The organism is Streptomyces sp. NPDC012935 (assembly GCF_042900345.1).
GTDB lineage: Bacteria > Actinomycetota > Actinomycetes > Streptomycetales > Streptomycetaceae > Streptomyces.
Genome location: NZ_JBIBBC010000001.1, coordinates 337,695 through 395,365, shown reverse-complemented (window position 1 = coordinate 395,365; position 57,671 = coordinate 337,695). Strand labels below are relative to the sequence as shown.

Below are 57,671 nucleotides of genomic sequence, written 5' to 3'. Positions count from 1 at the left end.
CGGGCGATCCTGCGTGGCTACGACCTGACGGAGCCGGACGCGACACACGCCGTACGGCTGCTGGGCAGCGTCTTCCACGGCTACTCCAGCCTGGAGTCGGCGGGCGGTTTCAGCCACAGCGACCCCGGCTCCGAGGAGACCTGGACCCGGATCCTCGACGCCCTCGACGCCCTGCTGCGCAACTGGCCCACCGAGCCCACCCCCTGATCGACAGGCCGAGGACACACAGGCCCGGAACAAGGACGCTGAGGACATGGACACCCCGCACGACTGGATCACCACGCCCGTCACCGCCGATCTCCTGCGCGGCGCCCTCGACGTCGAGCGCACCGAGCACGGCGTGCTGCCCCACCGGCTGCCCGCGCGGGCCCGCGCTCAGAGCGCCGACGAGCAACTGGCCATGGCAGAGTCACAGCCCTCGGGCGTACGGCTGGTCTTCCGCACCCGTGCCACCGCCGTCGAACTGGACGCGCTGCGTACCAAGCGCAGTTACGTGGGAGCTCCGCCCCGCCCGGACGGCGTGTACGACCTGATCGTCGACGGCGGCCTCGCCGGACAGGGCAGCGTGACCGGCGGCAACGTCGTGACCGTCGACATGATGGCCGGGACCACCGAGGACCGGCCCGGCCCCGCCGGCACCGTCCGCTTCACCGGGCTGCCCGCCGGCGACAAGGACGTAGAGATCTGGCTGCCGCACAACGAGACCACCGAACTGATCGCCCTGCGCACCGACGCCCCCGTCGAGCCCGCACGTGATCCGGGCCGCAAGGTCTGGCTGCACCACGGCAGTTCGATCAGCCACGGCTCCGACGCGGCTAGCCCCACCGGCATCTGGCCCGTGCGCGCAGCCACCCTCGGCGGCGTGGAGCTGATCAACCTGGGCCTGGCCGGCAGCGCCCTGCTCGACCCGTTCACCGCCCGCGCCATACGGGACACTCCGGCCGACCTCATCAGCCTGAAGATCGGTATCAACCTGGTCAACATGGACCTGATGCGACTGCGCGCCTTCGGCCCCGCGGTCCACGGCTTCCTCGACACCATCCGTGACGGCCACCCGACGGCACCGCTGCTGGTCGTGTCGCCGATCCTGTGCCCGATCCACGAGGACACACCGGGCCCGTGCGCCCCCGACTTCACCGGCCTCAGCCGAGGCCGGCTGAAGTTCGTCGCCATGGGCGACCCGGCGGAACGCGCGAGCGGCAAGCTGACGCTGGGCGTGATCCGCGACGAGCTGTCCCGCATCGTGCAGCAGCGAGCGGCCGACGACCCGAACCTCCACTACCTCGACGGCCGCGACCTCTACGGCGAGGCCGACTGCGCCGAGCTCCCTCTGCCCGACGACCTCCACCCCGACGCCACCACTCACCGCAGCATCGGCGAACGCTTCGCGCGGCTGGCGTTCAGCGGCGGGGGGCCCTTCGCGGCGGCGGCCGCACCGAGCGGCGCCGCATAGCCGCCCGGCTGTCTACTCGAGCGGCGCCGTCCGCTGCCACGGACGCAGCTCCTGGATCCGCTCGGCCAGTGCCAGCAGCTGCGCCTCCGCCCCTGGCCGCCCCACCAGCTGTATGGCGCAGGGGGCGCCGGAGGGCAGCTTCCCGAAGGGGATCGACATCGCGGGCCAGCCGGTGAGGTTCCACGGCGGGGTGAGCGGCGAGTAGTTGGTGTTGGCCATGACGTTGCGCAGCCAGCCCCGCTCGTGCCAGGGCTCGGACTTGGGGGAGCGGCGCGCCAGGGCCGGGGTGAGCAGCACGTCGTACTCGGCGAAGAACGGCTCCAGCCGCCGGCGCAGCTGCTGCCGGCTCTCGCCGACCCGCACCCGGTTCACGAAGCGCTTGCCGACCGCGGCGTGGACCCGGGTCCGGCGGGTGAGCTGCCGTGGGTCGAGGCCCTGCGCGTCCACCGCCGTGCCCGCCGTCCAGTGGGTCAGGGACGTGACCCCCAGCGACATGGGATACGGCGGGTCGGCGCGCCGTACCTGGTGACCCGCCTTGATCAGCAGCCCGGCGGCCTCGCGTGCGGCGGTCGCGTACGGCTTGCTGATGGTGACCCCGGCGAGCGGGCTGCGCAGGGACACGGCGATCCTGTGCGTGCCGGGCGCCGCCGGGCCCACGACCTCGGTGTCCGCGAGGACCGAAAGCATCAGGCGAGCGTCCTCGACCGTGGTGGCCAGCGGGCCGTTCTCCGACATGCCGAACCAGTCGCCATCACTCACGCCGGCCGGGACCACTCCGGTGCCGGGCTTGATGGTGACCAGGCCGCAGTTGGCCGCCGGTATGCGCAGGGAGCCCATGCCGTCGTTGCCGAGGGCGATCGGCACCATGCCCGCGGCGACCGCGGCCGCGCTGCCGCCGGACGACCCGCCTGCCGTGCGTGAGGTGTCCCACGGGTTGCGGGCGGTGCCGTGCACGCCCTCCGTGGTGCCGAAGACACACAGCTCCGGCACGTTCGTCAGCCCCACGACCACCGCGCCGGCGGCCCGCAGCCGGGCCACGGTCACGTGGTCGTCGTCGGCCGGGGTGTCCGGCGTCGCCGCGGAGCCGATGCGCTTGGACTCGCCGCGCACCGCGAGGTTGTCCTTGACCGCCACCGGCACGCCCGCCAGGGGCAGTTCGGCGAGGTCGGCACGCGAACCCACCTCGTCGGCCTCGGCGAGTGCCGCGTCCGTCCGGACCACCCGGAAGGCGCCGACGCGGCCGTCCAGCCGCTCGATACGGGCCAGGTGCTCGGCCACCACCTCACGGGGCGTGGCCTGCTTCTCGCGTACGGCGGCGGCGATCTCGGCGGCGGTCCGGCCGACCCAGTTGGTCACGGGCGCTCCTCGGGGCTTACTCGCGAGTATGTAGGGCAACTCTGCCCGGCGGCGGGCCCGGCGTCGAGAGGTCGCCGGGCTTGGATATTCGGGACGGTCTTCTTGGACTTTTCACAGCGCCTCTCCTCGACACCACCCCGCTGACCTGCGCATCATCCGATCAATCAGCCAACTCGGCGCCAATCGGATCCCATTGACAGCCCCTGGGGCCCGCCCAATCATCAGACATCCGATGAATGGGGGTGCCTCATGAGGAGACGCTGGCGATCGTTCAGTGTCCTCACGGCGCTGATGCTGTTGCTCGCGGCCCCGGTGCCGGCGCTCGCGGAGGGTGACCAGGAAACGCCGGTCACGGTGCCGGCCCTGGCCGACTGGGCGCCGGCATCCGGCAGTTACACGTACGGGCGCGCCACCCGCCTGGTCGCCGACAGCGCGAGCGAACGGCGGGTCGCCGGCACCCTGGCCGACGACCTCGACGACGCCGGCCACGGCAGGGTTCCCGTGGTGCGCGGCGGCGGCCGGCCCGGTGACATCGTTATCGACGTCGCGCCCGCCCGGACCTCCCTCGGCGCGGAGGGCTACCAGCTCCGCGCGGACAAGCGGCTCTCCGTCACCGCGGCGACCGAAGTCGGCGCCTTCTACGGCACTCGCACCCTCCTCCAGCTCCTCGCCCAGGGCGACCGAATCCCGGCCGGCCGCACGGTCGACATTCCGCGCTACAAGGAGCGGGGCGTGGGCGTCTGCGCCTGCTACATCAACATCTCGATGCCCTGGCTGGAGAACCTGGTCCGCGAGATGGCGTACCACAAGCTCAACCAGCTGCTCCTCGAACTGAAGGTGAAGAGCGAGGCCCACCCCGAGGCCAACACCTGGGGCTACTACACCAGGGACGAGATCCGCCGTCTGGTCGCCCTCGGCAAGCGGTACCACGTCGAGATCATCCCCGAGATCAACTCCCCGGGACACATGGACCCGTGGATCGAGAACCGCCCGGACCTCCAGCTCACGGACTCCGACGGCAACAAGCAGCCCTCGCGTCTCGACATCACCCGGCCGGAGGCCTTCGCCTACTACGCCAGCCTGATCGACGAGTACGCCGAGGTCTTCCCCGCCACTTCCTGGCACATGGGAGCCGACGAGTACATGCTCGGCTCCGACTTCGCCAAGTACCCGCAGATCCTGAAGTACGCGCAGGACAAGTACGGCCCCGACGCCACACCCCAGGACGCGTTCATCGACTTCGTCAACCGTGTCCACACCTACGCGGCGGACAAGGGCAGGAAGCTGCGCATCTGGAACGACGGGCTCACCGGCGCCAACACCGTCCCGGTGACCGCCGGAACGACGGTCGAGCACTGGCTGAACGTGGCGGTGAAGCCGAGCCGACTCCGCGATCAGGGCTATCCGTTGATGAACGCGGCGTACGCCCTCTACCTGGTCCGCGGCGGCTTCCACAGCGACACCGAGGGGCTGTACGACCAGAGCTGGGACCCGCGCAGCTTCGAGGGGGAGAAGCTGGCCTCCGCCGACGGGATCACCGGCGCGAAGATCAGCCTGTGGCCCGACAACGGCCGCGGCGAGACCGAGAACGAGGTCGCCGCCGCCCTGTGGCCCGCGCTTCGGCACATCGCCCAGTCGACCTGGGGCGAACCGCATCCCGACGCCACCTACACCGAGTTCACCGCGCGCGGCACGGCAGTGGGACACGCGCCGGGGTGGCGGGACCTGACGCGGGTGCCGTTGGCGGACGGGTCGTACACCTTCCGGACGGCAGGTCGGTCCTTCGCCGCCGAGGTGCAGCGCACCGCCGACGGCTATGTGACCCTGCGGACCGCGGAGGGCTGCCTCGAGGTGCGCGGCGGAAAGCTCACGCTCAATGTGCCGCTGCAGCCCGGAGCGGAGGCGGCGCCCCAGGCCTGCGCTGCGCAGAACACCCTCCAGCGCTGGCAGTTGGAACCTGCGGCGGGTGGCTACCGGCTGGTCAACGCCATCACGCGGATGGCGCTGAGCGTGGCGGGGGACAGCCGGCTCGTGCAGTACCCGCCCGACCGGCGCGCGCCGGCCGTATGGCACCTGAGCACCTGACCTGAGGACCTGACCTGAGGACCTGACCCGAGGACCTGACCTGAGGACCTGACCCGAGGAGCCCGTCCCATGGCCGTTTCCCGACGCGTCTTCGTCGCGACAGCCGCTGTCCTCGCCGCGACCGGCGCGACAAGACCCGCCCTCGCGGCGCCCGCCGCCGCTTCGCCCGACACTCGCTACCGCATCCCCGTCAGCCCCGACGACACCGAGGCCGACCTGGTCCGCAAGGCCTCCCAAGTCCGCCCCACCGCACGGCAGATCGCCTGGCAGCGGCTGGAGCGCACCGCGTTCCTGCACTTCGGCGTGAACACCTTCACCGGTCTGGAGTGGGGCACCGGCGACGAGGACCCGGACGTGTTCCAGCCGACCGGCCTCGACACCGACCAGTGGGCCCGCGCCCTGCGGGACGGCGGCTTTAGGCTCGCCATCCTCACCGTCAAGCACCACGACGGCTTCGTGCTCTACCCGTCCCGCTACACCGACCACTCGGTGGCCTCGAGCAGCTGGCGCGAGGGCCGGGGCGACGTGCTGCGTTCCTTCGCCGACTCCATGCGCCGGTACGGCATCAAGGTCGGCGTCTACATCTCACCGGCCGACGAGAACCAGTACCTCCACGGCGTGTACGCCAACGGCAGCGCCCGCACCGACCACGTCATCCCGACTCCCGTCGAGGCCGGCCACCGCACCACGGCGGCCGCACGGACGTACACCCTCCCGGCCACGGACTACGGCGCCCACATGCTCAACCAGCTCTACGAGGTCCTCACCGAGTACGGCCCGATCGACGAGGTCTGGTTCGACGGGGCGCAGGGCCGCATCCCGCCGGACAAGGTGGAGAAGTACGACTGGGACAGCTGGTACACCCTCGTCCGCTCGCTCGCGCCCGACGCCGCCATCGCCGTGTCCGGCCCGGACGTGCGGTGGGTCGGCAACGAGGGCGGGCTGGCCCGGGAGGACGAGTGGAGCGTCGTACCGGTCCAGGAGAAGGACTACGGCCGCACTGACTACGCCCTCGCGTACGACGCCCCCGACATGGGCAGCCGTGCCGCACTGGTCCAGGCCCGGCCCGTCGCCGAGCACCTGCAGTGGTGGCCGGCCGAGTGCGACGTCTCCATCCGGGACGGCTGGTTCTACCACGCCGACCAACAGCCCAAGAGTGTCGAGCAGTTGACGGACATCTACTTCCGGTCCGTGGGCCGCAACTCGGTGCTCCTGCTCAACGTCCCGCCGGACACGGCCGGCCTGCTGCCTGCCGCTGACGTGGCACGGCTGCGGGAGTTCCGCGAGCGCGTGGACCGTGAGCTGCCGCAGGACCTGGCGCGTGAGGGCCGTACGACCCCGTCGCCGGGGCGGGTCACCGTCGACCTCGGCCGCGAACGGGAAGTGGACCGGATCCGGTTGGCGGAGGACATCAGGCACGGGCAGCAGGTGGAGAGCTTCGTCGTCGAGGCGCAGCGGGACGGCGCCTGGACGGAGGTGACGCGGGCCGGGGTGATCGGCGCGAGCCGCATTCTGCTGCTGGCGGCTCCGGTGCGGGCGCGGCGGTGGCGGGTACGCGTGACCGGCTCGCGGGCCGCCGTGCGGATCGTGGAGTTCGGGCTGTACCGGTCGCGGATCTGACCGCCGTACGGGTCGAGGGGTCTGAAAATCGGTTGACCGGGGCGGGTCTGCGCGGGCTGGATAGGGCCCATGGCCGACATTCAGGGCACGTACGACGACCTGTTCACCGCCGTGCCGAACGCGCTGGCCGCGACGCTGGACGCGGGGGACGCGGGCGGCTCCGTCGCGGTCTTCGTGGACGGTGAGCCGGTCGTCGACGTCTGGGGCGGCTTCGCGGACGCCGAGCGCACCGTCCCGTGGGAGCGCGACACGATCGTCAACGTCTGGTCGGTGACCAAGACGATGACGGCCCTGTGCGCCCTCGTCCTGGCCGACCGCGGCGAGCTCGACCCGGATGCACCGGTCTCCCGCTACTGGCCGGAGTTCGCGGCGGCGGGCAAGGAGAAGGTGCTGGTACGGCATCTGCTCTCGCACACCGCCGGTCTGCCCGACTGGGACGGGCCGGTCGAGGAGCTGTACGACTGGCCCGCCGCCACGGCACGGCTCGCCGCGCGGGCCCCGCGATGGGAGCCGGGCGCTTCGGCCGGGTATCACTCGCTCACCCAGGGATTCCTCGTCGGCGAGGTCGTACGGCGGATCACGGGTCGCAGCGTGGGCGAGTTCCTCGCCGAGGAGGTGACCGGGCCGCTGGGCGCGGACTTCCACATCGGGCTGGCCGCCGAGCACGACCATCGGGTCGCGCCCACGATCCCGCCGACGGGGCAGGGCGAGGACTACGCGGCGAGCGCCCCCGCCAACCCCTCCGGCTCCGAGGCGGGCAACGGCGTCCGCGTCGGCGACGGCAACAGCCTGACCTGGCGCCGCGCCCAGATCCCCGCGGCGAGCGGCTTCGGCAACGCCCGTTCGGTCGCCCTCGTACAGTCCCTGCCGGCCTGCGGGGGAGAGGTGCGCGGGGTGCGGCTGCTGTCCCCGGCCGGTTGCGAGCGCGCTTGGGAGGAGCAGTTCAACGGCGACGACCGCGTCCTCGGCATGCCGATGCGGTGGGGCCTGGGCTACGGGCTGTTCGGCAGCGCATGCGGCTGGGGCGGCTGGGGCGGTTCCCTGGTGATGATCGAGCCCGACAGCCGGATGGTGGTGGCGTACGTGACCCAGCAGATGCGCGAGCCGGCGGAGGACACGCGGGGGCTGGAGATCGTGGCGTCCGCCTACGAGGGCCTTCAGGGACTGCGCGGATGACGTCCGGTGAGCTCAGCGACCAGGACTGTCTCCGGGAGACAGAGCGCCTCGTCGGTCGTGTCCGGGCGGCGGCGTCCGACGAAGGCCGGATCCCGTAACTGGAGGATCCGCCAGGCTCGACACCTCTGCAACGGAGCGTGAACGCCCTCGCTCGGGCCCTGCGGCACTGCCACTTCAGCGGTGACGGCTGCCCTGGAGGAAGACCGGCCCACCGTCCGACTCGTCGGAGCCACTGTGCTGAGACCGGGGATCATGCCGGCCGGGCGGGAGCGGACGTACGAGGAGGTATGCGCCCGCATCGGCGTGGAGCCCAGGCCGGAGGACTGGGCCCGGTGGACACCTGGAGCGACGGCGACCTGAAGGTGACCATGGTGGTGGCCGCCGTCGAGAGGACCGAGGGGCTGTTCGCGAACTGGTCACGTGGCAGACCCGTCGATCCCGTGACACCACTGCCGTCCCAAGTCGCCCTCATCCGGCACGGAGGGATCGGACCGATGACCTTCTCACCGCGCGGCGTCAGCCGGACCGGCCTCGGCGGTCGGCCGCCGGCCCAGGGCCGTGGCTCACGCGCCCCGCGCCTCCCCCGTACTTCCCCGCTCGATCAGCCGCGGCACCGGCACCCGCACCGCCCGCGCCGACCCCCCGTCCAGCAGAGCGGTCAGTTCACGGGCCGCCGTGCGGCCGAACTCCACGCTGTCCCGGGACAGGGCCGACAGCCAGGGCTTGACCATGCGGCACAGGGCGGAGTCCTCCCATGACACGACCGAGACGTCGGCCGGTACGGAGAAGCCGAGTTCGGCCGCCGCGGCGGCGCCGGCCACCGCCATCACGTCGTTGTCGTAGATCAGCGCGGTCGGAGGAGCCGGGTCCTCCAGCACCCGGCGGGTGACCGCCGCGCCCTCGGCGTCGGAGTAGTCGGTGGTCACCGACTTCACCTCGGTCAGGCCGCGCCGCCCGGCCTCGGCGCGCAGGGTGCGGACGCGGCGTTCGGTGTGGGCGAGGCCCGGCAGGCCGGCGATGTGCACGATCCGCCGGTGGCCGAGGGCGAACAGGCCGTCCACGACCGAGGCCATCGCGCCGGCGTCGTCCGCCCAGACGGTCGAGAGCCCCGGGTGACGGTCGTCGGGGGCGCCGCCGATCACGACGGCGGGCAGGCCGAGTTCGTCGAGGAGGTCAGGGCGGGGATCGTCGGTGCGCGGGTCGACGACGAGGACACCGTCCACCCGGTGCTCGGCCCACCAGCGGCGATACACCGCGCACTCGTCGGTGACGTCCTCCACCACCTGGAACAGCAGTCCGAGATGCCGCTCCGCGAGCACCTCCTGGATGCCCGAGACGAGTTGGAGGAAGAACGAGTCCACCCCCAATGTGTCGGCCGGACGAGCCAGCACGAAGCCGACCGTCGCCGCGCCCTCCCCGGACAGTGCCCTCGCTGCCGTACTGGGCCGCCAGCCCAGCTCCTCGGCGACCAGCCGCACCCGGTCGCGGGTCTCCTCCGACACGCCGGGCCGGCCGTTGAGGGCGAAGGAGACCGCGCTCTGCGAGACCCCCGCGTGCCGCGCTATGTCCTTCATCGTCGGCCGACGGGCCGGTGACCGTTTGCCTGACATGGCGATTCCCCATTCCGCCGACACATTCCCACGGCTCATTCCCGCAGCAGTATGCACTAATGCGGTTCAGGTCCGTGAACCTAATGCGGTTCAGCTCGCTGATCCTAATGCGCATTAGTCACTAATGAAATTAGCTCCGCAAGAGCCATTGACGGGCCCGTGGAGCGGCGTGCAGGGTCTGCCTCGTCGACCAACCCGCCCGCAAAGGAGGACGGTTCACGGTGCCCGCTTCCCGCAGTCCCCGCAGAGCCCTCGCCGCTGTTTTCGCCGCCTGTGTCGTCCTGCCGCTCAGTGCGTGCGGCTCGTCAGGAGGCGACAGCGGCACAGCCGACGCCTCCGGCAAGGTCGAGGGCGACATCACCTTCCAGACCTGGAACCTCCGCGCCAACTTCAAGCCCTACTTCGAGAGCCTGATCGCCGACTTCGAGAAGAAGTACCCCGGCACCGACGTGAAGTGGATCGACCAGCCCGCCGAGGGCTACGCCGACAAGATCAGCGCGGACGCCGCCGGCGGCACGCTCCCCGACGTCGTCAACGTCTCGCCGGACCTGGTCGCCCCGCTCGCCAAGGCGGGCCTCGCACTCGACCTCGACAAGGCGGCCTCCCAGTACAAGAAGGAGTATCTGGAGGGGGCCTGGGCCAGCCATCAGATACCGGGCATGACCGGCACGTACGCCTTCCCCTGGTACCTCAACACCGGCCCGCTGTTCTACAACAAGTCCCTCTTCAAGGAGGCCGGACTCGACTCCGAGCAGCCGCCGAAGACGTACGACGAGGTCTTCGACGCGGCCCTGAAGATGGCGGACAAGACCGACGGCAAGGTCGCCACCCTCGCCAACGTGCCCACCGTCGAGGACTTCGGCCGCTACGGCGTCGAGCTCATGAACAAGGAAGGCACCGCCTTCACCTTCAACGACGCGAAGGGCGTCGAACTCCTCACCAAGTACAAGGAGTTGTACGACGCCAAGGCCCTCGACCCGCAGGCGCTGACCGCCACCCCCGAGTCGTCCGGCAAGAAGTTCCTGACCGGCGCCGTCGCCATGAACCCCGGCAGCGCACTGGACCTCGGCAACTTCAAGAAGCAGGCTCCCAACCTGTACAAGAACATCGGGATCACCGACCAGATCACCAGCACCGGCCACGTCAACATGTACGTGATGGGCGTGATGGTCAACGCGCGGACGAAGCGTGCGCCCGCCGCGGTCGCCTTCGCCCACTACGTCACCGACGCCGCGCACCAGATGTCGTTCGCCAAGCAGGTCGCGATCTTCCCCAGCACCGCAGGCTCCCTCGACGACCCGTACTTCACCAAGGAGGACGGCACCGACGAGACGCGCGTGCGGGTCGCCGCCGCCAAGTCGCTGAAGAACGCCGTCAACTACACGCCCGTGCTGTTCAGCGAGCAGATGAAGACCGAGCTGCGCAACGAGGTCGCCAAGGCGCTGCAGGGCAAGGAGAGCCCGAAGGAAGCTCTTGACAACGCTGTCGAGGCCTGTAACCGGCTTCTTCAGCAGCAGGGCTGAGCCGTCATGGCGAGCTCGGCTGTCCCTCGTGTCTCCCGGGTGCGGCGCCAACTGCCCACCAGCCCCTGGCTGTTCGCCGCCCCGGGACTGCTGGTCATCGGCGCCTTCATCCTGTACCCGTTCGTCTCCACGCTGGTCAACGCCTTCACCGACCGCCGCACCCTGATCCCGGGCGAGTTCGTGGGTCTCGCCAACTTCCGTGAGCTGCTCGGCGACGACATGTTCTGGATCGGCCTGCGCAACAGCACGCTCTACGTCGTCGGTGTCGTCCCCGCCCTCGTCGTCCTGCCCCTGCTGCTCGCGCTGCTCGTGCAGAAGAACATCCCCGGCATCACCTTCTTCCGGTCCGCCTTCTACACGCCGGTCGTCGCCTCGATCGTCGTCGTCGGGCTGATCTGGGTGTGGCTGCTCGACGAGCGGGGTCTGGTGAACTCGCTCCTGGAGACGATCGGCGTCGGCCGGATCGGCTTCCTCAGCGACCAGTGGCTGCTCCTGCTGAGCGCCATGGCCGTGACGGTCTGGAAGGGCCTCGGCTACTACATGATCATTTATCTGGCCGCGCTCGCCAACGTGCCCCGCGAACTGCACGAGGCCGCCGCCGTGGACGGAGCGGGCGCGATCCGCCGGTTCCTCACGGTCACCGTGCCCGCCGTCCGCTCCACCATGGTCCTGGTCGGGGCCCTGTCGTCGGTCGCCGCGTTCAAGGTGTTCTCCGAGGTGTACCTGATGGCCGGCCCGAGCGGTGGCCCGGCGGGCGAGGACACCACCCTCGTGATGCTCGTCCAGCGCACCGGCACCGGTCTGACCGGCCGCGTCGGCTACGCCTCCGCCATCTCGGTCGTCGTGTTCGTCGTCACCGTCGCCCTGATGCTGCTCGTGCTGCGCGCGGACCGGAAGGACGAGTCATGACCGTCCTGGAGAAGGTACGGCCCGCGGCGAAGGTGAAGGCGAAGGCGAAGGTCAAGCCGTCGGCCGGCGCTCGCGAACCCCGCGTCACCGACGAGCACGGCCGCCGCGTCCGAGTATGGGAACTCGCCCTGCGCTACCTGCTGCTGCTCGGTGTGCTCGCCCTCACCGTCGGCCCGTTCCTCTGGCAGCTGTCGACCTCGCTGAAGGGCCCCACCGAGGACATCTTCAGCTCCCCGCCGAAGTTCCTGCCCGGCGATCCGACCCTGCACAACTACGAGCGCGTCGCCGAGACCATCCCCGTCTGGGACTACGCCCTCAACTCGCTGAAGGTCGCCGCCGCCAACGTCGTGACCAACTGCGTCGGCGCGGCACTCGCCGGCTATGCCCTCGCCCGGCTGCGCTACCGGGGCCGCCGCGCGGCCACGCTCGCGTTCATCCTGGCGATGCTCGTGCCCGTGGAGGGCATCATCATCGCCCAGTTCACGACCATGCGGGAGCTCGGCCTCAACAACACCCTCGTCGGCGTCGTACTGCCCGGCTGCATCAGCGCCCTGAACGTCCTGCTGATGCGCAACGCCTTCCTCAACCTGCCGTACGAGATCGAGGAGGCGGCCTACGTCGACGGCGCCAACGTCTGGCAGCGGTTCCTGCGCATCGCCGTGCCGTCGGTGAAGGGGACCCTCGCCGTCGTCGCGATCTTCGCCTTCATGGGCGCCTGGGACGACTTCCTGTGGCCGCTCATCGTGCTGAGCGACCCGTCCAAGTTCACGCTGACCATCGGCCTCAACTACCTGCACGGCACCTTCGCAGGCGACGAACGCCTCGTCGCCGCGGGCACGATCATCGCCGTGGCGCCGCTGATCGCCCTCTTCGCCTGTCTCCAGCGGTACTTCTTCCGGGGCGTCGGCGAGGGCGCCGTCAAGGGCTGACCCGCAGAGCCGGCCATCCGTCCTCCGTCGTACCTCCGTCGCACCTCCGTCACAAGGACACGCATGCCTTCTGCCGTGCGCTTCGGCGTCAACTACACCCCGAGCGAGGGGTGGTTCCACCACTGGCTCGACTTCGACCTCGACTCCGTACGCGCCGACCTCGACTCCATCGCCGCGCTGGGCCTCGACCACGTCCGGGTGTTCCCGCTGTGGCCGTACTTCCAGCCGAACCGCACCCTGATCCGGGGCCGCGCCGTCGAGCAGCTGGTCCAGCTCGTCGACGCCGCCGCCGAACGCGGCCTCGACGTCAACGTGGACGGTTTGCAAGGCCACTTGAGCAGCTTCGACTTCCTGCCCGCCTGGACCCGGACCTGGCACCGCCGCAATCTCTTCACCGACCCGGACGTCCTCGACGGCCAGGCCGCCTACTTGCGCACCCTCGCCGCCGCCCTCGACGACCGCCCCAACTTTCTCGGCATGACCCTCGGCAACGAGGTCAACCAGTTCTCGGCGGGCCCGCATCCCGACCCCGACCGGGCGACCGAGGACGAGATCGACCGCTGGCTGACGCGCATGCTCGCCGCCTGCGAGGAGGGCGCACCCGGGCGGCTGCACCTGCACGCCGAGTACGACGCCACCTGGTACCAGGACGACCAGCCGTTCACGCCCGCGCAGGCCGCCCGGCACGGCGCCGTCACGGCCGTGCACTCCTGGGTCTTCAACGGCACCGCCCAGCGTCACGGCCGTACCTCCGTCCCGGCCGAGCACCACGCCGCCTACCTCGTCGAGCTGAGCAAGGCCTGGGCCGCCGATCCGCGCCGTCCCGTCTGGCTCCAGGAGGTCGGCGCGCCCGCGCCCCTCGTTCCGCCCGAGCATGCCGCCGCCTTCACCGAGGCGACCGTCGCCAACGCGCTGGACTGTCCCGACCTGTGGGGCATCACCTGGTGGTGCTCGCACGACGTGTCCCGTGAGCTGGCCGACTTCCCCGGGCTCGAATACGGGCTCGGCCTGCTGACCAACGACCGCAAGCCGAAGGACGCGGCCCGGGTGCTGGAGCGGGCGGCCCAGGAGCCGCCACGGCCGCCCGAGCCGCGTACGACGGCGCTGATCGTCCCCGCCGATCCGGCCACCCGCTCACTCTGCGCGCCGGGCGGCACTGTCTTCGACGCCTATTTCCGGCTGGTCGCCGACGGCGTCCGCCCCACCACCGTCCTCGACGTGCGTGCCGCCGACCAGGAACACCTCGCGGCGCGCGGCATCACCGAGGTCGTCGCTCCCGATCAGGTACTCCCCACCCCACAAGGAGGCACCCGCTCGTGAAACCCACCAGACGCACCGTCCTCATCGCCGCCGCCACGGCCGCGATGCTCCCCTCCCCGCCGGCGGTGGCAGCACCGAGGCCCAAAGCCGCCGCGCTCCAGCCGTACGCCTCCTACTGGTACCCCGCCTCGCTGCCCTCCGGCGCCCCGGGCACCGGCATCACCTGGCGAAGCCTGAAGTCCTGGCGCCCGGCCGACGATCCGGACCTCGTCTTCAACGCGGCGACCGTCCCGCTCGCCCCGCGCTTCACGCCGACGCCGCCGAACCCGACCGCCCGCGCAGGCCAGGCCCGTATCCAGTCGCTGGTGTCCTTCGGTCCCACCGCCGGCAACCCCTCCCAAGGTGCACCCACCGCCGACTACTACGCCCTCACCCACTGGGCGTACATCGACGAACTGGTCTTCTGGGGCGGCTCGTCGGGGGAGGGGCTCATCCTCGCGCCGAACGCGCCGATCGTCGACGCCGCCCACCGGCACGGGGTGCCCGTGCTCGGCAACGTCTTCCTGCCGCCCGTCGCCTACGGCGGGCAGCTGCAGTGGACCCGAGACCTGGTGCAGAAGGACGCAGCCGGGCGGTACCCGCTGGCCGAACGGCTGGTCGCGGTCGCCGACGCGTACGGGTTCGACGGGTGGTTCGTCAACGCCGAGACCAGCGGCGGGAACACCGCGCTGGGTACGGCGATGCTGGGCTTCATGCGCGAGCTGAAGACGCTCGCCAAGGCCAAGGGCCAGCGCGTGACCTGGTACGACTCGATGACCGTGAACGGGTCCGTGAGCTGGCAGGGCGCGCTCAACTCCCAGAACGAGGCGTTCTTCCAGGCCGCCGACGACATGTTCGTCGACTTCCGGTGGACGGCGGCGAAGCTGACCTCGTCCGGTCAGCGAGCCGGTCAACTCGGCCGCAGCCGCTACGAGTTGTGGGCGGGCGTCGACGTCGAGTCGAACGGCTGGAACTCGTCCGTGAACTGGGACGCGATGGTGCCCCGCGACAAAGCGCACGTGGTGTCGGTCGGCTTCTACCGGCCCGAGTGGACACGCAACCACCTGCCCGCGGACGGCCGGGGGCCGGAAGCGTTCCACGCCGCCGACGACCGGTTCTGGACCGGGCGTTCCCTGGACCCGTCCCGGCCGGACGGCACGGACGGCTGGCGGGCACCGGCCGTGTCCGTCGCCGACCGGTCGACGGTCACGGAGGTCCCCTTCGCCAGCGTGTTCAACACCGGGCACGGGCTGCGCTGGTACGAGGACGGGGAGGTGACGTCGGACAAGCCGTGGAACCATCTGGGCCTGCAGGACCGGCTGCCGTCCCGGCGCTGGGTCGTGCACACCGACGGACAGCGCCCCGCCGTGACGTTCGACTTCGAGGACGCGTGGCGTGGCGGGAGCAGTGTGCTCGTCGACGGTGAACTGGACGAGCCGACGGTCGTGGACGTGTACGCGAGCCGCCTGCCGATCACGGCCGACACGGTGGTCGAGCTGACGCATCGGAGCGACGCGGGCAGCGTGAAGGTCGAGCTGGCGGTGGCCACGGCCGAGCCGGGAAGTCCGGGCGCGCCACCGCCGTACACGTACTTCCCCGTGGACTCGGGCAGCACTTGGCAGACCTCGACCGTACGACTCACAGGTATGACCGGCACCGCGCACGCGATCGGCGTCCGGCTTACCGCGACGGGCGGGGCCGTGAAGTGGCGGCTGGGCGGCATCGCGGTGAGGGAGGCCGTCACCACGCCGGCGGCGCCGACCGGCTTCCGGATCACCGCGGCGTCCGGCGGAGACCTGCGCCTCGCATGGAACCCCGGCTCGGGCGACGTACGCCACCACACCCTGCACCGTGTCCTGCCCGACGGCACCCGGCGCTTCCTCGGCGGCACCTGTCAGCCGGCCTACTTCGTCGCCGGTCTGCAACCCGAACCGGGGGAGCAGGCCGCACGGTTGGAACTGCGTGCCGTAGGGGAGCTCTACACCTCGTCGGCTCCCGTGACCGTGACGCACACCTGGTAACCGCCCTCACCCTTGGAGCACCCCGCATGCATGACGACCGCAGCCTGGTCGAAGCCCGCCTCAAGCGCGTCCTCGACGAGCGCATCCGACCCGCCGTGTACCCCGAGTCCGTGCCGCTGGACGTCGCGGTGTGGCATGCGCCCGGCGAACCCGTGCCGGTCGCCGAGGGACTCGCGGCCGAACCCGAGCCGATCGAGGTGGGAGCGCGGTGGGGTGCTCCCTGGGGTACCAGCTGGTTCCGGGTCACCGGGACCGTGCCCGAGGCGTGGGCCGGCAGGACGGTCGAGGCCGTGCTCGACCTCGGGTTCGACGAGAACATGCCCGGCTTCCAGTGCGAGGGCCTGGTCTACCGGCCCGACGGCACCCCGGTGAAGGGCCTCAACCCGCGCAACCAGTGGGTGCGCATCGGTGCCCCCGTCGAGGGCGGGGAACAGGTGCGGCTGCACATCGAGGCGGCGTCCAACCCGGTCATCCTGGACTACCACCCCTTCCTGCCCACGCAGTTGGGCGACAAGGACACCGCCGGCAGCGAACCCCAGTACACGCTCACCCGCATGGACCTCGCCGTCCTCGACGAGAACGTCTGGCAGCTGGTCATCGACCTGGAGGTGCTCGGCGAGCTGATGGCCGAGCTGCCGGTGGAGTCGGCGCGCCGCTGGGACATCCTGCGGGCGGTGGACCAGGCCCTCGACACGATCGACCTGCAGGACGTGGGCGGCACTGCGGCGCGGGCGCGGGAACGGCTGGCCGGGGTACTGGCCACGCCCGCCGCGCCGTCCGCCCACCGCATCAGCGCCGTCGGGCACGCGCACATCGACTCGGCGTGGCTGTGGCCGCTGCGCGAGACCGTGCGCAAGGTGGCCCGTACGACCTCCAACATGACCGCGCTGATCGAGGACGAGCCCGACTTCGTCTTCGCCATGTCGCAGGCCCAGCAGTGGGCGTGGGTGAAGGAGCACCGGCCCGAGGTGTGGGCGCGGGTGAAGAAGGCGGTGGCGGACGGGCGGTTCGTGCCGGCCGGGGGTATGTGGGTGGAGTCGGACACCAACATGCCGGGCTCGGAGGCCATGGCCCGGCAGTTCGTGCACGGCAAGCGGTTCTTCCTCGACGAGTTCGGCGTCGAGAACGACGAGGCGTGGCTGCCGGACACGTTCGGCTTCGCCGCCGGACTGCCGCAGATCATCAAGGCCGCGGGCTCCAAGTGGCTGCTGACCCAGAAGATCTCCTGGTCACAGACGAACAAGTTCCCGCATCACACCTTCCAGTGGGAGGGCATCGACGGCACCCGGATCTTCACCCACTTCCCGCCCGTCGACACCTACAACTGCTCCATGAAGGGCAGCGAGATCGCCCACGCGGCCCGCAACTTCAAGGACAAGGGCGTCGCCCGGCACTCCCTCGCCCCGACGGGCTGGGGCGACGGAGGCGGCGGCACCACCCGGGAGATGGTCGCGAAGGCTGCGCGGCTGCGCGACCTGGAAGGCTCGGCGACCGTGGTGTGGGAGACCCCGGCGGAGTTCTTCGAGAAGGCCGAGGCCGAGTACGCGAACCCACCGGTCTGGGTCGGCGAGCTCTACCTCGAACTCCATCGCGCCACCCTCACCAGCCAGGCCAAGACCAAACAGGGCAACCGCCGCAGCGAGCACCTCCTGCGCGAGGCCGAACTGTGGGCCGCGACCGCAGCCGTGCGTACCGGATTCCCCTATCCGTACGAGGAGTTGGACCGCATCTGGAAGTCGGTGCTGCTGCACCAGTTCCACGACATCCTGCCCGGCTCGTCCATCGCGTGGGTGCACCGCGAGGCACGCGCCACGTACGAGCGCCTCGCGGGCGAGCTGACCGCGATCATCGAGTCCGCCCAGCGCGCCCTGGCCGGCGAGGGCGAGACCGAGCTCGTCTTCAACTCCGCCCCGCACCCTCGCGAGGGCGTACCGGCGGGCGGGGCACGCCCCGCGGTGACCGAGGGCCGCACGGCGCTCGCGCCGCGCCCGGACGGCGGGTTCGTCCTCGACAACGGCCTGCTGCGCGTCGAGATCGACGCACGGGGCCTGGTCGTGTCGGCGTACGACATCGACGCCGACCGCGAGACCATCGCGCCCGGCAAAGCCGCGGGGCTCCTCCAGCTCCACCCCGACTTCCCGAACATGTGGGACGCCTGGGACGTCGACGAGTTCTACCGCAACACCGTCACCGATCTGACCGGCCTGGACGAGATCGCCGCCGAGGGGGAGGGCGTGCGCATCGTGCGGTCCTTCGGCGACTCCCAAGTCACCCAACTGCTCTCCCTCGCTCCGGGGGAGCGGCGGCTGGTCGTGGACACCGAGGTGGACTGGCACGAGACGGAGAAGTTCCTGAAGCTCGCCTTCCCGCTCGACGTGCACGCCGAAAGGTACGCGTCCGAGACCCAGTTCGGGCACTTCCACCGGCCCACGCACACCAACACCTCCTGGGAAGCGGCCAAGTTCGAGGCCTGCAACCACCGGTTCGTGCACCTGGAGGAGCCTGGCTGGGGCGTCGCCGTCGTCAACGACTCGACCTACGGCCACGACGTGACCCGCACGGTCCGCACCGACGGCGACCACGGCACGACCACCACGGTCCGGGTGTCACTCCTGCGCGCCCCGCGCTTCCCGGATCCGGAGACCGATCAGGGCGTCCACCGCTTCCGGCATGCCCTGGTGCCGGGCGCGGGCATCGGGGACGCGGTGCGCGAGGGCTGGCGGATCAACCTGCCGGAGCGGTCGATCACCGGCGCGCGGGAGGTGGCGCCGCTGGTGACGGTGGACCGGGACGCAGTCGTGATCACGGCCGTCAAGCTGGCCGACGACGGCAGCGGAGATGTGGTGGTGCGGCTCCATGAAGCCCACGGCGGCCGGGTACGGGCCACGATGGCGGCGGACTTCGACGTCACGGACGTCGCGGCGACGGACCTGCTGGAACGTCCGCTGCCGCAAGCACCGTCGTACGACGGCCGTCGCGTCGCCCTGCGCCTGCGGCCCTTCGAACTGGTGACGTTGCGGCTGCGGCGGACTGCGTCCACTGACGGGTGAACGGCGGCGCGGCATCGCGTGGCGTGCGGCAACTGGCCTCAGAATCAAGGCGATTCGGCGTCCCATGTGCGCCTTGGAGGCACTCTTGAAGCTCGTCACGCGAGCCCAGCTGGGCTGGCCCGCATCCGCCGCACCCACGCAGACATCGACCAAGGGCGTGAAAGTCCACTACGAAGGCGCACCGGTCAGCGTGCGGCTCCTCGACGACCACGGTCTCTGCATCGCCAAGTGGAAGAAGATCCGGGTCGACCACCTGGCGAACAAGAAGGAGAACTACTCGGACATCGCCTACAACTACGGCGCCTGCCCGCACGGTCACCTCCTGGAGGGCCGGGGCCTCGGCAAGCGCACCGGGGCGAATGGCAACCAGGACCTCAACCGTGGCCACTACGCGATCATGGGCCTGGTCGGCGACGAGGGGCTCACCGAGCCGACGGACGCGATGCTCGGAGCGATCCGCGACGGCATCGAGCTGCTGCGGCAGCACGGTGCCGGCAACGAGATCAAGGGGCACCGGGACGGCCTCGCCACGGAGTGCCCGGGCCGGCACCTGTACGCCTGGGTGAAGCAGGGCGCCCCGCGGCCGGGTGGGTCGCCCCCCGATCCCGCGCCGAGGCCGGTGATCGACGTGTCGAAGGTGGTCGCCGCGGCCCGGCACGACCCGGCCGAGCCGGGCACACCGGTGTCGTACCCGGGAGTGAAGACCGTGGAGAAGGCGCTCGTCGCGGAGGGCCTCCTCGAACCGAACCTCGCGGACGGCCACTTCGGCACGTCGACCGTCAAGGCTTACGCCGCCTGGCAGCGCCGCTGCGGTCTCACCGGCGACGACGCCGACGGCATCCCCGGCCAGGCGTCACTTGAGACGCTCGGACGGCAGCACGGTTTCGGCGTGAAGCCGTAGCCGACGGCGCGGACCCGGCCGGGCGGTGATCAGTCGCCCAGCTGCGTCCGCAGCCACTGCTCCACCTCGCCCACATGCGCGGCCGCCGCGGCCCGGGCCGCCTCCGGATCGTGGGCCACCAGGGCGCGGTGGATCGCGGCGTGTTCGCGGCGGGTGCGGGTGAATGCGCCCTCCTCCTGGTAGCCGCGCCAGACGCGGGCGCGGAAGGTGCGGGAGGACAGGCCCTCCAGGATCGCGGCCATGGTGTCGTTGCCGGCGGCGGCCGCGATCACGCGATGGAAGGCCAGGTCGTGGGCGAGGATCTCCTCGGGGTCCTCCGTGGCGTTCATCGCCGTCAGGTGCTTCTCGACCTCGGCGAGCTGGTCCGGCGTGATGCGCGCCGCCGCCAGCGCCGTCGCCGTCGACTCCAGGATGCGGCGCACCTCCAGCAGCTCCACCAGACGCGGGCCCCGGGAGAGGTCGGCGACCACGCCGAACGTCTCCAGCAGGTCGCCGGCCTCCAGCTGGGTGACGTAGATGCCCGAACCGTGCCGGGCCTCCAGCACTCCCAGCACGGTCAGCGCGCGGATCGCCTCGCGCATCGAACTGCGGGAGATGCCGAGCTGGACCGCCAGATCGCGTTCGGTCGGCAGGCGCTGGCCGGGCTCCAGCCGTCCCTCGGCGATCATCGCCTTGATCTGCTCCAGGGCGCGCTGCGTCACGGTGCCCTTCTGCGGGGCTGTCTCGTCGTCCACGCCGTTCCTCCCGTCGCCCGAGGCGCCTGAGCGGGCCCGGTGAGCCGCAGTGTAATCACCAGGTTGGTCGGACCACTACGGCTGGAAACGCCGAAAAACTGCCTCCCGAGGGTGTTGCGTCGGCGAAGTGGTCTGATAAATATGCGGCATCTGCTCGAACACGCTCAACGAGGAGCCGCCAGATGCACGGCCAGACGCACGGCACGACAGCGCGGAAGCAGAACAGTTCGCGGAGGGGCAAAGCGGTGGCCGCAGTCGTCGGCGGCTGTCTCGTGCTCGCCGCGTGCGGCAGCACCAAGGACACCGGCGCCGCGAGCGCCGAAGGCGGCGGCAGCGGCAAGGTCGGGGTGATCCTGCCCCTGCTGACCTCGCCGTTCTGGCAGTCGTACAACGACTATGTGCCGAAGATGGCCGACTCCGAAAGCGTCGAGGCGCTCAAGACGGTCAACTCCAACAGTGACCCCTCCCAGCAGATCACCGACATCAACAACCAGCTCAACCAGGGTGTGAAGGGCCTCGTCGTCGCCCCGCTGGACAGCGCGGCCATCGAAGCGGGCCTCGACCAGGCGGAGCGCAAGGGCGTGCCGGTGGTCGCCGTCGACGTGGCGCCCGACAAGGGCAAGGTCGCGATGGTGGTGCGCGCCGACAACGTGGCGTACGGCGAGAAGGCCTGCCAGTACCTCGGCGAGCAGATCCCCTCCGGCAAGGTCGTGCAGATCATGGGCGACCTCGCCTCGGTCAACGGGCGCGACCGCTCCGAGGCGTTCCGCGCCTGCGTCAAGAAGAACTTCCCCAAGCTGAAGGTCCTGGAGATACCGGCCAAGTGGGAGTCCGACACCGCGGCCTCCAAGCTGGACACCCTCCTGAACGCCAACCCCGACATCAAGGGCATCTACATGCAGGCCGGCGGCGTCTATCTCGCGCCGACCCTCCAGACCCTGAAGTCCAAGGGGATGCTGAAGAAGGCCGGACAGGACGGGCACATCACGATCGTCTCCAACGACGGCATCCCGCAGGAGTTCGACGCCATCCGCAAGGGCGATATCGACGCGACCGTCTCGCAACCCGCCGACCTGTACGCCAAGTACGGCATGTACTACATCAAGGCGGCGATGGAGGGGAAGACGTTCCAGCCCGGCCCGACGGACCACGACTCGACCATCGTGAAGCTCCCCAGCGGCATCCTGGAGGACCAGCTGCCCGCCCCGCTGGTCACCAAGGACAACGTCGACGACCCCAAGCTCTGGGGCAACACGGTCAAATGAGTACGGCCGTGATCACACCCCTCGTCGAGGCGCGCGACATCGTCAAGCGCTATGGACCCACCACCGCCCTCGCCGACGGCCGGCTCACCGTCCTGCCCGGCGAGTCCCACGCCCTCGTCGGCCGCAACGGCGCCGGCAAGTCGACCCTGGTCAACATCCTCACCGGCCTCCAGGCCGCCGACGAGGGCGAGGTCCGCTTCGACGGCGGACCCGCGCCCGCGTTGGCCGACCGGGACGCCTGGCGACGCAAGGTGGCCTGCGTCTACCAGAAGCCCACCGTGGTCCCCGAGCTGACGGTCGCCGAGAACCTGTACATCAACCGGCAGCCGCTCAACCGCGGCTTCATCAGCTGGCGCAAGCTGCGCTCGGAGGCCGCCGAGCTCCTCGACACCTGGGACGTACACGTAGACCCGGAGGCCCGCACCGCCGACCTCAAGGTCGAGGACCGTCAAATGGTGGAGATCGCCCGGGCGTTGAGCTTCGGCGCCCGCTTCATCATCCTCGACGAGCCCACCGCGCAGCTCGACAACCGCGAGATCGAGCGGCTGTTCACGCGGATGCGTGCGCTCCAGGACTCCGGCGTCACCTTCCTGTTCATCTCGCACCACCTCCAGGAGGTGTACGAGGTCTGCCAGACCGTCACGGTCCTGCGCGACGCCCGCTGGATCACCACGGCGCCGGTCGCCGAACTCCCGCGCCGGGCGCTGGTGGAGGCCATGGCGGGGGAGTCGCTGGAGGCCATCGCCGAGCAGGCCGTGGACCCCGGGGACGTCGACCACGACGCCCCCGTGCTGCTCGAAGCCCGCGGGCTCACCTCACCGGCGTACCAGGACATCGACCTCACCGTCCGCCGCGGCGAGGTCGTCGGACTCGCCGGCATCAGCGGCAGCGGCAAGATCCAGCTCGCCGAGTCCTTCGCGGGACTGCACACCCCCACCGGCGGCACCGCACAACTGGACGGCGAACGGCTCCCGTTCGGCGATGTGCAGGCCGCTCTCAATGCGGGCGTCGCCTGTGTGCCGCGCGACCGGCACGACCAGGGCCTGGTCGCCGGCATGACCATCGGCGACAACGCCACGATGAGCGTCCTCGACCGGCTCGGCCGCTTCGGCTTCGTCGGCACCGAACGCAAGCGCGGCTTCGCCAATGCCCTCATCGACCGCCTCGACATCCACACCGAGGGACCCGACCAGCCCGTCTCCGACCTGTCCGGCGGCAACGCGCAGAAGGTCGTCATGGCCCGCGCCCTCGCGTCCGACCCCCGGCTGCTCGTGCTGATCAACCCCACCGCGGGTGTCGACGTGAAGTCCAAGGAGTCCCTGCTCGCCCGCATGGACAGCGCCCGCGAGGACGGCACATCCGTACTCGTCGTCTCCGACGAACTCGACGACCTGCGGCGCTGCGACCGCGTCCTCGTCCTGTTCCACGGCCGTGTCGTCGCCGAGCACCCGGCGGGCTGGCGCGACCACGAGCTGATCGCCTCCATCGAAGGAGTGGACAACAATGGCTGACACCAAGGCCCCACCGGCCCTGCCCGTCAAGGTGCCGGACGCCCGTGCCGCCAGGACGGTCCTGCTCCGCCGTGCCCGCGAACTCGCCCTGGTGCCGGCCCTGTTGCTGCTGCTGGTGCTCGGCGCGGTCGTCAATGACTCGTTTCTCACCGAACGCAACCTGATCTCGATCCTCGGCGCCTCCGCCGCACTGGCGATGGTCGTCCTGGCGGAGTCGCTGGTCCTCATAACCGGCAAGTTCGACCTGTCCCTCGAATCGGTCGTCGGCATCGCACCCGCCGTCGGAGCGCTGCTCGTGCTGCCCGCCGCCCAGTCCGGCTGGGGCACCGAACTGCCCGCCGCCCTGGCCCTGTTGGCCGTCCTCGTGGTCGGCGCGGCCGTCGGCGCCTTCAACGGCATCCTGGTCGTGAAGTTCAAGCTCAACGCGTTCATCGTGACGCTCGCGATGCTGATCGTCCTGCGCGGTCTGCTCGTCGGCGCGACCAAGGGCAAGACGCTGTTCGGCATGCCCGACAGCTTCTACTCCCTCGCCACCACCACCTTCATCGGCATCCCCATGTCGGTATGGCTCGCGGCGGCCGCCTTCGCGATCACCGGGTTCGTGCTGAAGTACCACCGCATCGGGCGCGCCCTGTACGCCATCGGCGGCAACGCGGACGCCGCCCGCGCGGCCGGTATCCGGGTCGAGCGCGTGATGCTCGGCGTGTTCGTCGTGGCCGGCACGCTCGCGGCCGTCGGCGGGATCATCCAGACCGGCTACGTCGGGGCGATCAGCGCCAACCAGGGCAACAACATGATCTTCACGGTCTTCGCGGCCGCGGTGATCGGCGGCATCAGCCTGGACGGCGGCCGGGGCACCATGTTCGGCGCCCTGACCGGCGTACTCCTCCTGGGTGTCGTCCAGAACCTGCTCACCCTCGCCCAGGTCCCGTCGTTCTGGATCCAGGCCATCTACGGCGGAATCATCCTGGTCGCCCTCATGATCGCCCGCGTGACGACGGGCCGTGCGCAGGACTGACCCGGCGCCGTCCCCACCCTCGACCGAAAGGCCCTCTGTGTCCCCGACCCCCGGTCCCCCCGTCCGCGTGACCGCGCTCGACACCTACGACATCCGCTTCCCCACCTCGCGCGAGCTCGACGGCTCCGACGCGATGAACCCGGACCCGGACTACTCGGCCGCCTACGTCGTGCTGCGCACCGACGGGACGGACGGGCACGCGGGGCACGGATTCACCTTCACCATCGGGCGGGGCAACGAGGTCCAGGTCGCCGCGATCGAGGCGCTGCGCGGACACGTCGTGGGCCGGTCGGTCGACGAACTGTGCGCCGACCCGGGGACCCTGAACCGCGACCTGATCGGCGACAGCCAGCTGCGCTGGCTCGGCCCCGAGAAGGGCGTGATGCACATGGCCATCGGCGCCGTCATGAACGCCGTGTGGGACCTGGCCGCCAAGCGCGCCGACAAGCCCCTGTGGCGCCTGCTCGCCGACGCCGACCCGGAGTGGATCGTCCGCCAGATCGACTTCCGGTACCTCACCGACGCGCTCACCCCCGACGAGGCGCTGGCCCTGCTGCGTCGCGGTCGGGAGGGAGCGGAGGAGCGCACGGCCCGGCTGCTGGAGCGCGGATACCCCGCCTACACCACCTCCGCCGGCTGGCTCGGCTACGACGACGACAAGCTCAGCCGGCTCGCCGCCGAGGCCGTCGCCGACGGCTTCCGGCAGATCAAGCTGAAGGTCGGCGCCGACCTGGAGGACGACGTACGGCGCTGCCGTGTCGCCCGTTCGGTCGTCGGGCCGGACATCCGCATGGCGATCGACGCCAATCAGCGCTGGGACGTGGCCGAGGCGATCCGCTGGACCAAGGCCCTCGCGGAGTTCGCCCCGTACTGGATCGAGGAGCCCACCAGCCCCGACGACGTCCTCGGCCACGCGGCCGTCCGCGAGGCCGTCGCCCCGGTGAAGGTGGCCACCGGCGAGCACGTGCAGAACAGGGTCGTCTTCAAACAGCTCCTCCAGGCCGGCGCCCTCGACGTCGTCCAGATCGACGCGGCCCGCGTGGGCGGAGTCAACGAGAACCTCGCCATCCTGCTGCTGGCCGCCAAGTTCGGCGTCCCGGTCTGCCCGCACGCGGGCGGCGTCGGCCTGTGCGAACTCGTCCAGCACCTGTCGATGTACGACTACGTGGCCGTCACCGGCACCACCGAGGACCGCGTCATCGAGTACGTCGACCATCTGCACGACCACTTCCTCGACCCGGTGGTCATCAGGGAAGGTCACTACACGGCACCCACCGCGCCCGGCTTCTCGGCCGCCATGCGGCCCGAGTCGATCGAGCGGTACACGTTCCCGGACGGCGCCTTCTGGGCCGCCGACCTCCAGACGCAGAAGAAGGGGCACGCGGCATGAGCGACTTCGACGGACTCAAGGCGCTGGTGACGGGAGGCGCCTCCGGCATCGGGCGGGCCACGGCCGAACTCCTCGCCGCGCGCGGTGCCCAGGTCGCCGTGCTGGACCTGGACCCGTCCTCCGTCGACAAGCCACTGCTCGCCTTCCGTGCCGACGTCACCGACGACGCGTCCGTGCGCGAGGCCGTGGCGGCCGCCGTGGCCGGCCTCGGTGGACTGGACGTGCTGGTCAACAACGCCGGCATCGGCGCCCAGGGCACCGTCGAGGACAACGACGACGCCGAGTGGCACAGGGTCCTCGACGTCAACGTCGTCGGCATGGTCCGGGTGGCCCGCGCCGCTCTGCCCGAGCTGCGGGAGTCCTCGCACGCGGCGATCGTCAACACCTGCTCCATCGCAGCCACGGCCGGACTCCCGCAGCGGGCGCTCTACAGCGCCACCAAGGGCGCCGTGTACTCGCTCACCCTCGCCATGGCCGCCGACCACGTCCGCGAGGGCATCCGCGTCAACTGCGTCAACCCCGGCACGGTGGACACGCCCTGGGTCGGCCGCCTGCTCGACGCCGCACCCGACCCCACCGCCGAACGCGCCGCGCTGGAGGCCCGCCAGCCCACCGGGCGCCTCGTCTCGGCCGCCGAGGTCGCGGGCGCCGTCGCCTACCTGGCGAGCCCGCTCTCCGGCGCCACGACCGGTACCGCCCTCGCCGTCGACGGCGGCATGCAGGGCCTGCGCCTGCGGCCGGTGGGTCAGTGAGCATCCCCCGGGGACTCGGTTTCGGAGCCGCCGTCATCGGCAACCTCTACACCGAGGTCACCGACGAGCAGGCACACGAGGCGGTGTCCGCCGCCTGGCAGCGCGGCATCCGCTACTTCGACACCGCGCCCCACTACGGCCTCGGACTGTCCGAACGCCGCCTCGGCGCGGCCCTGCGCGAGCACCCACGCGAGGCATACACGGTCTCCACCAAGGTGGGCCGCCGTCTGGAACCTCAGGCCGGCGCCGGCGACGATCTGGCGAACGGCTTCGCCGTCCCCGCCACGCACCGCCGCGTCTGGGACTTCAGCGCGGACGGCGTACGACGCACCCTGGACGCCTGCCTGGAACGGCTGGGCCTCGACCGGGTCGACATCGTCTACCTCCACGACCCCGACGACCACGGCGAGCAGGCCTTCCGGGAGGGCTACCCGGCCCTGGAGAAGCTCCGCTCGCAGGGCGTGGTCGGCGCGATCGGCGTGGGCATGAACCAGGCGGAGATGCTCACCCGCTTCGTCCGCGACACGGACGTCGACGTGGTGCTGTGCGCCGGCCGCTACACCCTGCTCGACCAGAGCGCGCTCACGGCACTGCTGCCCACAGCCGTGGAGCGAGGCGTCGCCGTGGTGATCGGCGGTGCCTTCAACTCGGGTCTGCTCGCGGACCCCAGGCCGGGGGCGACGTACAACTACGCCCAGGCACCGGCCGACTTGCTGGAGAGGGCCGTACGCATGAACGAGATCGCGCGGCGTCACGGCATCACCTTGCGCGCCGCCGCGCTGGCCTTCTGCATGGCCCACCCGGCGGTGGCGAGCGTCCTGGTCGGTGCCCGCTCGGCCGGTGAAGTCCACGACAGTGTCGACCAGTTCGTCACGCCGGTCCCCGCAGCCTTCTGGCAGGAGCTACGGGACACCGGACTCCTGGCCACCGAGGAGCCCTCATGAGAGTCGCCCTGCACACCAAGGTCCGCGCGGACCGGGTCGCCGAGTACGAGGCCGCCCACCGGGAGGTGCCGGTCGAGCTCACGGACGCGATCCGTGCCGCCGGCGCCACCTCCTGGACGATCTGGCGCAGCGGCACCGACCTCTTCCACGTCCTGGAGTGCGAGGACTACGGCCGCCTCCTCGCCGAGCTGGAGCAGTTGCCGGTCAATGTGGCCTGGCAGGCCCGCATGGCCCAGTTGCTCGACGTGGTGCACGACTACTCCGGCGAGGGCGCCGACGCCGGGCTGCCTCTGGTGTGGGAGCTGCCGTGACGGTCGTGGATGCCCACCACCATGTGTGGGACCTTTCGGTGCGGGACCAGGACTGGATCGCGGGTCCCGAACTTTGGCCGCTGCGGCGGAACTTCACGGTCGCCGACCTCGCCTCCGAGGCGCGGGCGGCCGGGGTCGGCCGTACCGTCCTGGTGCAGACCGTCACCGTGCCCGAGGAGACCCCGGAGTTTCTCGCCCTCGCCGCCGAGCACGACCTCATCGCGGGCGTCGTCGGCTGGACCGACCTCACCCGCCCGGACGTCGCCGAGGAACTGGCCCGGCTGCGGGAACTGCCCGGCGGCCGCTACCTCAAGGGCATCCGCCATCAGGTGCAGGGCGAGCCCGATCCTCAGTGGCTGCTGCGTGCGGACGTACGGCGCGGACTGGCCGCCGTGGCGGAGGCGGGGCTGGTCTACGACCTCGTGGTCCTGCCCCACCAACTGCCCGCCTGCACCAAGGCGGCGGCCTTGCTGCCCGAACTCACCTTCGTCCTCGATCACTTGGGCAAACCGCCCATCGCGTCCGCCGCCCGCGAGCCCTGGACGTCCGATGTCCGTGCCCTCGCCGCACTCCCCAACACCGTCTGCAAGCTCTCCGGCATGGTCACCGAGGCCGACCTCGCCTCCTGGACCGTCGACGACCTGCGCCCGTACGCCGATGTGGTGCTGGAGGCGTTCGGCCCGCAGCGGCTGATGTACGGCTCGGACTGGCCGGTGTGCACGCTGGCCACGTCGTACGGTCAAGCACTCGCCACAGCACGGGAGCTGACAGACTCCGGCGATCGCACGCACATCTTCGAGACCACCGCCGCCCGCGTCTACGACCTCTGAGCCACTCCCGCGAGCCGGGTCGGCGGCAGATACTCCCGCACATACGTCCGCTCCCAGCACGCGCCCGTCTCCCGCAGCTCCTGCCAGGTCGTGTACCGGTAGCGGAAGAGGCGGGCGCGGACATAGCAGGGCGGCGCGTCCGGCGGGAACGGTGAGCGACGCAGCAGCTTCAGTGTGTCGCGGTCGTTCTCCAGCAGCCGCTCCATCAGCGTGCCGAACCAGGAGCCGGCGTAGGCGGGCGACAGCGCGGCGAACCACATCAGCCAGTCCAGCCGCAGATGGTACGGCGCGAACTGCCGCGGCCAGCGCCGCGGATCGCCCGGCTTGCCCTTGAACTCGTACTCCCGCCAGTCCGAGTCCTCGCGCGGAACGTCGTCGGCGGTGCCCTCGATCACCACCTCGTACCGGACCCTGCTGACGCTGCCGAACGCGCCGTAGGTGTTGACCAGGTGGAGCGGGTCGAAGGAGCGGTTCATGATCTGGCGGCGGGAGATCATGTTCGCGACCGGGTGGTAGCTCAGGCCGACGAGGAGCACGGCGACCGCGATCACCACGATCACGTACCACAGCGGCGGGCCGGGCACGGCCGGCGGATCGCTCGGGAAGCGCACCGCCGACAGGGCCAGCACGATGGTGATCCAGTTCAGCCAGGAGAAGTTGCCCGACAGGACCAGCCACAGCTGGGTGACGATCATCAGCGCGGCGGCGGCCGTGGCGATCGGCTGCGGAGTGAACAGCAGGACGGGCACGGCGAGTTGGGTGACGTGGTTGGCGGCCACCTCGACCCGGTGCACGGGTTTGGGCAGATGGTGGAAGAACCAGCTCAGCGGGCCCGGCATCGGCTGCGTCTCGTGGTGGTGGTCCAGGCAGGTCAGCTTGCGCCAGCAGGCGTCGCCGCGCATCTTGATCAAGCCCGCGCCGAACTCGACACGGAACAGGATCCAGCGCAGCAGGAACAGCACCACGACCGGCGGCGCCACCTCGTCGTTGCCCAGGAAGACCGCGAGGAAGCCGACCTCCAGCAGCAGGGACTCCCAGCCGAACGAGTACCAGGTCTGGCCGACGTTCACGATCGACAGATACAGCGCCCACGGGATCAGCCACAGCAGCATGGCGCCCCACAGGGGCACCAGGGAGTCCAGCCCGCCGAGCAGTGCCGCCGACACCGCGCAGCCCGACCAGGCGCAGGCCGCGAAGAACCGGTCCGAGTAATGGAGTTGGAACAGGCTCGGCGCGGCCCTGAAGCGCACCCGTTCGACGAAGCGGGGCACGGGCAGCATGCCGCGCTCACCCATCAGCGGGCGGAACTGCAGCGCCGCCGTCAGGAACGCGACGAGATACACACCGGCCAGAGCCCGCTGGAAGACCAGCCGGCTCGTCCAGTAGTCCGGTGCGATGAACCAGTCCACGGCCGTGCCCCTCTTCTCTCCATTGTCGCTCCGGGAGACCCGTGTGACTCTCCGTATACCACCTCTCCGCTTGCGTAACCCGAGTGAGTGAAGCAGACAATTGGGGACGAAGTTCCTGATCATCTCCGATGACCGGCGGGAGGACGTGGTGCGGACACCCACCCGAACCCTCGTCACGGCCTGCGCGCTCTCGGCGGCCCTCGTCGCCGCCGGCTGCGGTACCGCCGGCGACGAGGACACGGACGCGAGCGGGACGCTCTTCCTCCAGCCTGTCGCCGACCAGGGGCCGGACCCCTTCACCGACTCCACGGTCACCTCGACCGTCACCCCGTCGCCGGTCACCCGGACGCCGAGGCCCGCGCGCTCGGGGCGGACCGGGCTCCAGCCCCTGTCCGGCGAAACGCCCGGCCTGTACGGCGGCACGCCGGGCTCCGGAAGCTGTGACGTGCCGCGGCAGATCGACCAGCTCACCTCCGACCGGGCCAGGGCCCGCGCCTTCGCCCAGACGGCGGGCATCCCCCAGGCGTCGATCGCCACCTATCTGCGCGGGCTGACCTCGGTCGTCCTGCGTGCCGACACCCGGGTCACCAACCACGGGTTCCGCGACGGCATGGGAACCGGCTACCAGTCCGTCCTGCAGGCGGGCACCGCCGTCCTCGTCGACAACCACGGTGTGCCCCGCGTCCGCTGCGCCTGCGGAAATCCGCTCGCCCCGCCCGTCGACCCGCGCGGCAACCCGGGCACCAGCGGCCGGGCCTGGCCGGGGTACCGGCCGAGCCAGGTGGTCGTGGTGGCCCCGACGATCCGGCTGATCACCAACATCACGATCATCAACGTCGCCGACAACACCTGGATCGAACGGCCGATCGGTCATCGGGGCCACGACCGCGACCACGCCGTACGCCCGGCGAGGCCGGTGACCCCGACTCCGCACGACAGCGGCCCGCGCAATGACGTCGGCGGGTTCCCCGAGGACGGCAGCGAACCCCCGTCCGGTGGGCGTACCTCCACGCCCGAGTCGCCGACCGACTGTGTGACTCCGACGGCCACCGCCACGGTCGCGCCCGGGACCACCGACGGCAGGCCGGCCAGGGCCCCGTCGGACACCCCCAGCACCCTCCCCGCCGACTGCCCGACGGACACCGTCACGGCGTCGCCCCCGGAGTCCGACCCCGGCCACCCGCCCGCCCCGTCGGAGTCACCCCGGTCGTCCACGTCGCCCGATGGGCCCAGTGCCCCCCAACCCCGTACACAGCCGGATACCACCTCCGGCTCCGCGGAAGAGGTCGGACCTCAGGCCGTCCCGGACGCCCCGGACACACCCGACGGCGGCGGGCTGATCCCTGACGGCCCCGACGCACCCGCCACCCCCGGCGCCTCCGACCGGACCTCCGGCAGCATCTTCGGCAGTCCGACCGACATCTTCGACGGCTGACCGAGGCCGGAACATGGTCATGGAATCGGGCCGAGGCGGTTCCGTCGCCCCGGTCGAAGAATCCGGCAAATCCTGGCAAGGTGGCCCCATGGTTGATCGGGGAGCGAGCGCCCTGTCACTCCCGGACGACTGGCCCGCCCACCCGGATCCGATCCTGGCGCTCAACCGCATGGGCAGCTTCGACTGGGACCTGGACTCCGGTGTGTTCCACATGGACGCCCAGGCCCACGAGGTCTTCGACCTGCGCCCCGACGAATACGACGGAAACCCCCAGAGCCTGGCGGTCCGGGTGCCGCGACACGAGGCCTACCGGCTGGACGGCATGGTCTCCAAGGCCCTGAAGGACGGCAGCGAGAACTACGGCGCGTACTTCCGCATCCGCTGCCGCGACGGCACCCTGCGCTGGACTCACACCCAGGGCTACATCCGCCGCGACGAGACGGGCCGCCCGCGCCGCATCATCGGCATCGTCCGGGACGCCACCGACGAACTCGCCGAGAGCGAGGAGCGGCGGGAGCAGGCGGCCGAACTCGAAGCGCGCCGTCAGCAGACGAGCGTCGTCCAGCTCACCACGGCCGCTCTCGCCCACGCCCGCACCGTCCAGGACGTCATCGACGTCCTCAAGGACACCCACGGCATCACCCACCTGGGCGCCACCAGCCTGGTCATGGGTCTGGTCGAGGCCGGCCGTATCCGGCTGGTCGCAGAGGGGCCCGCGGGCAGCTTCGTGCCCGGCACGATGGTCACCCGGATCGACGAGCAGTACCCGATGAGCGAGGTCGTACGGACCCTCAGCCCACGCTTCATCGAGTCGCCGGAGGAGTTCGCGGAGCGCTATCCGATCCTCTGGCCGCACATCACGGACCTGCACATCACGGCCGCCGCCTACATGCCGCTGATCGCCCAGGCCCGGCCCATCGGGGCCATCGGCCTGCTCTACAGCGACCGCGACGGCTTCTCCGCCGAGGACCGCAACGTCCTCGTCGCCCTCGGCAGCAGCATCGCGCAGAGCCTGCAGCGGGCCATGCTCTACGAGCAGGAGAAGGACCTCGCCACCGGCCTCCAGCAGGCGATGCTGCCGCGCACCATCCCCAGCGTCCCCGGCGCCGACGTCGCCGTCCGCTACCGTTCCGCCTCGCTCGGCCGCGACATCGGCGGCGACTGGTACGACCTGATCCCGCTGCCGGGCGGCCGGGTCGGTGCCGTCATCGGCGACGTCCAGGGCCACGACACACACGCCGCCGCCGTCATGGGCCAGTTGCGCATCGTCCTGCGTGCCTACGCCGCCGAGGGGCACACCCCCGCCACGGTGATGGCCCGCGCCTCGGTGTTCCTGCACGAACTGGACACCGACCGCTTCGCGACCTGTCTGTACGCGGAGGCCGACCTGTCCACCGGCGTCGTGCAGGTGGTCAGGGCCGGCCATATCGACCCCCTGCTCCGGGAGCCCGGCGGTGCCTGCCGGCGCGTCGCGGTGGAGGGCGGGCTGCCGCTCGGCCTGTCGGCGGAGTTCGGGCGGCTCGAATACCCGGTCGGCACCATCGAACTGGACTCCGACCACACCCTGCTGCTGTGCACCGACGGCCTGGTCGAACAGCCCGGCGCCGACCTCGACGACGGCATGCAGGCCCTGACCGCGCTCATCGCCACCGGCCCGAACGACGTACGGGAACTCGCGGACCTCCTCATCGACGTCGCCGAGGAACGCGGCGGCGACGACGACGTTGCCCTGCTCCTGCTGCGCCGCCGCGTCCTGGACGCCCCGCAGGCCGGCGGCCGCCTCCAGCAGCATGTCGCCCCCGGTGACCCCGAGGCCCTGACCGGCGCCCGCCACATGATCCGCGCCGCCGTGCGCGCCTGGGGCGCCGGGGACCGGGACGACGAGATCGAACTGGTCGCCGACGAGCTGATCACCAACGCGCTGATGCACACCGAGGGCGCGGCCGTCGTGACCCTGCGGGTCCTGGCGGGCTCCGACCGGCGGCTGCGGGTCGAGGTCGAGGACTCCTCCAGCGCCCTGCCGCGGCGCCGTGAGGCGGGGGAGTCGGGCGTCTCCGGCCGGGGCCTGCTCCTGGTCGACCTGCTCACGGACGTGTGGGGCGTCGAGGCGCGGGGCGGCGGCAAAGCGGTGTGGTGCGAGTTCGTGGTGCCGGAGCGGAGCTGAGGCTGTCGGTGCCGGGTGGCACTCTGGACGTATGCCGGAACTCCCCGAGGTCGAAGCGCTCAAGGACTTCCTGACCGAGAACCTGGTCGGCCACGAGGTCGTGAGGGTGCTGCCCGTCGCGATCAGCGTCCTGAAGACGTACAACCCGCCGGTCACCGCCCTTGAGGGGCACGAGGTCACCGAGGTGCACCGCTACGGCAAGTTCCTCGACCTCGTCACGGCCGACGGCCCCCACCTGGTGACCCACCTCGCCCGCGCGGGCTGGCTCCACTGGAAGGACGAGCTGCCGAGCGGGATGCCCCGCCCCGGCAAGGGTCCGCTCGCGCTGCGCGTGGCCCTGGAGACCGGCGCGGGCTTCGACCTCACGGAGGCCGGCACCCAAAAGCGCCTCGCGGTGTACGTGGTGGGCGATCCCCAGGAGGTCCCGGGCGTCGCCCGCCTCGGCCCGGACCCGCTCGCCGACGACTTCGACGAGGCACGCTTCGCGGCCCTGCTGAAGGACGAGCGCCGCCAACTCAAGGGTGCCCTGCGCGACCAGAGCCTGATCGCCGGAGTCGGCAACGCCTACAGCGACGAGATCCTGCACGCGGCGAAAATGTCCCCGTTCAAGCTGGCGGCGTCCCTGACTCCCGGCGAGACGGCCACGCTGTACGAGGCTCTGCGGACGACCCTCACCGAGGCGGTCGAGCGCTCGCGCGGGGTGGCGGCCGGCCGGCTGAAGGCCGAGAAGAAGAGCGGCCTGCGGGTCCACGGCCGCGCCGGCGAGCCCTGCCCGGTGTGCGGCGACACCATCCGCGAGGTCTCCTTCAGCGACTCCTCGCTCCAGTACTGCCCGACCTGCCAGACGGGCGGGAAGCCGCTGGCGGACCGCAGACTGTCCCGCCTGCTGAAGTAGCCGGAACCGGACAGCGGAGCAATGGCTCAGCGGGGCTGGAGCGTGACCAGGTGCTCCCCGTCCGCGGTTCTCACCTCGTAGCGGGCGATCTCGTCCATGTGCATCGCCGAGGCACCCGTCATGGTGTTCTCGCCGGAGTCGTGATCGCCGCCGTGCCAACTGGTGACGGTCTCCTGCGCGCCGTCCCGGCCGACGGCGATCAGATGACAGGGGCGCGACCCCGCGCTGTCCTTCACCTTCAGCTCCACCTGGCTGCCGTAGCCCTCGTTCTCGGTGGTGACCTGCGCCCACACACCCGAGCGGGCGTCGGTCGCCTCGACCACCTGTACGGCACTGGTGTCGCCGCTCGCCATCATCGCGACCCCGGGACCGGCCAGGGCGATCACCACCGAGGCGGCCACGGCGTACATCGTGCGCCGACGCCGGGCGCGGTGGCGGGTCGCCACCGTTTCCAGCAGCCGGTTCAGCATCTGCGGGCCGGGCGTGGCCATCGGGTGCACGAACCGGGGCGTCGAACGCCGGTACAGCATCAACTGGCGGGTGATGGGCCCGAACTCGGTCACGTGTGCCGCACACTGGGGGCACTCCATGAGGTGGTCCTCGAAGCGGAAAGCCTCCGCCTCGTTCAGCACGCCGAGCGCGTACGCGGCGACGTCGCGATGCCTCTCCAGGGACCTCATGCCGAATCCTCGTGCCGTTGGGTGCGGGGTGGGTTACTCCTTGCACCCACAGGTACGCACCAGGCAGTCGAATCACTCAAGGCCGCTACCGAATCGCAACCAAAGGATTCGGAGCGGCCGGGGCCGAGGATTGGTCCGAGAAGAGAACAACTTAGAAAAGATGGATGGCGAGGTGCCCGAGCGGCAGCCCGAGCTGCCACGCCGGCGTCCACACCTTCGGCCCGTCGTCCTCACCGACCGGCGCTGCGCCGCCCGGCACCGCGTTCAGATCGGGCGCGAGCAGCTCGGTCTCCTGCAGCCAGCGCCAGGCCGCCTCGGCCAGCTCCAGGTCGGGCGCCGGCCCGCCGGACTCCACCGCCTCGGCCGCCAGGCCCGCCATGCGCTCGCGCACCCAGTCCTGCCACGGCTGGTCGTACGCCGTGAGCGACAGCCAGGTCTCCAGCTGGGTGACGACCCGGATGCCGGAGAGTTCGCCGTCGGTGTCGGACAGGAAGATGGTCAGCGCCAGGGCATCGCGCCCGGCACGGAACTCGAAGGACGTCGGCGGCATGAGATCGCCGGTCCGCAGCAGCTCGTCGGCAATGTACTCGGCGTACAACCACGCCATGGGGACGGTCAGTTCACCGCCACCGGTGCCGTCCGTGCTCTCTTGACCTCTGTGCAGCATCCCTTCCTGCCTTCCTCCGGTGAGTGCGTCGCCCTACCCCGGGGCCTGGGCCCTGGCCCAATCCGGAACACGGATGAGGACAGCCGATTACTCAACCGGGGTGTTCAGCAAGGCGCTTTACGGAGGTTTGACTCAGCCATTGGTTTCACCGCAGGTCGGCCGCGTATCCAGGAAGCACCCGGCGCAGGGCGCGCAGCGCATAGTACGCGCGGGACTTCACGGTACCGGGCGGAATTCCCAGGGTCTGAGCGGCTTCCGCAACACTCGCCCCTTGGAAGTACACCAGCACCAGAACTTCACGGTGCTCCGGAGTGAGTGTCTTCACAGCTTCGCGTACATCGAGCATCTCCGCGGCCCGCTCGGCGTGATCGGAGATGACCCGTGCGTTCTCCAGGATCGCGTCGCCCACCTCGGGAGGCCGGGCCTGCCGGGCCCGCCGGGCATCGATCGCGAGCCGCCGCCCGACCGTCATCAGCCACGGCCGCACGGAGTCGAAGTCGTCGGCACGCAGGGCCTCGGGATGCTGCCAGGCGCGCACCAGCGTCTCCTGGACGAGGTCCTCGGCACGCTGCCGGTCGCCGTCGCAGAGCCGGAGCAGGAGCGCGAAGAGGGGCCGGCCGTGCTCGCGCTGCAGTGCTGCGAGCTCGTGCTCGGCGGTTGTCCCGTTCGTGAGGGTGATTCCGGCCGTCATGGCCGTATGGCATCGCAGGCGCCCGTTGCGGGACAGGGCACGCACACGGATCTGCGGCGGACGGTCGATCGCGTCGGCGAACGGTTCGACGAACGGTTCATTCCGCCTATGGGGTGCGCGCCGGACGGCCTAATGAAAGTGGCCGGATTGTTTGCGGGCGGGTAGGGCTTCGTACCTATTGATCCGTATATACGACCACGAGGGGTGAGCCGATGATCGCACGCAGTCGAGTTGTGGCCCTCGCTGCGACCGCCGTTCTCGCCGCAGGCGCCGCCTGTCAGGCCCACAGCCGGGAGGCCCCGGGAAATCCGGGCCCGGCCGCCAAGGAGCCCCGCGGCTTCACGCTCGTGGCCTCCGGGGACGTCCTGCCGCACAGCGCGATCATCGAACGCGCCCGCTTCGACTCGGGCGGCTCCGGATACGACTTCCGCCCGATGCTCGCCGGCGTCAGACCCGTGGTCTCCCGCGCCGATCTGGCGCTGTGTCACATGGAGACCGTCTACGGCGAGAACGGCGAGTACACCGGCTACCCCCGGTTCAAGTCCCCGCCGGAGGTGGCCCGGGCTCTCGCCGCCACCGGCTACGACGGCTGTTCCACCGCCTCCGAACACAGCCTCGACGACGGCGCCGCCGGCATTCTGCGCACCTTGAACGCCCTCGACCGGGCGAAGGTGCGGCACGCGGGAACGGCGCGCACCGAGGCCGAGTCGCGCACCGTGACCGTGCTGCGCGCGGGGCGGGCCAAGGTCGCGCACCTCGCGTACACCTACGGCGTCAACGGTTTCCCGCTGCCGTCGGGACAGCCCTGGGCGGTCAACATGACCGACCAGACCAAGATCCTCACGGACGCCCGGGCCGCCCGTAAGGCGGGCGCCGACGTGGTCGTCGTATCGCTGCACTGGGGCACCGAATGGCGCGACGCGCCCGACGGCGAGCAGTTGACCCTGTCCCGCGAGCTCACGGCCGCCCGCACCGGCGGCCGCCCCGACATCGACCTGATCCTCGGCACCCACGCCCATGTGCCGCAGGCGTACGAGAAGGTCAACGGCACCTGGGTGGTCTACGGCATGGGCAACCAGATCGCCGGCGCGATGTACAACGACCGGGGCGTGCAGGACCCGCGCGGCAACCAGTCCACCCTCGGCCGCTTCACCTTCGAACCGCCGGCCCGAAAGGGCGGTCGCTGGCAGGTGTCCAAGGCCGAGTTCGTGCCCCAGCTGTTCGACATCGACGCCGGCCGTGTGATCGATCTCAACCGGGCACTCGCCAAGGGCGCCGACGTGCGCGGGGTGCGGGACCGGATCCGGGACGTCGTGCTGAGCAGGGGGGCCGGGAAGGACGGGCTGGTGATGGCGGAGTAGGTGGGCGGAGTCGGTCGACGTCGACGTGGTCGAACCCGGCCACGTCGACGCCGGGTCCGCGGTACTCGTCGGCTTCTCGATGGGTGGGCCGGACGCCACCGACACGGTGCGGGGGTGCCCGGAACTCATCCGTGCGGTGGTCACCTGCGGCGCCGCGACCGGGGAGTTCCTGTGCACGGACGACGGTCCCGCGCACGCGCCGAGGTGGTCGAAGGCGTCGGCCATGACCCGAACAGCCACGCGCCCCCGCGCCGCGGCGGATCGTCGTACGGCCAGGCGACGACGCCCTCGTCCCGCCGCCCTTCCGCGGCTACGGCACCACCGTCACCGGCCAGCGCCCCGCCTTGACCAACCGCACCGCGACGGAACCGATGATCCGGTGCCCGGCCTGTTCCGACGCGCCGACGACCACGGCGTCCGCCTTCAGATCGTCCGCCGCCTTGACCAGGCCGTTGTAGGGGTCGCCGGGGAAGGTGTGGAACTCCCAGCGGATGTCGAATATCCCCTTCACCCGCTCGGTCGCGTCCCTGATCTGTGCGATCAGGTCCTCGGCGATCTCGTCGGTGGTCTCCGCGACCGGCGCCCCGAGGGCGGCGCCCGCCGACATCACCGGCTGCACGTACACGACGGCGAGCAGCGCGTGCTGCCGTCGGGCCAGGCCACCGGCGTAGGCCGCCGCGCGGAGCGAGGAGTCGGAGCCGTCCACTCCGACCACGATGACCTTGGGCCCGTCAGTGCCCCGCTCGAACTGGTGCGAGTGCTGTTCCGTCACGGCACGGAGGCTATCGGAAGCCGCTGGTCCCGCCGTCGTGCAGGCCGCTCGACGGGCGAGGAGGCTGCGGGCTTCCTAGAGTCGGAGCATGAGTGCCACCGTGGAGGTCACCCGCGAGAAGGGTGCCACGGGCCCGATACGGTCGCCCCGGAACGGTTTCCTGCGCAGGGTGCCGGAGGGATTCGCGACCTTTTTCGGCGCCCTGGGACTGCTCTGCACCCTACTGGCCGTCATCCCGCCGCTGCGCACCGCGCTCCGCCCGGTCGTGCGCGGCCTCGACCAGATCATCGTCCCCGTCAGCGCCAACCTCGCCTACGCCGTCTTCCTCTTCCTGCTCGCCGCCGCGACGGCGGCCCGCAAGAAGATCGCCTGGTGGCTGGTGGTCGTCTACCTCGGGTTGCTGGTCCTGAGCGACCTGCTCGGCACGGTGTTCGGCGACTACGCAGACTCCGTCCCGTCCCTGATCGTCTGCGCGCTCGCACTGGCCCTGCTGATCGTCGCCCGCAAGGAGTTCTACGCCGCCTCCCGCCGCGCCGCCGTACGCCGGGCCCTCGGCGTCCTGGTCGCCGGGCTGGCCATCGGGATCCTGATCGGCTGGGGGCTGGTCGAGCTGTTCCCCGGCACCCTGCCGCAGAGCCAGCGGCTGGCCTGGGCCGCCGACCGGGTCTGCGGCGGCCTCGTCTCCGGCGCCTCCTACGACGGACGCCCGCCCCGCCCGCTGTTCTTCGTGCTCGGCCTGTTCGGCGCGCTCGCCCTGCTGAACGCCGCCGCGACACTGTTCCGCTCGCAGCGCATGGAGGCCGCCCTGCACGACGACGAGGAGGCCCGCATCCGCGCCCTCCTCAAGGCCTACGGCGGCCAGGACTCCCTCGGCTACTTCGCCACCCGGCGGGACAAGGCGGTCGTCTTCTCGCCCAGCGGCAAGGCCGCCGTCACCTATCGCGTCGAGGCCGGGGTATGCCTCGCCAGCGGAGACCCGGTCGGCGACCGGGAGGCCTGGCCGCGCGCCATCGCCGTATGGCTGGACGTGGCCCGTCGGCACGCCTGGGCGCCCGCCGCGATGGGCGCCTCCGAGGACGGGGCCAAGGCCTACGCGCGCGCCGGGCTCGGCGCCCTCCAACTCGGCGACGAGGCGATCCTTCAGGTGGCGGACTTCGACCTCGACGGCCGTGACATGCGAGTCACCCGGCAGGCCGTGCACCGGGTCCGCCGCACCGGCGCCCACTGCCGCATCCGCCGCCACTCCACCCTCACCGAGGGGGAGATGGAGGAGCTGATCGCCAAGGCCGACGCCTGGCGCGACACCGAGACCGAACGCGGCTTCTCCATGGCCCTGGACCGACTCGGCGACCCGGCCGACGGCGACTGCCTCTTCGTGGAGGCCCTCGGCGAGGACGGCCAGCTGCTCGCGCTGCTCTCCTTCGTGCCCTGGGGCAGGGACGGCATCTCCCTGGACCTGATGCGCCGGGACCGCGAAGCCCCCAACGGGGTCATGGAGTTCATGGTCGCCGACCTGTGCGCGGCGGCACCGAAGATGGGCATCCGCAGGATCTCGCTGAACTTCGCCGTGTTCCGCTCCGTCTTCGAGGAGGGCGCGCGCATCGGCGCCGGACCCGTGCTGCGGCTGTGGCGCCGGCTGCTGCTGTTCTTCTCCAAGTGGTGGCAGCTGGAGGCCCTGTACCGCTCCAACGCCAAGTACCAGCCGCAGTGGTTCCCGCGCTTCATCTGCTACGGCGAGGCCGCCTCCCTCGCTCGCATCGGCACGGCCTCCGCCATCGCCGAGGGCTTCGTCTCCGTACCGTCGCTGCACCAACTCCGAAGAAAGGGGCACCCGCGAGGGGGACCGCGGCCCGCCACCACCGAAGGGCTGCCCTCGCTGGCGGCGCTCGGCCTCGACGGAGGGGACGAGGCCGGGGCGGCCGGGCCGGATGCGGGCCTGCCCGAGCAGGTCCGCATCCGGCACCACACCCTCGACCGGCTGCGCACCGACGGCATCGACCCCTACCCGGTCGGCATCCCGGTCCGCACCCACGCCCTGGCCCAGATCCACAAGGGCGAGCAGGTCACCGTGGCCGGCCGGATGATGCTGGTACGCGACTTCGGCGGCATCGTCTTCGTAGTGCTGCGCGACTGGTCCGGCGATCACCAGCTCGCCCTCACCCGCAAGGACTCCGGCGCCGCCCTCGACCGCTTCACCTCCGACACCGACATCGGCGACCTCATCAGCGTCACCGGCCTGGCCGGCGTCAGCGACAAGGGCGAACCGACCGTCTTCGTCACCTCCTGGCAGCTCATCGGCAAGTGCCTGCGCCCGCTGCCCGACAAACGCCGCGGCCTCGCCGACCCCGAGGCCAAGGTCCGCATGCGCTACCTCGACCTGGTCTCCAGCCCCGCCGCCCGCGACGTGGTCCGGGCCCGCTCCACCGCCATCCAGGCGGTGCGCCAGGGCCTGCTGCAACGCGGCTTCCTGGAGGTCGAGACGCCGGTGCTGCAGCAGATCCACGGCGGCGCCAACGCCCGCCCCTTCACCACCCACATCAACGCCTACGACCTCGACCTCTATCTGCGCATCGCCCCCGAGCTCTATCTCAAGCGGCTGTGCGTCGGCGGCGTGGAGAAGGTCTTCGAGATGGGCCGCACCTTCCGCAACGAGGGCGTCGACTACAAGCACAACCCCGAGTTCACGATCCTGGAGGCCTACCAGGCGTACGCCGACTACGACGTGATGCTCGACCTCGTCCGCGAGCTGATCCAGGGCGCCGCCACCGCCGCCTTCGGCTCGCCGGTCGCCCGCAAGGACGGCCACGAGTACGACATCGCGGGGCAGTGGCCGGTCAAGACGGTGTACGGCGCGATCTCCGAGGCGCTGGGGGAGGAGATCCGCCCCGACACGGAACTGCTGCGACTGCACCGGCACTGCGACCGCGTGGGCGTGCCGTACACCGCCGACGACGGCCATGGCGACGTCGTCCTGGAGATGTACGAGCGGCTCGTCGAGGAGAAGACCCAGCTGCCGACCTTCTACAAGGACTTCCCGACCGACGTCTCCCCGCTCACCCGCCAGCACCGCTCCGACCCAAGGCTCGCCGAGCGCTGGGACCTCGTCGCCTTCGGCACCGAACTCGGCACCGCCTACTCCGAACTCACCGACCCCGTCGAGCAGCGCCGCCGCCTCACCGCCCAGTCCTTGCTCGCCGCCGGGGGAGACCCGGAGGCCATGGAACTGGACGAGGACTTCCTCGACGCCCTCGAGTACGCCATGCCGCCCACCGGGGGCCTCGGCATCGGCGTGGACCGACTGGTGATGTTCCTCACCGGCCTGACGATCCGTGAGACCCTGCCGTTCCCCCTGGTCCGCCGCCGCTGACGGCGTCTCGCAGGCCTGAGGGCTGCGCCGGGCGGGTGTATTCGTACCGCCGTACCGGTGTCGCACTGGTGCGCCGGTCCCGCATCGGGCGACTGATGAGTCATGACGAAGGATCAGGTGCCCCCACGTCTGCTCACGCGACGCCGCGCGCTGCTGGCCGGTGCCGCCGCCGTCGGAGCCGCCGGCTCGGCCGGCCTGTTCGCGACGGTCGCGGGCGACGCCGACAAGCCGGTCCGGCCCGCCGCCCCCGCCGCGGGCGCACAGGCGCGCCCCGCGCTCAAGCCCTCCAGCTACCGGCTCCAGCCCCTGACGGGGTACGGCCCGCCCCGGGCGGCGCCCCGGCGGACCCTCGTCCGGCGCGAGCCCCTGCTGCGTGTGTCGGGGCGCGGCCGCACCATGGTGCTGACCTTCGACGACGGGCCCGACCCCCGCTACACGCCGCACATCCTGGACACCCTGCGCGAGTACGACGTCCGCGCGATGTTCTTCGTGTGCGGCGAGATGGTCGCCGCGAACGGGGACCTCGTCGCGCGGATGGCCGACGAGGGCCATGTCGTCGGCAACCACACCTGGTCCCACCCGCTGCTCACCGGTCTCGGCCGGCGCCGGATCCGCGAGGAGATGGAGCGCACCAGCGACGTCATCGAGGAGACGTACGGCGAGCGCCCCGCCTGGTTCCGCGCCCCCTACGGCGCCTGGAACCGCACCGCCTTCCGGCTCGGCGCCGAGCTGGGCATGGAGCCGCTGGCCTGGACCGTCGACACCCTCGACTGGACCGCCCCCGGCACCCGCACGATCGTCGACCGGGTCGAGAACGGCGCCGCCCCCGGCGTCGTGGTGCTCTCGCACGACGCCGGGGGCGACCGCTCCCAGAGCGTCCGGGCCCTGCGCGCCTATCTGCCGCAGCTGCTGGACTCCGGGTATTACCTCACCGTTCCGGAACGGCATTACGCGTGACGGCTTTCGCCCGCCCGGCAGGGACGCTCAGCGCACCTCGACCAGGCTGGCGAAAGCGACGACGTTCCCGTCGTAACCGTTCTGCTGGGAGAAACCCCCGCCGCAGGTGATGACCCGCAACTCGGCGCTCCCCTTCGAGGCGTAGACCCGGTCGCCGGGAAAGTTGTTCTTCTCGAACACCTCGATGCCGTAGATCTCGAAAACGACCGTCTTTCCGTCCTTGCGGACGATCTCGACGCGATTGCCCTTCTGCAGGCCGCCGAGTCCGTAGAACACGGCGGGGCCCTGAGCGTTGTCGACATGTCCGACGACGACCGCGGTGCCCTTCTCGCCCGGAGACACCGAACCGGTGAACCAGCCCGCCAGATTGGGGTCCTCCGGCGGTGGTGCGCCGACCCAGCCGTCCACGTCCAGACCGACCGGGATCATCGGCGCGTCGACCTGGATGCCGGGAATCCTGACGCGGTCCGGCAGGGCGTACGGCAGCGGCTGTGCGGCACCGGCGTAGAGGCCCGCGGGCACCCGGGTGTCCGGGGCGGCGGCGGAGGCGGGCTGCGGCGGCCCCTGGTCGAACTCCCCCGAGCCGTTGCGAACGAGCGCGAGGCCGGTCAGCAGAACCAGCGCTATCACACCCCAAGGAGCACGCCTCTTTCGTCGCTCCTCCTCTTCGGCCAGTTCGGCCAGCTCGGACGCAGACATTCCACTACCCCTCTCGACGCGGCCGTCGCCCCGTCATTCGCGCATATGTGAACGCTAAGTCCCGCGTGCGAAAGCGGCGACGGGGCAGATACGAACGGGTGGCCCCGCTCCTTTCGGTGCGCCATCCGAGTTGCCGCCCGCAGGAAAATTCTGACGGTGTGTGACCTGCGGCAATTCAGCTTGTGGGGTTATCTGTCGGCGTGTCCTCTCACCAGGACGGACCATCGCCGAAATGCGGCCTGGGGCATGGCATCTGAGGGTTTTTCTGGGAGGCGCTTTCTCGCCGATCGACCGGGGACGGTTCCCGGGGCGTCTTCCGCGGAGGATCACATGCGTACCACTCGTGCCATGGCGGCCGCTGCCACCGCGGTAGCCGCTCTCAGCCTTGCCGCCCCCGCGGCCGTCGCGCGGGACGGCATGCCCGTCGGACCGAGCAACATCGTCGTCCTGCCCAGCGTCATCGCCCGGGGCGGGCAGATCACCATCACGGTCGACAACTGCCCGCGAGGCGGCACCGCGACCTCGGACGCCTTCCGGCCCACCCACCTGAGCACGGTGCGCGGGAGCAACACCGCCAGGGGCACGGCCACCGTCAACAGGCACGCGCGGCCGGGTGCCCACAGCGTCACGGTCACCTGCGACTCCAGGACGCTGACCAACCCCACTGCCTTCACCGTCATCGGCGGCGTCCAGGGCGGTCTCGGCGGCAGCAGCTCCACCGGGGCGACGCCGACCGACATGGCCATCGGAGGCGGTCTCATCACCGTGGCCGTCGTCGGAGGCGGCGTGTTCTGGATGCGGCGCCGCGCGGAGAAGCGGATCTGACCCGCGGGCCCGTCGGAGCGGGATCGCACGTCCACAGGCCTTCGCCCCGGCCCCCCTAGCGGGGATCCGGGGCGAAGGCCTGTGCGGGTTGTGAGGTGCGGGGCAACCCCTGCGGGGGGCGGGGCAAACCCCTGCGGTGGGATGGACGGCCAAAGCCTCTGCCGATCCCGGGGATTCGGGTGATGGCCCGGCGCCCGGCGGTGGTGACGAAGGCTGGACACCCGGCAGGGCCGTCAGGCTCCGTCCTCGTCGGTGCGGCGCCGGGACAGGTGGTACGCCGTTCCGAGCGCGGCCGTGATGAGCGCGGTGCCCAGAGCGATCTCCTTGAGGTCCAGCCCGGCTAGGGTGCCGCCCCCGCCCGCGTGCACGCCCTTCTGCGGGTGATCCGGCCGCACCGGTTCCGGTCGGCCGCCGGCGATCGTGAGGTCCACGTTCTGCCAGAACGTGCCGCAGTAGAAGGACACCTCGTACACGGCACCGGGCCCGGCGTCCCGGTCGACCGTCACCCTGGCCGTCGTCCGCCCCCGGGGAATGGTGACCGTGTCGAAGACCGCCGACGCCACCGTCACGCTCTGCTCGCAGCCGGTCGCGCGCAGCCTGACCTCTCCGCCGGGCGCGACGGTGGTGGGCACGACCCTGGCCCAGAAACCGGAGTTGTCGCCGTCCGCGTGGGCGGCGGGGACGGCCATGGTGAAGGCGCCGAGGCCCAGCAGGGCGGCCGAAGCGACACGTATCGCGCGCATGGTGGGTCCTCCGGTTTCCCCGAGGAGCAGCGGCGGACCTTCTTCCGCTCGCGCCGGAAATGCACCTCGATGAGCGAAACGCTAGGAAGGGAGCGCGCACCTGCGCGATCGCTGTCGTACGAATGGGGCAACCCGGTGGGCCGCCCGGGGGACGTTCGTTCCCGCGACCGGGGGGCGTGTGCGGCGTGGCGGCCTCGCCTCGCCCCGTGCCGGCCCGCCGTTCCGTCGCCGCCCCCCGGCGCTGCGTCAGGTGAAGGGCTGTCAGTCCTTGGCCTGTGGGAAGAGTTCGAGGAACGGTTCCGCCGACGCCGTGACGCCACGGCTGTAGGGCGCGTCGAAGTCCCAGATGAGGAAGAGCAGGAAGGCGATCAGCGCGGAGAACAGCCCGGCGAGGACCAGTTCGCGGGCTGTGCGCCGGATCTGCAGCGCGAAGATCATCCCGATGGTGACGATGCCACCTGCGATCAGCCCGAACCACACCACGCCCGGCATGGTCTCCCCGGTCGAGTTCGAGCGGGCATTGCGCGCCTGGTCGGCGGCGGTCACCTGATCGAGGAGCGGCTGGTAGGCCTGGGCCTCGAAGTCCGTCCTCGGCTCGTAGTCGGTGACGTCCTCACGAACGCGCTGCAGGAGTTCGGTGCCGCGTTCGGTCATCCGGCCGTCGTCGGCCATCGCCTTCCACTCGGCGGTCACGACGTGTCCGACATAGGCGTTGACATCCTCACGAATACGGTCACGGACGTCAGTCGGATAGATCCGCACCCGCTCCGAGATCTCGTGCAGCGCCACGGCCTCCGCCTGGACGTGGTCCTGGGCGGCGCTACGGCCCTCCCACACGCCCGCGATGGCCAGGCCCAGGACGATGGCGTACACCACACCGATCCACATCGTCATGTACTCGATGACGTCCGGGGTCTCGGAAGGGTCCTCGTCGTCCGGCGCCGTACGGTGCCGGACGAAGGTGATGAGGACCACCACGGCACAGGCGGCCAGCATCGCGAGGGTGAGAACAAGCCATTCCGGCAAGGGGAGCCTCCAGGGTCAGCGCGGACGCAGTGCGGCGACGGCGACGATCGCCGGTGCCGCGATGAGCAGGACGAAGATGAGCGGCGACGGGGCGCTGTGCGCCGGCCGCCGGTGTTGGGTGGCCCGGTAGGGCGGGTAGTGCACCGGCGCGATGGACGGACTCGGGGTGGGCTTGGCCGACGGCTTCGGCGTGGGCGCCGGGGCCGGTGGCGGCGTGGGCGTGGGGGTCGGCCGCGGACGGGGTGGCGCGGGCCGAGGAGCCGGGGGCGCCGGGACCGCCGGGGGAGGTGGGGGCGGCGGAGGCGGCGGCTCGGGTCTCGGCGTGGGCGTGGGCTTCGGCGGTGGCGTGGGTGTGGGGTCCGGAGACGGCGACGGCGTGGGCGTCGGGGTCGGGGTAGGTGTCGGGGTCGGTGTCGGCGACGGGCACTGCGGGGGAGTGGGCCAGGTGAGGCTCCCTGCGACCGCTACCGCCTTCGCACCGTCCGGGCCGGTGTCGGCGTAGGCGCAGGCGGTGGCCCCGGCCACGCCGGCCGGTGCCGACACCAGAAGCCAGGTCAGGGTCAGCACCGTCAACGCCCGTGTGGTGAGCGTGGATTGCATCGGTTCGAGTCCATGCACGACGAAGATCCTGAGCCCCGCGGGCGAGGCGACAGGCCAAAGAGTGAGAGGAATGCCCCGAACGGGCGACGGATGCCCCACGAAAGGTTTGATCAGCGGACGGAGGCGTAACCGACGAGGCGCATGTGCGTGCGACGCGAGGAGGAGTTCACAGCTTCCGGAAAGAAATTTGTGCGCCGGTTGAACACGAGAGTGGCTTTCGTGCGTACCTCTTGTCGTGCGGCGGCGCAGCAGGGCGCTGCAACACCCTTGTGATTATGGGGAGTTGACGATGAAGACCTCGTGGCGGAGCGCCTCGCTCGTGGTGAGCGCCGTGGCAGTGCTGGCGCTGACAACGGCATGTGGGCAGGAAACGGCCCCGCCGGCGAGCAGCCAGAACGTCGGTGCCACGGCCGCGGCCGGTGATTACGGAACCGCCGGTACGGGCCTTGGGAACGGCACCGGTTACGACTCGGGTGCGGCGGGCCAGGAGAGCACCGCCACCAAGCCGTCCTCCGCGGGTGAGCTGGCCGTTTCCACCAACCAGGAACTCGGCAAGGTGCTGACCGACAGCTCCGGTCTGACGCTGTACCGCTTCGACAAGGACACCGCCGAGCCGCCCAAGTCGAGCTGTGACGGCGACTGCGCCAAGAAGTGGCCGCCGGTCCCCGCGGACGACGCCACGGCCGGCGCCGGTATCGACAAGGCGCTGCTCGGCTCGGTCACCCGGACCGACGGCACCAAGCAGCTGACCGTCGACGGCTGGCCGGCGTACCGCTTCGCGAAGGACACCAACGCAGGTGACGTCAACGGTCAGGGCGTGGGCGGGACTTGGTACGCGCTCTCGCCCGACGGCAAGAAGGCGCAGGGCGGTGCGGGCGCCGAGGCGGGCGATCTGCCCGGTCTGTCCACCCGCGAGGACCCGAAGCTCGGCGAGATCGTCATCGACAAGAACGGTCACACGGTCTACCGCTTCATGAAGGACTCGCCCTGGCCGATGAAGACGGCGTGCACCGGCGAGTGCCTGGAGAAGTGGCCGGTCATCGCGCCGGTCGACGCCGAGGACACCGAGGGCATCGATCTGAAGGGCTCCGGTCCCCGGGGGCAGGGCTACGTGGTCTTCGACCGGCCCGACGGGATCAAGCAGCAGACCATCGACTGTGTGCCGATCTACACCTTCGCCGGTGACAAGAAGCCCGGCGACACCAACGGTCAGGGCGTCGGCGGCACTTGGTTCGCCATTCGCCCCGACGGCAAGCCGGTCGGCGCGTCGGAGCAGTAAAGAAGATCACACCTCCCCAGGGTTGATCGCCTCACCCAGTCGAGTTCCGACCACGGAAGGGAGGGAGAGACAGCGAGAGTGCCGGACGAACGGACGGCGCGCACGACCCACCGGTCCGCCCCCTGATGCGCATGCGCAGGGGGCGGACCGGTTTGCCGTCATTCACCATGATTCTTCGCCCTCTTTCGCCATGGTTCGGAACTCTGTGGAATGCTTCGGATGCTTTCGTAGCGGGTGCGTGGGGCATCAATACGGCACGTGCCACGGGCAGTGACCGGGAACGGATGGTCAATTTCCGTTTCTGCTCGCTCCTTTGGCGGGCGATCAGTAGCCTCAGCTCGAACACCGGATCGCCTACGCCTTGGAGAGATAGATGGAGCGTCCCGCCTGGGCCCCTCGGAGCATCGACATCTCGGTGCCCAGTGTCTCGCGGATCTACGACTACTACCTGGGCGGTTCGCACAACTTCGAGGTCGACCGGGAAGCCGGCCGCAGGGCCATGGAGTTCATGCCGGGGCTCCCCAAGATCATGCAGGCCAACCGGGCATTCATGCGCCGCGCGGTGCGCTTCGCGGTCGACGAGGGCATCACCCAGTTCCTGGACATCGGCTCCGGCATCCCGACGTTCGGCAACGTCCACGAGGTGGCCCAGGCCGCCGTCCCCGGTGCCCGCGTGGTGTACGTCGACCACGACCCGGTCGCCGTCGCCCACAGCCAGGCGGTCCTCGACGGCAACGACGCCGCGGACATCGTCGCCGCGGACCTGCTCAAGCCGCAGGAGATCCTGGGCAGTTCCGAGGTCGAGCGCCTGATCGACCTGAACCGGCCAGTGGCGCTGCTGCTCGTTGCCATACTGCACTTCGTGGAGGACGAGGACGACCCGTACGCGGTGGTGGCCGAGCTGCGCGACGCGCTCGCGCCCGGCAGCATGCTGCTGCTCACGCATGCGTCGTACGAGGGCATCCCGCTGCCCGAGGAGCGGGCCAAGGGCACGGTGGATGTGTACAAGGACATTCGCAACCCGCTGATCATGCGCTCGCGCGAGGCCATCGCGCGGTTCTTCGAGGGGTACGACATGGTGGAACCCGGACTGGTGCCGATGCCGCTCTGGCGGCCGGACACCGCACCGGACGACGAGGATCCGTATGCCTTCTCCGGCTTCGCCGGCGTGGGACGTACGGCGTGAGCGCGGGGCCGGACGGGCCGGAGGACAGACTGCGCCGGTTCGCGACGATCTGGAGCCGGGCGGTCTTCCCGGTCACCTCGACGTCGTCGACCCGGCCGGAGTTCGAGAAGCAACTGCTTCCGCTGGCCAGGCGGTTGAGTGAGGCGCTCAGGTCCAGGACCTTCGAGGCCGGCGAGGGCAAGGCGGTCGGCGCCGCACTCGTCGCCGCGCACTGCACCGACCCCGAGGCGCTCAGCCGCTCGCTGGACTGCGTCGACGCCTACCTCGTGCTGTACTGCGGCACCGACGGCGACCAGGAGGACCAGCGGGCCCGCTCGGCACGGCTCCAGCACGCCATGGCCGCCGGATTCGCGCAGGCGCTGCGCGAGCGGACGCTGGCCGAGCAGGAGGCGATCTCCGCGGCCGCCCTCAAGGCGCAGGGCGTGGTCGCGCAGGCCCTGCACGCCACCGAGGCCCGCTTCCGCGCCGTCTTCGAGGGCGCCGCCATAGGAATCGGCATCGCCGACCTGGACGGCAACGTCCTGCAGGTCAACGGCGCGCTGCTGCGGATGTTCGGCCTCTCCGAGCAGTCCATGCAGGGCCGCAAGGTCATGGAGTGGACCCACCCCGAGGACGCGCCGCAGACCTGGAAGCTCTACGAGGAGCTCGTCCGCGGCGAGCGCGAGCACTACCACGTCGAGAAGGCGTTCTACCGCCCCGACGGAACGGCCCTGTGGACCAACCTCACGGTTTCCCTGCTGCGTGACGCCGACGGCGAACCGCAGTACCAGCTGGCCCTGATGGAGGACACCACCGAGCGCCGCCTGCTCAATCTGAGGCTGCGCTACGAGGCCACCCACGACGCGCTCACCGGACTGCCCAACCGCACCTTCTTCTTCGAGCGCCTGGAGAAGGCACTGGGCGCCGGGGAGGGCCAGCGGTTCGGCCTGTGCTACCTCGACCTGGACGGCTTCAAGACCGTCAACGACAGCCTCGGCCACGCCGCCGGCGACCGGCTGCTCGTCGAGGTCGCCGACCGGCTCCAGTCCTGCGCCACCGCGCCCGGCGAGATGGTCGCCCGGCTCGGTGGCGACGAGTTCGTGGCGCTGACCACCGGCCCCGACACCGAGCGCGAGGTCGACGAGCTCGCCGCCCGCATCATGAACGCGCTGATCGCTCCGATCAGCGTCGACGGCCGGGACCTGACCGTGCGCGGCAGCATCGGCATCGTCGAGGGCCCGGCCGGGGAGCGCAGCCCGGCCGAGGTGCTGCGCAGCGCCGACATCACGATGTACCGGGCCAAGTCGGCGGGCGGCAACCGCTTCGAGCTCGCCGACCCGGAGGCCGACGCCCGCGCCATCACCCGGCACGGACTGACCACGGCACTGCCGACGGCCCTGGACCGGGGCGAGTTCTTCATCGAGTACCAGCCGCTGGTCCACCTCGGCGACGGCAGTGTACGCGGCGCCGAGGCGCTGGTGCGCTGGCTGCATCCGCAGCACGGCGTCCTCGGACCGGACCGGTTCATCCCGCTCGCCGAGCACACCGGGCTCATCGTTCCGCTCGGCCGCTGGGTCCTGGAGCAGTCGGTGCGCCAGGCACGCGAGTGGCGGGAACGCGACGTCGACGCGGGCCCGCTCCGCATCAACGTCAACCTCTCGCCCTGCCAATTGACCCACCCCGGGCTGGTGCAGGACACGGTGGACATCCTGGAGCGCGCGGGCGTCGCACCCGACGCGCTCTGCCTGGAGGTCACCGAGTCGGCGTTGATCGGCGCCGACGACGACCTGCTCAAGCCTCTGCGGCGCCTCGCCGAGATGGGCGTCGACATCGCCCTGGACGACTTCGGCACCGGCTACTCCAACCTCGCCAACCTGCGCCGGCTGCCGGTGAGCATCCTCAAGCTGGACCGCTCCTTCACGCAGAGCATGCAGCAGTTCCCGGCCGACCCCGTCGATCTCAAGATCGTCGAGGGGATCGTCTCCCTGGCCCACAGCCTGAGCCTGGCGGTGACCGTGGAGGGCGTGGAGACCGGCGCCCAGGCCGAGCAACTGCGGATACTCGGCTGCGACACGGCCCAGGGCTGGTACTACGCCCGCCCGGGCCCACCGGACCGCCTCCATGAACTGGCACTGGTCGACGCAACGGGCTGAGGCGGCGGGGCCGCAGGGATGGGCGCAGTGTGGGGCCTGTCCCGGCCGGGGAGGGCGGGCTGTGCCCGTTCGTCGATCGGAGTGCGTCGGGGTGGATCTCTTCCGGGACTGGGAGAGGGGCGCGCTGTGAGGCATGTCCCGGACGGGGAGGCCGGTCCGAAGCCCGTTCCGTGCGTGGAGGGGGCGCGCTGAACCTGTTCCCGGGCCGAGGAGAGGGGCGGACTGCGGGAGCTGCCCCGGACGGGAGCGTGCGGGCCGGACGCCGTTCCGCGATCGGAGTGAGGCGGGTTGGACCTGTTCTCCGACCGGGGAGAGGAGAGGGGCGGACTGCGGGAGCTGCCCCGGACCGGAGAGTGCGGGCCGGACCCCGTTCCGCGATCGGAGTGAGGCGGGTTGGACCTGTTCTCCGACCGGGGAGAGGAGAGGGGCGGACTGCGGGACCTGCCCCGGACCGGAGCGTGCGGGCCGGACGCCGTTCCGCGATCGGAGTGGGGCGGCGTTGGACCTGTTCTCGGACCGGCGCGAGGGGCGGGCAACGAGGTGGTCCCGGACCGGCGAGAGGCGCGCTGAACCCCTTCTCGGGACCGGAGAAGGTCGACCGCAGGTGGGCCGCGTCGCGGAGTCGGCCGCTCCCGTGCCGTACAGCCGCGGTTGTCGGCGCATCCGTCGGCGAACCACCGTCGGGCACGCCCGGCGGGCGATCCGTGCAGCGCGTCCGGTCGGGTCGGCTAGCGTGAAGTGCGTCGACTGCACCATCGTGCGCCGCGCCGGTCGGCGGGGAGTGCGGATGGGGCGGAAAGGCAGGACACGCCATGCCCGACAGGCCGATCGATCTGGATCTGCGCAAGCTGCGCTACTTCGTGGCCGTGGCCGAGCGCCAGCACTTCGGGCAGGCGGCCGTGGCCCTGCACGTCACCCAGCCCGCGCTGTCCCGGCAGGTACGGCAGCTGGAGCACGAACTGCGGGTCGAGCTGTTCACCCGCAGCACGCGCGAGGTCTCGCTCACCCCGGCCGGCGAGCAGTTCCTGCGCGACGCCAAGGCGCTCCTCGCCGCCGCGGAGGCCGCCCAGGAGCGTGCCCGCCGCATCGGCGCCGGTGACGACGCGCTGGTCGTCGGGTTCATGCTGGGCACGGATGTGAGCCTGGCACTGAACGCGTTCTCCGCACGTTTCCCCCGCGTCTCCATCGAACTGGTCCGGCTGCGCTGGTGGAGCCAGGCACGGGCCCTGCTGGACGGCAGTGTCGACGTCGCATTCGTCCGTCCGCCTCTGGAGGCCGAGGGGGTGGATCTCCTCGCCCTGTACGCCGAGCATCTCGCCGCCGTCCTGCCGATCGATCATCCGCGGGCCCGCGACGCCAAGGTCGCCCTCGCGGCCCTGACCGACGACCCCGTCCTGGAGTACGCCGAGGCGGCCGAGGCCTGGTCGGCCGTATGGAACGCCGACCCACGCCCCGACGGCACCCGGCCCGGCCACGGCCCCGCCTTCCACGACATGGAGGAGCTGCTGGGCTACGTCAGGGCCGGGCGCGGAATCGCCTTCGTGCCGAACTCCGTCGCGGCCGCGTTCCCCCGGTCCGACATCGCGTACGTCCCCGTCGCCGACGTACCGCCGGGGCAGGTGTCCCTGGCCTGGAACGCCTCGCGACCCTCGCACCTCGTGACAAGCTTCGTCGAGACCGTTCACGCCGCCGCGCGGGCCCGCGGCACGACGTAGAGCTGCACTGATGCCTCTCGGGCATCAATGGCGCCGTAACCGGCATTGGACGGGACCACAGCGGGCTCGGAGACTCGGAAGTACCAGGAACTCAACTGGACTACTTCCCCCGACCCTTGGAGTCCGCGATGCGTGCTGCCGTCGCCACCGGCGTGAACCTTCCGCTCGCCCTCGACACCCTCGACATCCCCCAGCCCGCCCCCGGCGAGGTCCTGGTCAAGGTCACCGCGTGCGGCGTCTGCTTCTCCGACCTGAACCTGCTGCGCGGCCACTACCCGTTCGCCCGGTTCCCCGTCATCCCGGGCCACGAGATCACCGGAGTCGTGACCGCCGTCGGCGAGGGCGTGACCTTCCCCGAGGTCGGCACCACGGTGGGCGCCCAGTTCCTCTACGACTCCTGCGAGCACTGCGACTACTGCGTGCGCGGCGACCAGATCCTGTGCCCCCGCAAGCGGATCACCGGCATCGTGGCCGACGGCGGCTACGCCGAGTACGCCCTGCTCAAGGCCAATTTCGTCACCCCGCTGCCCGACGGCCTCGACCCGGTGTCCGCGGCGCCGCTGATGTGCGCCGGCCTCACCGCCTTCAACGGCCTGCGGCAGGGTGGCGTGAAGGCCGGTTCCCGGGTCGCCGTCGTCGGTCTGGGCGGAGTGGGCACCCTGGCCGTGCGCTACGCCGCCGCCATGGGCGCGCGGGTCGCGGTGGTGGGCCGCTCCCGGCGCGGCGAGGACCAGGCCAAGACCCTGGGCGCCGAACTGTTCGTCGCCACCGACGAGTCCGACCCGGCCGAGGCGCTCAAGGCGTGGGACGGCGGCGCCAACCTGGTGCTCAACGCAGCTCCGTCCACCGCCGCGGCCGGTGCCACCCTGGGCGGTCTCGCGCCCGACGGCACCCTCCTGCTCCTCGGCTACGGTTCCGAGCCGCTCACGCTGCCCACCCCGCCCATGGTCCTCAACCGCCTGCACGTGGCCGCGTCCCCCTCCGGCTCGCCCCACGACCTGCGCGACACCCTCGCCTTCTCACTGGCCCACGGCATCCTGCCCGAGGTCACGCCGATCACCCTGGACCAGGCCCCGGCGGTCCTCGACGCCATGGCGGAGGGCTCCGCCCACGGCCGCAGCGTCATCACCTTCGCCTGACCGACCGGAACCACCCCTCAAGTTTCCGTACGCCGTGTTTCCGTACGCCACGTTTCCGCACGCCACGTTTCCGTACGCCCCCAAGGAGTTCGCCATGCCCTACGTCGTCCTCGTCACGGGTGCCTCCAGCGGCTTCGGTGCCCTGGCCGCCCGCGCCCTCGCCGATGCCGGACACACCGTCTATGCCGGGATGCGGCAGACCACCGGCCGCAACGCCCCCGCCGTCGCGGACGCGCGGACCTACGCCGACCGGCACGGCGTGGCCCTGCACGCCGTCGAACTGGACGTCTCCGCCCAGGAGTCCGTGGACGCCGCGGTCGCGCAGGTCACCACCGAGGCCGGGCGGATCGACGTCGTCGTCCACAACGCCGGGCACATGGTGCTCGGCCCGACCGAGTCGTTCACACCGGAGCAGATCGCCGAGATCTACGACACCAACGTGCTGTCCACACAGCGCGTCAACCGGGCCGTGCTGCCGCAGATGCGGGACCGGCGCGACGGTCTGCTGCTGTGGGTGGGGTCGTCCAGCACCTACGGCGGCACTCCGCCCTACCTCGGCCCCTACTTCGGCGCGAAGGCCGCGATGGACCATCTGGCCAAGAGCTACGCGGTCGAGCTGAGCCGCTTCGGCATCGACACGGCCATCGTGGTCCCCGGCTCCTTCACCTCGGGCACCAACCACTTCGCCCACGCGATGCACCCGGAGGACACGGCCACCGCGGAGGCGTACGACGCCTGCTACGCGGGACTGATGGACGACGTCGGCAAGGCCCTGGCCGCCCTGGCACCCGCCGACGCCGACGTCATGGAGGTGGCCCGAGCCATCGTCCGCATCGTCGGCACCCCGAAGGGCGAACGCCCGTTCCGCGTCACCATCGACCCGGCCGACGACGGTTCGGAGCGGGTCAGCGACGTCGCCGACGGTGTCCGTGCCGACTTCTACGAGCGCATCGGCATGACGGACCTGCTCACACCCCGCACGGCCGGCTGACCCTCACCGCTCCAGCAGCATCCGCTGCAACTCCCGCGCGGCCCGCGGCGGAGCCACGTCACTGCGGTGGGCCAGGGCGATCGTGCGGTGCAGTCCGGGCCGGGCCAGCGGGGTGACCCGCAGCCCCCGGCCCGACCGGGCCGCCACCATGCGCGGGACGACGGCCATCCCCAGCCCCGCCCGCACGAACCCCAGCACCGCGTCCATCTCCCCGCCCTCGACCGCGAAGTCCGGCTCGAAGCCCTCGGCACGGCAGGCGGCCACCGTCAGCTCACGCAGGTCGTAGCCGTGCCGGAACATCACCAGGCGCTCGCCCTCCAGATCGGCGATACGCACGGTACGCCGGCCGCCACCGGGGCGGGGCGCCTCCGGCGAGGAGACGACCACCAGGTCCTCGCGCAGCAGCTCCACCGTGGTCAGCGCGGGGGAGGCCGTCGGCAGGGGCAGGACCACCAGGGCCAGGTCGAGGGCGCCGCGGGCCAGCTCCCGGATCAGGTCGTGCGAGCCGCCCTCCTCGATCATCAGCTGGATGCCGGGATAGCGGTCGTGGAAGGCGCGCAGCACATCCGGGAGCAGGCCCGTGCACAGGCTCGGCGTCGCGCCCAGCCGGACCCGGCCCCGGCGCAGCTGCACCAGTTCCTGCACCTCGTACCGTGCGGTGTCCGCGTCGGCCAGGATGCGCCGGGCCAGCGGCAGCAGGGCCTCCCCGGCGTCCGTGAGCGTGATGTTGCCGCGCGCCCGCAGGAACAGGTCCGCGCCCAACTCCCGCTCCAGCGACTTGATCTGCTGCGACAGCGAGGGCTGCGCGACATGAACCAGGTCGGCGGCCCGGGTGAAGTGCCGGGTCTCGGCGACCGCCACGAAGTACTGAAGCTGCTGGAACTGCATCGAGCCACCATAGGGCCTGCCTATCGAAACGAGCCGGACCATGTCTTGGACCGATGGGGTGGCCCGGCCGTAGCGTCCTGTTCCATGGCTCTGGCAACGCGGACGGACCGACGGCCGTCCATGGCACGCACGGTGTGGGACTCGACCGTCGGCAAGAAGACCGTCATGGCGGTCAGCGGACTGGTCATGCTGGCGTACCTGGTCGTCCACATGATCGGAAACCTGAAGATCTTCTTCGGGGCGGGCGAGTTCAACCACTACGCGCACTGGCTGCGCGTGGTCGGCGAGCCGTTCATGCACTACGAGTGGACGCTCTGGCTCGTCCGCATCGTGCTGGTCGTCGCCGTCGTCGCCCATGCCACGTCGGCCTACCAGCTCAGCCGCCGCGACATCAAAGCGCGCCCCAGCAGGTACGTGCACAAGAAGCCGCGAGCCTCCTACGCCACGCGCACCATGCGCTGGGGCGGCATCATCCTCGGCCTGTTCATCGTCTGGCACGTCCTGGACCTGACGACCGGCACCGTGCACTCCGGCGGCTTCCAGCAGGGCCACCCGTACCAGAACGTCGTGGACACCTTCTCCACCTGGTACGGCAACGTCATCTACATCGTTGCGATGCTCGCCCTCGGCCTGCACATCCGGCACGGCTTCTGGAGCGCAGCCCAGACCCTCGGCGCCGGCAGCCGCACCCGCGACCGCGCCCTGAAGGCCACGGCCAACACTCTCGCGCTGCTGCTCACGGTCGGTTTCATCGCCGTACCCGTGGGCGTCATGACCGGATTGGTGAGCTGACATGTCTACCTACGCCGAGTACACGACCGGCGAACCGGTCGTCGACAGCAAAGCCCCCGCCGGGCCCGTGAGCGAGCGCTGGGACAAGCGCCGCTTCGAGGCCAAGCTGGTCAACCCCGCCAACCGGCGCAAGCACACGGTGATCGTGGTGGGGACGGGCCTGGCCGGCGGCTCAGCGGGCGCCACCCTCGCCGAACAGGGCTACCACGTCGTCCAGTTCTGCTACCAGGACTCCCCGCGCCGCGCCCACTCCATCGCCGCGCAGGGCGGCATCAACGCCGCGAAGAACTACCGCAACGACGGCGACTCCGTGCACCGCCTGTTCTACGACACGGTGAAAGGCGGCGACTTCCGCGCCCGGGAGTCCAACGTCCACCGGCTCGCCCAGATCTCCGTCGAGATCATCGACCAGTGCGTGGCCCAGGGCGTGCCGTTCGCCCGCGAGTACGGCGGCCTGCTCGACACCCGCTCCTTCGGCGGCGTCCAGGTGTCGCGCACGTTCTACGCCCGCGGCCAGACGGGCCAGCAGCTGCTGCTCGGCGCGTATCAGGCACTGAGCAGGCAGATCGCC

At 71.0% G+C, this 57,671-nt stretch carries 48 protein-coding genes (2 of these 48 cut by a window edge); 35 read left to right on the top strand and 13 right to left on the bottom strand.

Going from position 1 to position 57,671, the window contains the following annotated elements; all coding sequences use genetic code 11:
* On the top strand, window positions 1-207 hold the end of the coding sequence (locus ACFY5C_RS01665) for a TetR/AcrR family transcriptional regulator (protein WP_389439276.1). Its footprint begins 372 nt before the window's first position; 207 of the gene's 579 nt are visible here — the last part of the coding sequence; its start codon lies off the left edge, out of view; it ends in the stop codon at window positions 205-207.
* 46 nt (window positions 208-253) lie between these two features.
* Window positions 254-1,453, top strand: a complete 1,200-nt coding sequence (locus tag ACFY5C_RS01660; RefSeq protein ID WP_389439275.1) for a GDSL-type esterase/lipase family protein — start codon at window positions 254-256, stop codon at window positions 1,451-1,453.
* A gap of 12 nt (window positions 1,454-1,465) precedes the next feature.
* Here ACFY5C_RS01660 and ACFY5C_RS01655 read toward each other — a convergent pair whose 3' ends face one another.
* Window positions 1,466-2,809, bottom strand: coding sequence for an amidase (locus ACFY5C_RS01655; RefSeq protein WP_389439273.1), 1,344 nt, complete (start codon window positions 2,807-2,809; stop codon window positions 1,466-1,468).
* 249 nt (window positions 2,810-3,058) lie between these two features.
* Here ACFY5C_RS01655 and ACFY5C_RS01650 point away from each other — a divergent pair, with 249 nt between their 5' ends.
* From ACFY5C_RS01650 to ACFY5C_RS01640, 3 genes are all read left to right on the top strand, one after another.
* Window positions 3,059-4,894 (top strand): family 20 glycosylhydrolase, encoded by a 1,836-nt coding sequence (locus ACFY5C_RS01650; protein WP_389439271.1) that lies wholly within the window; start codon window positions 3,059-3,061, stop codon window positions 4,892-4,894.
* Between the two features lie 69 nt (window positions 4,895-4,963).
* Complete coding sequence (locus ACFY5C_RS01645) at window positions 4,964-6,514, top strand: alpha-L-fucosidase (protein ID WP_389439269.1); 1,551 nt, start codon at window positions 4,964-4,966, stop codon at window positions 6,512-6,514.
* Between the two features lie 69 nt (window positions 6,515-6,583).
* Complete coding sequence (locus ACFY5C_RS01640; protein WP_389439267.1) at window positions 6,584-7,690, top strand: serine hydrolase domain-containing protein; 1,107 nt, start codon at window positions 6,584-6,586, stop codon at window positions 7,688-7,690.
* A 563-nt stretch (window positions 7,691-8,253) separates the two neighbouring features.
* Here the strand turns inward: ACFY5C_RS01640 and ACFY5C_RS01635 are convergent.
* Window positions 8,254-9,300 (bottom strand): LacI family DNA-binding transcriptional regulator, encoded by a 1,047-nt coding sequence (locus ACFY5C_RS01635; protein ID WP_389439265.1) that lies wholly within the window; start codon window positions 9,298-9,300, stop codon window positions 8,254-8,256.
* Window positions 9,301-9,521: 221 nt separating this feature from the next.
* Here ACFY5C_RS01635 and ACFY5C_RS01630 point away from each other — a divergent pair, with 221 nt between their 5' ends.
* The 7 genes from ACFY5C_RS01630 (at window position 9,522) to ACFY5C_RS01600 (ending at window position 19,932) form a co-directional block, all read left to right on the top strand.
* Window positions 9,522-10,823 (top strand): ABC transporter substrate-binding protein, encoded by a 1,302-nt coding sequence (locus tag ACFY5C_RS01630; RefSeq protein WP_389439263.1) that lies wholly within the window; start codon window positions 9,522-9,524, stop codon window positions 10,821-10,823.
* A gap of 6 nt (window positions 10,824-10,829) precedes the next feature.
* Window positions 10,830-11,732, top strand: coding sequence for a carbohydrate ABC transporter permease (locus ACFY5C_RS01625; RefSeq protein WP_389439261.1), 903 nt, complete (start codon window positions 10,830-10,832; stop codon window positions 11,730-11,732).
* Complete coding sequence (locus tag ACFY5C_RS01620) at window positions 11,729-12,661, top strand: carbohydrate ABC transporter permease (protein WP_389439259.1); 933 nt, start codon at window positions 11,729-11,731, stop codon at window positions 12,659-12,661. Before ACFY5C_RS01625 ends, ACFY5C_RS01620 begins: the two co-directional genes overlap by 4 nt.
* 63 nt (window positions 12,662-12,724) lie before the next feature.
* A complete protein-coding gene (locus ACFY5C_RS01615; RefSeq protein ID WP_389439257.1) occupies window positions 12,725-13,981 on the top strand; it encodes a glycosyl hydrolase in 1,257 nt (418 codons plus the stop codon).
* The gene (locus tag ACFY5C_RS01610; RefSeq protein ID WP_389439255.1) at window positions 13,978-15,981 is read left to right on the top strand and encodes an endo-beta-N-acetylglucosaminidase; all 2,004 of its coding nucleotides are present in this window, start codon (window positions 13,978-13,980) and stop codon (window positions 15,979-15,981) included. Before ACFY5C_RS01615 ends, ACFY5C_RS01610 begins: the two co-directional genes overlap by 4 nt.
* A 26-nt stretch (window positions 15,982-16,007) precedes the next feature.
* Window positions 16,008-19,031 carry an alpha-mannosidase gene (locus tag ACFY5C_RS01605; protein ID WP_389439253.1) on the top strand — a complete coding sequence of 1,008 codons (3,024 nt, stop codon included), beginning with the start codon at window positions 16,008-16,010 and terminating at the stop codon, window positions 19,029-19,031.
* 73 nt (window positions 19,032-19,104) lie between these two features.
* Window positions 19,105-19,932, top strand: a complete 828-nt coding sequence (locus ACFY5C_RS01600) for an N-acetylmuramoyl-L-alanine amidase (RefSeq protein ID WP_389439251.1) — start codon at window positions 19,105-19,107, stop codon at window positions 19,930-19,932.
* 29 nt (window positions 19,933-19,961) lie between these two features.
* Here the strand turns inward: ACFY5C_RS01600 and ACFY5C_RS01595 are convergent, their stop codons facing one another.
* Window positions 19,962-20,666 carry a FadR/GntR family transcriptional regulator gene (locus ACFY5C_RS01595; protein WP_389439249.1) on the bottom strand — a complete coding sequence of 235 codons (705 nt, stop codon included), beginning with the start codon at window positions 20,664-20,666 and terminating at the stop codon, window positions 19,962-19,964.
* Window positions 20,667-20,848: 182 nt separating this feature from the next.
* Here ACFY5C_RS01595 and ACFY5C_RS01590 point away from each other — a divergent pair, with 182 nt between their 5' ends.
* The 8 genes from ACFY5C_RS01590 to ACFY5C_RS01555 are packed head-to-tail and all read left to right on the top strand — an operon-like array spanning window position 20,849 to window position 28,687.
* Window positions 20,849-21,931: a sugar ABC transporter substrate-binding protein gene (locus tag ACFY5C_RS01590; RefSeq protein WP_389439247.1), complete on the top strand. Its 1,083-nt coding sequence runs from the start codon at window positions 20,849-20,851 to the stop codon at window positions 21,929-21,931.
* Window positions 21,928-23,442 carry a sugar ABC transporter ATP-binding protein gene (locus ACFY5C_RS01585; protein ID WP_389439245.1) on the top strand — a complete coding sequence of 505 codons (1,515 nt, stop codon included), beginning with the start codon at window positions 21,928-21,930 and terminating at the stop codon, window positions 23,440-23,442. The genes ACFY5C_RS01590 and ACFY5C_RS01585 overlap by 4 nt, the downstream gene beginning before the upstream one ends.
* Complete coding sequence (locus ACFY5C_RS01580; RefSeq protein ID WP_389439243.1) at window positions 23,435-24,460, top strand: ABC transporter permease; 1,026 nt, start codon at window positions 23,435-23,437, stop codon at window positions 24,458-24,460. The genes ACFY5C_RS01585 and ACFY5C_RS01580 overlap by 8 nt, the downstream gene beginning before the upstream one ends.
* Window positions 24,461-24,497: 37 nt before the next feature.
* A complete protein-coding gene (locus ACFY5C_RS01575) occupies window positions 24,498-25,850 on the top strand; it encodes an L-fuconate dehydratase (protein WP_389439241.1) in 1,353 nt (450 codons plus the stop codon).
* Window positions 25,847-26,602: an SDR family NAD(P)-dependent oxidoreductase gene (locus ACFY5C_RS01570; RefSeq protein ID WP_389439239.1), complete on the top strand. Its 756-nt coding sequence runs from the start codon at window positions 25,847-25,849 to the stop codon at window positions 26,600-26,602. The genes ACFY5C_RS01575 and ACFY5C_RS01570 overlap by 4 nt, the downstream gene beginning before the upstream one ends.
* On the top strand, window positions 26,599-27,546 hold the full coding sequence (locus tag ACFY5C_RS01565) for an aldo/keto reductase (RefSeq protein ID WP_389439237.1): 948 nt from the start codon (window positions 26,599-26,601) through the stop codon (window positions 27,544-27,546). Before ACFY5C_RS01570 ends, ACFY5C_RS01565 begins: the two co-directional genes overlap by 4 nt.
* The gene (locus ACFY5C_RS01560) at window positions 27,543-27,857 is read left to right on the top strand and encodes an L-rhamnose mutarotase (protein ID WP_389439235.1); all 315 of its coding nucleotides are present in this window, start codon (window positions 27,543-27,545) and stop codon (window positions 27,855-27,857) included. Before ACFY5C_RS01565 ends, ACFY5C_RS01560 begins: the two co-directional genes overlap by 4 nt.
* On the top strand, window positions 27,854-28,687 hold the full coding sequence (locus tag ACFY5C_RS01555) for an amidohydrolase family protein (RefSeq protein WP_389439233.1): 834 nt from the start codon (window positions 27,854-27,856) through the stop codon (window positions 28,685-28,687). Before ACFY5C_RS01560 ends, ACFY5C_RS01555 begins: the two co-directional genes overlap by 4 nt.
* Here ACFY5C_RS01555 and ACFY5C_RS01550 read toward each other — a convergent pair.
* Window positions 28,675-30,096, bottom strand: coding sequence for a lipase maturation factor family protein (locus ACFY5C_RS01550; RefSeq protein WP_389439231.1), 1,422 nt, complete (start codon window positions 30,094-30,096; stop codon window positions 28,675-28,677). The genes ACFY5C_RS01555 and ACFY5C_RS01550 overlap by 13 nt on opposite strands.
* A gap of 100 nt (window positions 30,097-30,196) precedes the next feature.
* Between ACFY5C_RS01550 and ACFY5C_RS01545 the strand changes: the two genes are divergently transcribed.
* The 3 genes from ACFY5C_RS01545 to ACFY5C_RS01535 all read left to right on the top strand — a co-directional run bounded on the left by ACFY5C_RS01545 (window position 30,197) and on the right by ACFY5C_RS01535 (window position 34,590).
* Window positions 30,197-31,531 carry a DUF6777 domain-containing protein gene (locus ACFY5C_RS01545; protein WP_389439229.1) on the top strand — a complete coding sequence of 445 codons (1,335 nt, stop codon included), beginning with the start codon at window positions 30,197-30,199 and terminating at the stop codon, window positions 31,529-31,531.
* Between the two features lie 88 nt (window positions 31,532-31,619).
* Complete coding sequence (locus tag ACFY5C_RS01540; RefSeq protein ID WP_389439227.1) at window positions 31,620-33,695, top strand: SpoIIE family protein phosphatase; 2,076 nt, start codon at window positions 31,620-31,622, stop codon at window positions 33,693-33,695.
* 31 nt (window positions 33,696-33,726) lie between these two features.
* Window positions 33,727-34,590: an Fpg/Nei family DNA glycosylase gene (locus tag ACFY5C_RS01535; protein ID WP_389439225.1), complete on the top strand. Its 864-nt coding sequence runs from the start codon at window positions 33,727-33,729 to the stop codon at window positions 34,588-34,590.
* A 26-nt stretch (window positions 34,591-34,616) separates the two neighbouring features.
* Here ACFY5C_RS01535 and ACFY5C_RS01530 read toward each other — a convergent pair whose 3' ends face one another.
* From ACFY5C_RS01530 to ACFY5C_RS01520, 3 genes are all read right to left on the bottom strand, one after another.
* Window positions 34,617-35,270: a zf-HC2 domain-containing protein gene (locus ACFY5C_RS01530; protein WP_389439223.1), complete on the bottom strand. Its 654-nt coding sequence runs from the start codon at window positions 35,268-35,270 to the stop codon at window positions 34,617-34,619.
* A 151-nt stretch (window positions 35,271-35,421) separates the two neighbouring features.
* Complete coding sequence (locus tag ACFY5C_RS01525; RefSeq protein WP_389439221.1) at window positions 35,422-35,937, bottom strand: hypothetical protein; 516 nt, start codon at window positions 35,935-35,937, stop codon at window positions 35,422-35,424.
* 145 nt (window positions 35,938-36,082) lie between these two features.
* Window positions 36,083-36,628, bottom strand: a complete 546-nt coding sequence (locus ACFY5C_RS01520; RefSeq protein WP_369274950.1) for a sigma-70 family RNA polymerase sigma factor — start codon at window positions 36,626-36,628, stop codon at window positions 36,083-36,085.
* Window positions 36,629-36,840: 212 nt separating this feature from the next.
* Here ACFY5C_RS01520 and ACFY5C_RS01515 point away from each other — a divergent pair, with 212 nt between their 5' ends.
* On the top strand, window positions 36,841-37,989 hold the full coding sequence (locus ACFY5C_RS01515) for a CapA family protein (protein WP_389439219.1): 1,149 nt from the start codon (window positions 36,841-36,843) through the stop codon (window positions 37,987-37,989).
* A gap of 310 nt (window positions 37,990-38,299) precedes the next feature.
* Here ACFY5C_RS01515 and ACFY5C_RS01510 read toward each other — a convergent pair whose 3' ends face one another.
* Window positions 38,300-38,761 (bottom strand): universal stress protein, encoded by a 462-nt coding sequence (locus ACFY5C_RS01510; RefSeq protein WP_389439218.1) that lies wholly within the window; start codon window positions 38,759-38,761, stop codon window positions 38,300-38,302.
* Between the two features lie 88 nt (window positions 38,762-38,849).
* Between ACFY5C_RS01510 and lysX the strand changes: the two genes are divergently transcribed.
* Window positions 38,850-42,128: a bifunctional lysylphosphatidylglycerol synthetase/lysine--tRNA ligase LysX gene (lysX, locus tag ACFY5C_RS01505; protein ID WP_389439216.1), complete on the top strand. Its 3,279-nt coding sequence runs from the start codon at window positions 38,850-38,852 to the stop codon at window positions 42,126-42,128.
* 102 nt (window positions 42,129-42,230) lie between these two features.
* Window positions 42,231-43,085: a polysaccharide deacetylase family protein gene (locus ACFY5C_RS01500; RefSeq protein WP_389439214.1), complete on the top strand. Its 855-nt coding sequence runs from the start codon at window positions 42,231-42,233 to the stop codon at window positions 43,083-43,085.
* Between the two features lie 27 nt (window positions 43,086-43,112).
* Here ACFY5C_RS01500 and ACFY5C_RS01495 read toward each other — a convergent pair whose 3' ends face one another.
* Window positions 43,113-43,784 carry a class F sortase gene (locus ACFY5C_RS01495; protein ID WP_389439213.1) on the bottom strand — a complete coding sequence of 224 codons (672 nt, stop codon included), beginning with the start codon at window positions 43,782-43,784 and terminating at the stop codon, window positions 43,113-43,115.
* 330 nt (window positions 43,785-44,114) lie between these two features.
* Here ACFY5C_RS01495 and ACFY5C_RS01490 point away from each other — a divergent pair, with 330 nt between their 5' ends.
* Window positions 44,115-44,609: a hypothetical protein gene (locus ACFY5C_RS01490; RefSeq protein ID WP_389439211.1), complete on the top strand. Its 495-nt coding sequence runs from the start codon at window positions 44,115-44,117 to the stop codon at window positions 44,607-44,609.
* 233 nt (window positions 44,610-44,842) lie between these two features.
* On the opposite strand, the gene ACFY5C_RS01485 is transcribed toward ACFY5C_RS01490, so the two are convergent.
* From ACFY5C_RS01485 to ACFY5C_RS01475, 3 genes are all read right to left on the bottom strand, one after another.
* Window positions 44,843-45,352: a hypothetical protein gene (locus tag ACFY5C_RS01485; RefSeq protein WP_389439209.1), complete on the bottom strand. Its 510-nt coding sequence runs from the start codon at window positions 45,350-45,352 to the stop codon at window positions 44,843-44,845.
* A 261-nt stretch (window positions 45,353-45,613) separates the two neighbouring features.
* Window positions 45,614-46,378, bottom strand: a complete 765-nt coding sequence (locus ACFY5C_RS01480; protein WP_389439208.1) for a hypothetical protein — start codon at window positions 46,376-46,378, stop codon at window positions 45,614-45,616.
* A gap of 15 nt (window positions 46,379-46,393) precedes the next feature.
* Complete coding sequence (locus tag ACFY5C_RS01475; RefSeq protein ID WP_389439206.1) at window positions 46,394-46,522, bottom strand: hypothetical protein; 129 nt, start codon at window positions 46,520-46,522, stop codon at window positions 46,394-46,396.
* A gap of 745 nt (window positions 46,523-47,267) precedes the next feature.
* Between ACFY5C_RS01475 and ACFY5C_RS01470 the strand changes: the two genes are divergently transcribed.
* From ACFY5C_RS01470 to ACFY5C_RS01445, 6 genes are all read left to right on the top strand, one after another.
* The gene (locus ACFY5C_RS01470) at window positions 47,268-48,257 is read left to right on the top strand and encodes an SCO0930 family lipoprotein (RefSeq protein ID WP_389439205.1); all 990 of its coding nucleotides are present in this window, start codon (window positions 47,268-47,270) and stop codon (window positions 48,255-48,257) included.
* 373 nt (window positions 48,258-48,630) lie between these two features.
* On the top strand, window positions 48,631-49,443 hold the full coding sequence (locus ACFY5C_RS01465; RefSeq protein ID WP_389439203.1) for an SAM-dependent methyltransferase: 813 nt from the start codon (window positions 48,631-48,633) through the stop codon (window positions 49,441-49,443).
* Window positions 49,440-51,575, top strand: coding sequence for a putative bifunctional diguanylate cyclase/phosphodiesterase (locus ACFY5C_RS01460; RefSeq protein WP_389439201.1), 2,136 nt, complete (start codon window positions 49,440-49,442; stop codon window positions 51,573-51,575). The genes ACFY5C_RS01465 and ACFY5C_RS01460 overlap by 4 nt, the downstream gene beginning before the upstream one ends.
* Window positions 51,576-52,387: 812 nt before the next feature.
* Complete coding sequence (locus ACFY5C_RS01455) at window positions 52,388-53,290, top strand: LysR family transcriptional regulator (RefSeq protein ID WP_389439199.1); 903 nt, start codon at window positions 52,388-52,390, stop codon at window positions 53,288-53,290.
* 128 nt (window positions 53,291-53,418) lie between these two features.
* Window positions 53,419-54,429, top strand: a complete 1,011-nt coding sequence (locus tag ACFY5C_RS01450) for an alcohol dehydrogenase catalytic domain-containing protein (RefSeq protein WP_389439197.1) — start codon at window positions 53,419-53,421, stop codon at window positions 54,427-54,429.
* Window positions 54,430-54,523: 94 nt separating this feature from the next.
* The gene (locus tag ACFY5C_RS01445; protein ID WP_389439195.1) at window positions 54,524-55,420 is read left to right on the top strand and encodes an SDR family oxidoreductase; all 897 of its coding nucleotides are present in this window, start codon (window positions 54,524-54,526) and stop codon (window positions 55,418-55,420) included.
* 3 nt (window positions 55,421-55,423) lie between these two features.
* On the opposite strand, the gene ACFY5C_RS01440 is transcribed toward ACFY5C_RS01445, so the two are convergent.
* The gene (locus ACFY5C_RS01440) at window positions 55,424-56,308 is read right to left on the bottom strand and encodes a LysR family transcriptional regulator (protein WP_389439193.1); all 885 of its coding nucleotides are present in this window, start codon (window positions 56,306-56,308) and stop codon (window positions 55,424-55,426) included.
* A 120-nt stretch (window positions 56,309-56,428) separates the two neighbouring features.
* Here ACFY5C_RS01440 and ACFY5C_RS01435 point away from each other — a divergent pair, with 120 nt between their 5' ends.
* Entirely contained in the window at window positions 56,429-57,100 is a 672-nt protein-coding gene (locus tag ACFY5C_RS01435) for a succinate dehydrogenase (RefSeq protein WP_389440637.1), read from the top strand.
* Between the two features lies 1 nt (window position 57,101).
* Window positions 57,102-57,671, top strand: the 5' portion of a protein-coding gene (locus ACFY5C_RS01430; protein ID WP_389439191.1) for a fumarate reductase/succinate dehydrogenase flavoprotein subunit. It continues 1,380 nt past the right edge of the window; only the first 570 of its 1,950 coding nucleotides appear in the window; the start codon lies at window positions 57,102-57,104; its stop codon lies off the right edge, out of view.

Coding starts and splice junctions, on each gene's coding strand:
- ACFY5C_RS01445 (WP_389439195.1), top strand. CDS start 54,524: ATGCCCTACGTCGTCCTCGTCACGGGTGCCTCCAGCGGCTTCGGTGCC.
- ACFY5C_RS01495 (WP_389439213.1), bottom strand. CDS start 43,784: ATGTCTGCGTCCGAGCTGGCCGAACTGGCCGAAGAGGAGGAGCGACGA.
- ACFY5C_RS01660 (WP_389439275.1), top strand. CDS start 254: ATGGACACCCCGCACGACTGGATCACCACGCCCGTCACCGCCGATCTC.
- ACFY5C_RS01455 (WP_389439199.1), top strand. CDS start 52,388: ATGCCCGACAGGCCGATCGATCTGGATCTGCGCAAGCTGCGCTACTTC.
- ACFY5C_RS01580 (WP_389439243.1), top strand. CDS start 23,435: ATGGCTGACACCAAGGCCCCACCGGCCCTGCCCGTCAAGGTGCCGGAC.
- ACFY5C_RS01465 (WP_389439203.1), top strand. CDS start 48,631: ATGGAGCGTCCCGCCTGGGCCCCTCGGAGCATCGACATCTCGGTGCCC.
- ACFY5C_RS01585 (WP_389439245.1), top strand. CDS start 21,928: ATGAGTACGGCCGTGATCACACCCCTCGTCGAGGCGCGCGACATCGTC.
- ACFY5C_RS01635 (WP_389439265.1), bottom strand. CDS start 9,300: ATGTCAGGCAAACGGTCACCGGCCCGTCGGCCGACGATGAAGGACATA.
- ACFY5C_RS01485 (WP_389439209.1), bottom strand. CDS start 45,352: ATGCGCGCGATACGTGTCGCTTCGGCCGCCCTGCTGGGCCTCGGCGCC.
- ACFY5C_RS01615 (WP_389439257.1), top strand. CDS start 12,725: ATGCCTTCTGCCGTGCGCTTCGGCGTCAACTACACCCCGAGCGAGGGG.
- ACFY5C_RS01590 (WP_389439247.1), top strand. CDS start 20,849: ATGCACGGCCAGACGCACGGCACGACAGCGCGGAAGCAGAACAGTTCG.
- ACFY5C_RS01625 (WP_389439261.1), top strand. CDS start 10,830: ATGGCGAGCTCGGCTGTCCCTCGTGTCTCCCGGGTGCGGCGCCAACTG.
- ACFY5C_RS01515 (WP_389439219.1), top strand. CDS start 36,841: ATGATCGCACGCAGTCGAGTTGTGGCCCTCGCTGCGACCGCCGTTCTC.
- ACFY5C_RS01540 (WP_389439227.1), top strand. CDS start 31,620: ATGGTTGATCGGGGAGCGAGCGCCCTGTCACTCCCGGACGACTGGCCC.
- ACFY5C_RS01525 (WP_389439221.1), bottom strand. CDS start 35,937: ATGCTGCACAGAGGTCAAGAGAGCACGGACGGCACCGGTGGCGGTGAA.
- ACFY5C_RS01490 (WP_389439211.1), top strand. CDS start 44,115: ATGCGTACCACTCGTGCCATGGCGGCCGCTGCCACCGCGGTAGCCGCT.
- ACFY5C_RS01605 (WP_389439253.1), top strand. CDS start 16,008: ATGCATGACGACCGCAGCCTGGTCGAAGCCCGCCTCAAGCGCGTCCTC.
- ACFY5C_RS01560 (WP_389439235.1), top strand. CDS start 27,543: ATGAGAGTCGCCCTGCACACCAAGGTCCGCGCGGACCGGGTCGCCGAG.
- ACFY5C_RS01620 (WP_389439259.1), top strand. CDS start 11,729: ATGACCGTCCTGGAGAAGGTACGGCCCGCGGCGAAGGTGAAGGCGAAG.
- ACFY5C_RS01640 (WP_389439267.1), top strand. CDS start 6,584: ATGGCCGACATTCAGGGCACGTACGACGACCTGTTCACCGCCGTGCCG.
- ACFY5C_RS01470 (WP_389439205.1), top strand. CDS start 47,268: ATGAAGACCTCGTGGCGGAGCGCCTCGCTCGTGGTGAGCGCCGTGGCA.
- ACFY5C_RS01520 (WP_369274950.1), bottom strand. CDS start 36,628: ATGACGGCCGGAATCACCCTCACGAACGGGACAACCGCCGAGCACGAG.
- ACFY5C_RS01570 (WP_389439239.1), top strand. CDS start 25,847: ATGAGCGACTTCGACGGACTCAAGGCGCTGGTGACGGGAGGCGCCTCC.
- ACFY5C_RS01440 (WP_389439193.1), bottom strand. CDS start 56,308: ATGCAGTTCCAGCAGCTTCAGTACTTCGTGGCGGTCGCCGAGACCCGG.
- ACFY5C_RS01650 (WP_389439271.1), top strand. CDS start 3,059: ATGAGGAGACGCTGGCGATCGTTCAGTGTCCTCACGGCGCTGATGCTG.
- ACFY5C_RS01530 (WP_389439223.1), bottom strand. CDS start 35,270: ATGAGGTCCCTGGAGAGGCATCGCGACGTCGCCGCGTACGCGCTCGGC.
- ACFY5C_RS01500 (WP_389439214.1), top strand. CDS start 42,231: ATGACGAAGGATCAGGTGCCCCCACGTCTGCTCACGCGACGCCGCGCG.
- lysX (WP_389439216.1), top strand. CDS start 38,850: ATGAGTGCCACCGTGGAGGTCACCCGCGAGAAGGGTGCCACGGGCCCG.
- ACFY5C_RS01645 (WP_389439269.1), top strand. CDS start 4,964: ATGGCCGTTTCCCGACGCGTCTTCGTCGCGACAGCCGCTGTCCTCGCC.
- ACFY5C_RS01535 (WP_389439225.1), top strand. CDS start 33,727: ATGCCGGAACTCCCCGAGGTCGAAGCGCTCAAGGACTTCCTGACCGAG.
- ACFY5C_RS01435 (WP_389440637.1), top strand. CDS start 56,429: ATGGCACGCACGGTGTGGGACTCGACCGTCGGCAAGAAGACCGTCATG.
- ACFY5C_RS01450 (WP_389439197.1), top strand. CDS start 53,419: ATGCGTGCTGCCGTCGCCACCGGCGTGAACCTTCCGCTCGCCCTCGAC.